At 71.6% G+C, this 56,352-nt stretch carries 49 protein-coding genes and 3 pseudogenes (2 of these 52 running past the window's edge); 26 read left to right on the top strand and 26 right to left on the bottom strand.

All coding sequences use genetic code 11. From position 1 onward, the window contains the following. From ACWDD7_RS06200 to ACWDD7_RS06190, 3 genes are all read right to left on the bottom strand, one after another. Positions 1-413, bottom strand: partial view of an MFS transporter gene (locus ACWDD7_RS06200; RefSeq protein ID WP_450456524.1) — the start only. Its footprint begins 862 nt before the window's first position; 413 of the gene's 1,275 nt are visible here — the first part of the coding sequence; the start codon lies at positions 411-413; its stop codon lies off the left edge, out of view. 11 nt (positions 414-424) lie between these two features. Further along, positions 425-3,019: a class III lanthionine synthetase LanKC gene (gene lanKC, locus ACWDD7_RS06195; protein ID WP_450456523.1), complete on the bottom strand. Its 2,595-nt coding sequence runs from the start codon at positions 3,017-3,019 to the stop codon at positions 425-427. Between the two features lie 119 nt (positions 3,020-3,138). Then, on the bottom strand, positions 3,139-3,282 hold the full coding sequence (locus ACWDD7_RS06190; protein WP_351863919.1) for a hypothetical protein: 144 nt from the start codon (positions 3,280-3,282) through the stop codon (positions 3,139-3,141). Positions 3,283-3,475: 193 nt separating this feature from the next. On the opposite strand from ACWDD7_RS06190, the gene ACWDD7_RS06185 reads away from it, so the two are divergent. Further along, positions 3,476-6,373: a helix-turn-helix transcriptional regulator gene (locus ACWDD7_RS06185; RefSeq protein ID WP_450456522.1), complete on the top strand. Its 2,898-nt coding sequence runs from the start codon at positions 3,476-3,478 to the stop codon at positions 6,371-6,373. Between the two features lie 587 nt (positions 6,374-6,960). Here ACWDD7_RS06185 and ACWDD7_RS06180 read toward each other — a convergent pair. Together ACWDD7_RS06180 and ACWDD7_RS06175 are read right to left on the bottom strand one after the other, a co-directional pair. Continuing rightward, entirely contained in the window at positions 6,961-7,116 is a 156-nt protein-coding gene (locus tag ACWDD7_RS06180) for a hypothetical protein (protein ID WP_450456521.1), read from the bottom strand. Between the two features lie 33 nt (positions 7,117-7,149). Then, positions 7,150-7,827 carry a GAP family protein gene (locus tag ACWDD7_RS06175; protein WP_450456520.1) on the bottom strand — a complete coding sequence of 226 codons (678 nt, stop codon included), beginning with the start codon at positions 7,825-7,827 and terminating at the stop codon, positions 7,150-7,152. Between the two features lie 425 nt (positions 7,828-8,252). On the opposite strand from ACWDD7_RS06175, the gene ACWDD7_RS06170 reads away from it, so the two are divergent. The 5 genes from ACWDD7_RS06170 to ACWDD7_RS06150 all read left to right on the top strand — a co-directional run bounded on the left by ACWDD7_RS06170 (position 8,253) and on the right by ACWDD7_RS06150 (position 14,517). Continuing rightward, positions 8,253-8,906, top strand: a complete 654-nt coding sequence (locus ACWDD7_RS06170; RefSeq protein WP_450456562.1) for a hypothetical protein — start codon at positions 8,253-8,255, stop codon at positions 8,904-8,906. A gap of 118 nt (positions 8,907-9,024) precedes the next feature. Next, positions 9,025-10,377, top strand: coding sequence for a Dyp-type peroxidase (locus ACWDD7_RS06165; protein ID WP_450456519.1), 1,353 nt, complete (start codon positions 9,025-9,027; stop codon positions 10,375-10,377). 56 nt (positions 10,378-10,433) lie between these two features. Next, positions 10,434-11,576, top strand: coding sequence for a catalase family protein (locus ACWDD7_RS06160; protein WP_450456518.1), 1,143 nt, complete (start codon positions 10,434-10,436; stop codon positions 11,574-11,576). Positions 11,577-12,730: 1,154 nt separating this feature from the next. Continuing rightward, positions 12,731-13,183, top strand: coding sequence for a DUF5994 family protein (locus ACWDD7_RS06155; protein WP_450456517.1), 453 nt, complete (start codon positions 12,731-12,733; stop codon positions 13,181-13,183). 140 nt (positions 13,184-13,323) lie between these two features. Further along, a complete protein-coding gene (locus tag ACWDD7_RS06150; protein ID WP_450456561.1) occupies positions 13,324-14,517 on the top strand; it encodes a PP2C family protein-serine/threonine phosphatase in 1,194 nt (397 codons plus the stop codon). Positions 14,518-14,519: 2 nt separating this feature from the next. On the opposite strand, the gene ACWDD7_RS06145 is transcribed toward ACWDD7_RS06150, so the two are convergent. Together ACWDD7_RS06145 and ACWDD7_RS06140 are read right to left on the bottom strand one after the other, a co-directional pair. After that, positions 14,520-14,909 carry a DUF5994 family protein gene (locus ACWDD7_RS06145; RefSeq protein WP_450456516.1) on the bottom strand — a complete coding sequence of 130 codons (390 nt, stop codon included), beginning with the start codon at positions 14,907-14,909 and terminating at the stop codon, positions 14,520-14,522. A 63-nt stretch (positions 14,910-14,972) separates the two neighbouring features. Further along, positions 14,973-15,144 (bottom strand): annotated as a pseudogene (locus ACWDD7_RS06140) (MFS transporter); the annotation flags it as partial. Positions 15,145-15,539: 395 nt separating this feature from the next. On the opposite strand from ACWDD7_RS06140, the gene ACWDD7_RS06135 reads away from it, so the two are divergent. The 6 genes from ACWDD7_RS06135 (at position 15,540) to ACWDD7_RS06110 (ending at position 19,922) form a co-directional block, all read left to right on the top strand. Further along, entirely contained in the window at positions 15,540-15,746 is a 207-nt protein-coding gene (locus ACWDD7_RS06135; RefSeq protein WP_067116135.1) for a cold-shock protein, read from the top strand. A 278-nt stretch (positions 15,747-16,024) separates the two neighbouring features. Next, positions 16,025-17,557, top strand: coding sequence for a DEAD/DEAH box helicase (locus ACWDD7_RS06130; RefSeq protein ID WP_450456515.1), 1,533 nt, complete (start codon positions 16,025-16,027; stop codon positions 17,555-17,557). A 155-nt stretch (positions 17,558-17,712) separates the two neighbouring features. Beyond that, positions 17,713-18,048 carry a CBS domain-containing protein gene (locus ACWDD7_RS06125; RefSeq protein ID WP_450456560.1) on the top strand — a complete coding sequence of 112 codons (336 nt, stop codon included), beginning with the start codon at positions 17,713-17,715 and terminating at the stop codon, positions 18,046-18,048. Positions 18,049-18,103: 55 nt separating this feature from the next. Continuing rightward, complete coding sequence (locus ACWDD7_RS06120) at positions 18,104-18,388, top strand: SCO5918 family protein (protein WP_450456514.1); 285 nt, start codon at positions 18,104-18,106, stop codon at positions 18,386-18,388. A 216-nt stretch (positions 18,389-18,604) separates the two neighbouring features. After that, positions 18,605-18,874, top strand: a complete 270-nt coding sequence (locus ACWDD7_RS06115) for a DUF5994 family protein (protein WP_450456513.1) — start codon at positions 18,605-18,607, stop codon at positions 18,872-18,874. Positions 18,875-19,577: 703 nt separating this feature from the next. Then, positions 19,578-19,922: a MerR family transcriptional regulator gene (locus tag ACWDD7_RS06110; RefSeq protein WP_392214908.1), complete on the top strand. Its 345-nt coding sequence runs from the start codon at positions 19,578-19,580 to the stop codon at positions 19,920-19,922. A 26-nt stretch (positions 19,923-19,948) separates the two neighbouring features. Here the strand turns inward: ACWDD7_RS06110 and ACWDD7_RS06105 are convergent, their stop codons facing one another. From ACWDD7_RS06105 to ACWDD7_RS06090, 4 genes are all read right to left on the bottom strand, one after another. Further along, positions 19,949-21,208 carry a SpoIIE family protein phosphatase gene (locus ACWDD7_RS06105; RefSeq protein WP_450456559.1) on the bottom strand — a complete coding sequence of 420 codons (1,260 nt, stop codon included), beginning with the start codon at positions 21,206-21,208 and terminating at the stop codon, positions 19,949-19,951. Further along, positions 21,208-22,017 (bottom strand): alpha/beta fold hydrolase, encoded by an 810-nt coding sequence (locus tag ACWDD7_RS06100; RefSeq protein WP_450456512.1) that lies wholly within the window; start codon positions 22,015-22,017, stop codon positions 21,208-21,210. The genes ACWDD7_RS06105 and ACWDD7_RS06100 overlap by 1 nt, the downstream gene beginning before the upstream one ends. 197 nt (positions 22,018-22,214) lie before the next feature. Next, positions 22,215-22,529, bottom strand: a complete 315-nt coding sequence (locus ACWDD7_RS06095; protein WP_351863900.1) for a hypothetical protein — start codon at positions 22,527-22,529, stop codon at positions 22,215-22,217. 218 nt (positions 22,530-22,747) lie between these two features. Next, positions 22,748-23,086, bottom strand: a complete 339-nt coding sequence (locus ACWDD7_RS06090; RefSeq protein ID WP_450456511.1) for a hypothetical protein — start codon at positions 23,084-23,086, stop codon at positions 22,748-22,750. A 649-nt stretch (positions 23,087-23,735) separates the two neighbouring features. Here ACWDD7_RS06090 and ACWDD7_RS06085 point away from each other — a divergent pair. Next, positions 23,736-24,452: a hypothetical protein gene (locus ACWDD7_RS06085; RefSeq protein WP_450456510.1), complete on the top strand. Its 717-nt coding sequence runs from the start codon at positions 23,736-23,738 to the stop codon at positions 24,450-24,452. Between the two features lie 41 nt (positions 24,453-24,493). Here ACWDD7_RS06085 and ACWDD7_RS06080 read toward each other — a convergent pair whose 3' ends face one another. The 3 genes from ACWDD7_RS06080 to ACWDD7_RS06070 form a co-directional block, all read right to left on the bottom strand. Beyond that, on the bottom strand, positions 24,494-27,151 hold the full coding sequence (locus ACWDD7_RS06080; RefSeq protein WP_450456509.1) for a pullulanase X25 domain-containing protein: 2,658 nt from the start codon (positions 27,149-27,151) through the stop codon (positions 24,494-24,496). Between the two features lie 158 nt (positions 27,152-27,309). Continuing rightward, positions 27,310-28,122, bottom strand: coding sequence for a DUF1963 domain-containing protein (locus ACWDD7_RS06075; protein ID WP_450456508.1), 813 nt, complete (start codon positions 28,120-28,122; stop codon positions 27,310-27,312). 21 nt (positions 28,123-28,143) lie between these two features. Further along, on the bottom strand, positions 28,144-28,782 hold the full coding sequence (locus ACWDD7_RS06070; RefSeq protein ID WP_450456507.1) for a hypothetical protein: 639 nt from the start codon (positions 28,780-28,782) through the stop codon (positions 28,144-28,146). 294 nt (positions 28,783-29,076) lie between these two features. On the opposite strand from ACWDD7_RS06070, the gene ACWDD7_RS06065 reads away from it, so the two are divergent. Further along, on the top strand, positions 29,077-31,629 hold the full coding sequence (locus ACWDD7_RS06065) for a SpoIIE family protein phosphatase (protein ID WP_450456506.1): 2,553 nt from the start codon (positions 29,077-29,079) through the stop codon (positions 31,627-31,629). Here the strand turns inward: ACWDD7_RS06065 and ACWDD7_RS06060 are convergent. Beyond that, positions 31,589-32,803: an MFS transporter gene (locus tag ACWDD7_RS06060; RefSeq protein ID WP_450456505.1), complete on the bottom strand. Its 1,215-nt coding sequence runs from the start codon at positions 32,801-32,803 to the stop codon at positions 31,589-31,591. The two genes, ACWDD7_RS06065 and ACWDD7_RS06060, sit on opposite strands and share 41 nt — an antisense overlap. An 85-nt stretch (positions 32,804-32,888) precedes the next feature. Here ACWDD7_RS06060 and ACWDD7_RS06055 point away from each other — a divergent pair, with 85 nt between their 5' ends. The 3 genes from ACWDD7_RS06055 (at position 32,889) to ACWDD7_RS06045 (ending at position 35,304) form a co-directional block, all read left to right on the top strand. Continuing rightward, a complete protein-coding gene (locus ACWDD7_RS06055; RefSeq protein ID WP_351863875.1) occupies positions 32,889-33,884 on the top strand; it encodes an ArsR/SmtB family transcription factor in 996 nt (331 codons plus the stop codon). Next, positions 33,881-34,369, top strand: coding sequence for a glutathione peroxidase (locus tag ACWDD7_RS06050; RefSeq protein WP_351863873.1), 489 nt, complete (start codon positions 33,881-33,883; stop codon positions 34,367-34,369). The genes ACWDD7_RS06055 and ACWDD7_RS06050 overlap by 4 nt, the downstream gene beginning before the upstream one ends. Before the next feature lie 86 nt (positions 34,370-34,455). Then, positions 34,456-35,304 (top strand): MerR family transcriptional regulator, encoded by an 849-nt coding sequence (locus ACWDD7_RS06045; protein ID WP_450456504.1) that lies wholly within the window; start codon positions 34,456-34,458, stop codon positions 35,302-35,304. Positions 35,305-35,412: 108 nt separating this feature from the next. Here the strand turns inward: ACWDD7_RS06045 and ACWDD7_RS06040 are convergent, their stop codons facing one another. The 3 genes from ACWDD7_RS06040 to ACWDD7_RS06030 form a co-directional block, all read right to left on the bottom strand. Beyond that, complete coding sequence (locus ACWDD7_RS06040) at positions 35,413-35,604, bottom strand: DUF397 domain-containing protein (RefSeq protein ID WP_351863868.1); 192 nt, start codon at positions 35,602-35,604, stop codon at positions 35,413-35,415. 188 nt (positions 35,605-35,792) lie between these two features. After that, positions 35,793-36,650: a helix-turn-helix domain-containing protein gene (locus tag ACWDD7_RS06035; RefSeq protein ID WP_450456503.1), complete on the bottom strand. Its 858-nt coding sequence runs from the start codon at positions 36,648-36,650 to the stop codon at positions 35,793-35,795. Positions 36,651-36,923: 273 nt separating this feature from the next. Beyond that, complete coding sequence (locus tag ACWDD7_RS06030; protein WP_351863863.1) at positions 36,924-37,679, bottom strand: GOLPH3/VPS74 family protein; 756 nt, start codon at positions 37,677-37,679, stop codon at positions 36,924-36,926. Positions 37,680-37,874: 195 nt separating this feature from the next. Here ACWDD7_RS06030 and ACWDD7_RS06025 point away from each other — a divergent pair, with 195 nt between their 5' ends. Both ACWDD7_RS06025 and ACWDD7_RS06020 read left to right on the top strand, forming a co-directional pair. Continuing rightward, positions 37,875-40,418 carry a D-alanyl-D-alanine carboxypeptidase gene (locus ACWDD7_RS06025; protein WP_450456502.1) on the top strand — a complete coding sequence of 848 codons (2,544 nt, stop codon included), beginning with the start codon at positions 37,875-37,877 and terminating at the stop codon, positions 40,416-40,418. A 239-nt stretch (positions 40,419-40,657) separates the two neighbouring features. Next, entirely contained in the window at positions 40,658-42,679 is a 2,022-nt protein-coding gene (locus tag ACWDD7_RS06020) for an MFS transporter (protein WP_450456501.1), read from the top strand. Positions 42,680-42,694: 15 nt separating this feature from the next. Here the strand turns inward: ACWDD7_RS06020 and ACWDD7_RS06015 are convergent, their stop codons facing one another. Continuing rightward, a complete protein-coding gene (locus ACWDD7_RS06015; protein WP_450456500.1) occupies positions 42,695-43,807 on the bottom strand; it encodes an ADP-ribosylglycohydrolase family protein in 1,113 nt (370 codons plus the stop codon). A gap of 237 nt (positions 43,808-44,044) precedes the next feature. On the opposite strand from ACWDD7_RS06015, the gene ACWDD7_RS06010 reads away from it, so the two are divergent. Further along, a complete protein-coding gene (locus ACWDD7_RS06010) occupies positions 44,045-44,764 on the top strand; it encodes a hypothetical protein (protein WP_450456499.1) in 720 nt (239 codons plus the stop codon). Here ACWDD7_RS06010 and ACWDD7_RS06005 read toward each other — a convergent pair. The 3 genes from ACWDD7_RS06005 to ACWDD7_RS05995 all read right to left on the bottom strand — a co-directional run bounded on the left by ACWDD7_RS06005 (position 44,761) and on the right by ACWDD7_RS05995 (position 46,267). Continuing rightward, positions 44,761-45,021, bottom strand: coding sequence for a hypothetical protein (locus ACWDD7_RS06005; protein ID WP_450456498.1), 261 nt, complete (start codon positions 45,019-45,021; stop codon positions 44,761-44,763). The two genes, ACWDD7_RS06010 and ACWDD7_RS06005, sit on opposite strands and share 4 nt — an antisense overlap. Next, positions 45,018-45,365: a DUF6247 family protein gene (locus ACWDD7_RS06000; RefSeq protein ID WP_392217805.1), complete on the bottom strand. Its 348-nt coding sequence runs from the start codon at positions 45,363-45,365 to the stop codon at positions 45,018-45,020. The genes ACWDD7_RS06005 and ACWDD7_RS06000 overlap by 4 nt, the downstream gene beginning before the upstream one ends. Positions 45,366-45,463: 98 nt before the next feature. Then, positions 45,464-46,267, bottom strand: coding sequence for a helix-turn-helix domain-containing protein (locus ACWDD7_RS05995; protein WP_450456497.1), 804 nt, complete (start codon positions 46,265-46,267; stop codon positions 45,464-45,466). Between the two features lie 556 nt (positions 46,268-46,823). Between ACWDD7_RS05995 and ACWDD7_RS05990 the strand changes: the two genes are divergently transcribed. The 3 genes from ACWDD7_RS05990 (at position 46,824) to ACWDD7_RS05980 (ending at position 48,371) form a co-directional block, all read left to right on the top strand. Further along, on the top strand, positions 46,824-47,582 hold the full coding sequence (locus ACWDD7_RS05990; protein ID WP_450456496.1) for a DUF5753 domain-containing protein: 759 nt from the start codon (positions 46,824-46,826) through the stop codon (positions 47,580-47,582). Next, a complete protein-coding gene (locus ACWDD7_RS05985) occupies positions 47,579-47,767 on the top strand; it encodes a DUF397 domain-containing protein (RefSeq protein ID WP_450456495.1) in 189 nt (62 codons plus the stop codon). The genes ACWDD7_RS05990 and ACWDD7_RS05985 overlap by 4 nt, the downstream gene beginning before the upstream one ends. Positions 47,768-47,849: 82 nt before the next feature. Beyond that, positions 47,850-48,371, top strand: coding sequence for a DUF2165 domain-containing protein (locus ACWDD7_RS05980; protein ID WP_450456494.1), 522 nt, complete (start codon positions 47,850-47,852; stop codon positions 48,369-48,371). Here the strand turns inward: ACWDD7_RS05980 and ACWDD7_RS05975 are convergent. Both ACWDD7_RS05975 and ACWDD7_RS05970 read right to left on the bottom strand, forming a co-directional pair. Next, complete coding sequence (locus ACWDD7_RS05975; RefSeq protein ID WP_450456493.1) at positions 48,364-48,930, bottom strand: hypothetical protein; 567 nt, start codon at positions 48,928-48,930, stop codon at positions 48,364-48,366. The genes ACWDD7_RS05980 and ACWDD7_RS05975 overlap by 8 nt on opposite strands. A gap of 89 nt (positions 48,931-49,019) precedes the next feature. Beyond that, positions 49,020-51,608 carry a bifunctional FO biosynthesis protein CofGH gene (locus ACWDD7_RS05970; protein WP_450456492.1) on the bottom strand — a complete coding sequence of 863 codons (2,589 nt, stop codon included), beginning with the start codon at positions 51,606-51,608 and terminating at the stop codon, positions 49,020-49,022. 281 nt (positions 51,609-51,889) lie between these two features. On the opposite strand from ACWDD7_RS05970, the gene ACWDD7_RS05965 reads away from it, so the two are divergent. Together ACWDD7_RS05965 and ACWDD7_RS05960 are read left to right on the top strand one after the other, a co-directional pair. Then, positions 51,890-53,434: a CehA/McbA family metallohydrolase gene (locus ACWDD7_RS05965; RefSeq protein WP_450456491.1), complete on the top strand. Its 1,545-nt coding sequence runs from the start codon at positions 51,890-51,892 to the stop codon at positions 53,432-53,434. 304 nt (positions 53,435-53,738) lie between these two features. After that, positions 53,739-54,131, top strand: coding sequence for a nitroreductase/quinone reductase family protein (locus tag ACWDD7_RS05960; protein WP_351863830.1), 393 nt, complete (start codon positions 53,739-53,741; stop codon positions 54,129-54,131). Here ACWDD7_RS05960 and ACWDD7_RS05955 read toward each other — a convergent pair. Together ACWDD7_RS05955 and ACWDD7_RS05950 are read right to left on the bottom strand one after the other, a co-directional pair. Then, positions 54,132-54,598 (bottom strand): annotated as a pseudogene (locus ACWDD7_RS05955) (aldehyde dehydrogenase family protein); the annotation flags it as partial. It abuts the gene before it with no gap. A 23-nt stretch (positions 54,599-54,621) separates the two neighbouring features. Beyond that, positions 54,622-54,792, bottom strand: a pseudogene (locus tag ACWDD7_RS05950) (amidohydrolase family protein); the annotation flags it as partial. Positions 54,793-55,048: 256 nt separating this feature from the next. Between ACWDD7_RS05950 and ACWDD7_RS05945 the strand changes: the two are divergent. Further along, on the top strand, positions 55,049-56,352 hold the 5' portion of the coding sequence (locus tag ACWDD7_RS05945; RefSeq protein WP_450456490.1) for a BTAD domain-containing putative transcriptional regulator. 1,663 nt of this gene lie beyond the right edge of the window; the window shows 1,304 of its 2,967 coding nt (coding positions 1-1,304); it begins with the start codon at positions 55,049-55,051; its stop codon lies off the right edge, out of view.

Genomic DNA, 56,352 nt, shown 5'->3' with positions numbered 1-56,352 from the left:
CGGGCGCGCGCCGGGCCGACACCGTCCGCGCCGACCAGTTGGCGCAGGTGGACGAAGTAGACCGCGGAATCCAGTGTCCCCACCGCGCCCAGCACCATGCCGAGGACGACCAACCAGCCGATGTCCGCGACCCCGCTCGCGAGCCCCCAGGCCACCAGGGCGACGGTCAGCGCGGAGATCCCGTCCAGGGCTATCAGGGTCCGGCGCGGGCGGGCGATCCGGTCGGCCAGCGCGCCGGCGGGGAACCCGCAGACGAGCATGGGCAGCGCGGCCGCCGCGCTGACCAGGCCGACCTGTCCCGCCGAGGCGCGCAGCGACACGACGGCGACGACGGGAACGGCGATCGCGGTGAAGACGGAACCGAAGGCGGAGGTGGTCTGGCCCCACCAGTAGAGCGTGACGTCACGTCGCACGGCGGTCCCCTTCATGCGCGTACGCCGGCGGCCTGTCGCGCGAGAGCGTCGACGGTGAAGAGCGGATCGGGACGGGGGTCGAGCAGTTGGTCCAGGAAGAGCAGCACACCGGCCGATCCGCTGTACAGGTCGGCGCTGTACCGGAGCAGTTGGTCGCCCAGGAAGCGCACGCCGGTGCTGTGGGGTACCGCGAACTTGAACAGCCCGCGGGCGACCCGCAGCGCGGCGTGACGGCTGCTCGCGTCGCCCGTGACCTCGGCGTGGTCCGCGAGGGCGAAGCCCATACCGGCCAGGCCCGGGTAGAGGCCCGGCTGCGCGGTGAAGGTGGTGCGCAGCGGTGCGAGCAGGCGCGGCAGCGCTTCGGCCAGCCGCTCGTCGTCCACCACGCGCAGATAGCGGGAGACGGCGTGAGCGAGCCCGGCCGACCCGCAGAACAGATAGGGCATGCTGCGGCGGTCGGTCTCGGAGACGGGGAAGGTGAGACTCGGACAGTTTGGGTCGGTCGCCCGGTCCAGTTCGGCGTGCAGCAGCCGCACCCCGCGGGCGAGGTGGCCCGGGTCGCCGGTGACGCCCGCGAGCTGCTCAAGCATCAGGGCGATCCCGCATCTGCCGTGCAGCAGCCCGGTGGAGTCGTCGGGACCGAGTCCCGGAACGAGCAGTTCATCCGCCGGAAGCCCGGCGGCGAGTGCGAGCGCCCGATCGACATGGCCCTCGTCGCGGGTGTGACCGTACAGCGCCAGGTGTGTGAGCGCCACACCGGCGGCTCCGCCGAAGAGGGTGGCGTTCTCGGCGGTCAGCGGGTGGCGGTCGGCCGCCGAGAGCAGTTCGAGGGCTTCCTCCGGCATCCCGCAGTCGGCCAGCACCCAGGCGATGCCTGACAGCCCCACGTAGAGGCCGGGCGGCAGATCGCCGGCGGTGTCGAGTGCGTCGCGGCGCAGCCGGTCCAGCACCCGCTCGGGCAGCGGACGGCCCGCTCTGCGCAACGCGTGGACGACACCGGCCGTGCCGTACGCCACGCACAGCGTGTTGGTCAGGTACCCCTCGGCGATCGTCGGGAACACACGTGCCGGGTCGTCCACGTCCGCCATGGCGAGCAGCGCGTCCGCGGCCTTGTCCCGCAGCGCGGCGAGGTGCGGCGCCGGATCGTCGGCGACCTGCTCCGGAGTCGGGAGCCGCGGACTGCTGCCGGGCGCATGGAACTTCGTCGCCCGGGCCCACAAGGACGGTGCGACCGGCGCCCGTTCCCCCAGGTCGTAGTGCAGGTGTGCCAGGGAGTCGGGATTGCGCTGCGCCATCTGGTTGAACGGCGCCAGCAACATCAGGGCCAGGGCCGCCAGTCCGTACTCGTCGTACACGCCGGTGTCGTCGCCGATCAGCTCGTCCGGCGGTGTGAACCCGGGGGTGCCGGTCCTGGCGAACTCGGCGCCCAGGAGCTGGGCGCCCTCGAAGTCGACGAGGCGGACGCTGTCGTCCGCGCGGACGAGTACGTTCCCGGGGGAGACGTCCACGAAGAGGTAACCGCGGTCGTGCAGCCGGGCCACCGCCCGCTCGACTCCGGAGATGACCGTCTCGCAGCGCCGGTAGTAGTCGGCGATGTCCTGTGCCGAGCCCTCGGCCCCGATGAGCGGGGTGGAGGCCGCCATCCAGGCCCGCAGGTCGCTGCCTTCGATGAACTCCGTGACCAGGAACTCGTGCTCCCAGCCGCGCAGGTAGGCGATCGGCTCGGGTGCGAGACCGGGTGCGGTCCGGTGCAGCACCCGCAGGGTCCGCCACTCCGCACGCAGCTGCTCCTGCGCGGTGGCTCCGGAATCGCCGAGCCCGGTGTGCGCCCTGGCCTCCTTGACGAAGACCGGACGGCCCGTCGCGGTGTGATGCCCGCGGTAGGCGCCGCCGCCGTTGCTGTGGCGCACGACGGAGTCGATGGCGAAGTCGCCCAGCGTCACCGGTCCCGAGCCCGCCGCGGCCTTCCCGCCGGGGGCGGCCGACGGGACGAAGGGGTCGGTGACGCCGTCCGGCAGCTGGAAGGAGACGCCGCGCCGGTCCTCGACCAGCAGGCCGTTCCCGTCGCGTACCAGCGCCGTGGCCCTGCCGTCGGCCCGTACCCTGGAGCGGTAGGCGAAGGCGCCGTAGCGGTAGTGCACCGTGCGCGAGTCCTTGAACCGCCGGTCGGTGAGCACGTAGGGACCGTCCTCGTCCGTCAGCGCTTCGCGCAGCCGCTCCATCAGCCGACGGGCTGCCTGGACGTCCACCGGGTAGGCCGCGATGAACTTGCCGCTCTGCGACCGGGCCCCGTGCTTGTGGTGGAGCCACCGGTAGAACAGCTGGGCCGACAGGTGCTTGAAGGTGACCCCCTCGTCGAAAAGGACCTCCGCCGCGAGGTCGAGCACCTGGGCCAGGCGATCGGGACGGGCCGAGACATGGACCTTCCAGCCGTCCTCCGTCCCGTCGAGCCCGCCCCGTTCCCACTGCGTCCAGATCCCGGACCGGCGCCTGCGCCACCCCCCGGGGACCCAGCTCGGCCGGAACTCCGTGCCGGGCGCGCTGCTGCGCTCCAACGGCGCGTAGAAATCGCGGTCGGCAAGGGCGAATGCGATCGGATCCTTCATGGGCCCCTCCGGGACGGGACGTTGACCAGAACTGGGGAAACCGGGTGGCTGCGCGGCACGCGGACGGAGGGGTGCGAGACCGCGGTGACAGCGGCCGCGCACCCCGCCGGAGACGGGCGTCAGCAGACGATGCTGGCGGTGCTCTTCCCGGACTCCACCAGCCCGTCGGACTCGGGGGACGACAGCTCCTGGAGCGGCAGGATCGACTCGGCGTGCGCCTCGACCTCGGTCTCGTCGGCGGTGGGCTCGGTGTTCTCGGCCATGGAGATCTCCTTCGGGTAACGGCGTCAGCGGATTTCGCGGACACCCCCGAAGCTAGGAAGATCCGATTCAGAGACGGTCTACCAACGGTTTGGATCCGGCATTCCGGATCACCGTGCGTCCCGACATCCGGGCTTCATACCGAAAAAGTAGGGTGCCCCAGGGTAGGCGGACGCCGACGGACGGGGGCACGGGATGTCGATACGCGACGAAGACACCACGACGCTGGCCGGCAGGTCCGCGGCACTGGAGCGGCTCGGCCCGTTGATCGACGGCCTGGGGGAAGACGGTGTGCCCAGGGTGGTCGACGTCGTCGGGGAAGCGGGTATCGGGAAGAGCCGGCTGCTGGGGTGGATGTGCGCTCGGGCCCGCGGCCGGGGGTTGACGGTGTTGCGCGGCAGGGCCACGGAGTTCGAGCGGAACACTCCGTTCCAGACTTTCACGGACGCGTTCGCCGACGCCGACCTCGCGAGGCTCGGCAAGGATCTGGTGGCGGAGGCGGCGCCGGTGCTGCACGGCGTCCGCGGTGCGCGGGGCCAGGCGGAGGACGGGAGCACGCTCAGTCGCTTCGGCCTGTACCGCGCCGTTACGGGAGTGTTGGAGAGACTCGGGAAGCAGCGCGGACTGGTCGTGACACTGGACGATCTCCACTGGGCCGATCCCGCGTCCTTGGAGTTCGTCGACCATCTGGTCCGGCACCCGGTGCGCGGCAGGGTGCTGCTCGTGCTGGCGCGTCGCGAGCGGCAGACTCCGAACTCGCTCACCGCGGCTCTCACACGCGGAGTCGACAGCGGCACCGTGTTGCCCGTGGCGCTGGGGCCGCTGGGCGAACAGGAGTCGGTCAGTCTGCTGGCCCCCGACCTGCCCCCGGGCCGCGCGAGGGAGTTGTACGCCGCCAGCGAGGGCAATCCGCTGTACTTCCTGGCCCTCCTGCACGCGTACCGGAACGGCGCGTCATCGCCCGGCGTCCCCGCCCGCAGCCCGGGTGACAACACCGTCGGGGTGCCGAGCGGACTGGGTTCCTTGCTGCTGGACGAACTGACCGCGCTGACCGCGTCGCAGCGCCTGGTCGTCGAGGCGGTGTCCGTGCTCGGCGACCACGCGACGCCCGCCATGCTGAGCCTGATGACCAGAGATTCGGTACCCGCCGGACTCGACGACTGCACAAGCGAACTGACCAGGCGCGATCTGTTGCGTATGGGGTCGGACGGTCGGTGGACGCTGCGGCATCCGCTGCTGCGGGCGCTGGTCTACGAGAACACCGCCGCCCAACGGCGTACCGAGATCCACCGCCGCGCGGCGGCCGAACTGGCCAGGAGAGGTGCCTCCGCCGCCGAGCGGGCCCATCACGTCGAGCGGTCGATGGCCGACTGGGACCCTGGGTCGGCGGCTGTGCTGAGCGAAGCAGCCGCCCAGTTCGCCTCCACGGCGCCGGCGACGGCCGCCCACCTGCTCGACGTCGTCCTGCGGCTCCTGCCGGAGGCGCCCGCATACGCGCGACAGCGCACCGAGTTGATGCTGTCCCGGGCCAGAGCGCTCGGGGTCAGCGGCAGACTGCGCGAGAGCCGCGATCTGCTGCACACGGTGATCAGTACGGCGGGAGACGAGCACCCGGCGCTGCGCGCGGACGCCATTTCCCTGTGCGCCATGATGGAACGGCACCTCGGACACTCCCCGGAGGCAACCGCCCTGCTGCGCCGGGAACTGTCCCGCGCCCCCGGCCCGCCTCCCGGCCAGGCGGTCTCCCTCGGGCTCGCGCTGGGTATGTCGGCCCTGTTGAACGTCTCCTATCCCGACGTGCGGGCGGACATCCAGCGAACCCTCGCCATCGCCCGTTCCCACGGCGACCTCACCGGTGAGGCGGGGGTCCTGGCGCTGGCGTCGCTGGGAGAGGCGTACGAGGGCAGGACCGAGGACGCCGAGCGGTTCGCCGATGCCGCCGCCGCGCTCGCGAACAGTCTGACCGACCCCAGCCTGACGGACCTGTGCGAGTCCCTGGTGTGGCTGGCCTGGTCCGAGGCGCTGCTGGAGCGTTACGCCGACGCGGAACGGCATGCGAACCGGGGGCTGGACATCGCCCGCCGCAGCGGTCAACTGCACGTACTGCCACACCTGCTGATGAGCCGCGCCTACGCGCTTCTGAACACCTGTCGGCTGCCGTCCGCCCTGGAGTCGGCCGAGGAGGCGGAGTCCATCGCACGGACCATCGGCAGTGGGGAACTCCTGGCCTTCACGCTGTCCGTCAAGACCCTGATCCTGCTTCTGGCAAGCCCCCTGGGCGACGCCCGAGCCCTGGCGACCGCCGAGGAAGCGGTGGCGACGGTCGGCGAGAGCGGCACGTGGTGGGCGTCACTGGCGTGGTGCATGCTCGCCCAGGTGACCTCGGTGGCCGGCGACCCGCACCGCACCCAGGAGGCCATCCTCAAAGCCGGAGGCGGCCCCGAACTGGGGCGGCTGCAGCCTTCGCTGCGCCCCGCCCAACTGGAGACACTGGTCAACGCCGCCATCGCCACCGGCCACCTCGGCCAGGCCGAACGCTGGGCCGCACGAGCCGTCGAGGACGCGGCCCGCGTAGGACTTCGGGGCCAGCGTGCGGCCGCGCTGCGCGCCGGGGCCGCGCTCGCCGAGCAGCGCGGCGACACCCGTGAAGCCCTGCGCCTCTTCGACGAGGCGGCACAGGGGTACGGGCACTGCGGCGCGACCTTGTGGGAGGCGTACTCATTGCTGCGCGCCGCTCCCCTGGCGAAGGCTGCCCGGCACGGTCCGCGCGCGGTGGCCATGTGGCGCCGTGCCAACCGGATCGCCGTCGCCGGCGGCGCACGCCTGCTGTCGGACCTGGCCGAGCTCATACGTCCCCAGGTCGAAGGCTCGTTGCAGGTCCCCGAGGTGCTGGCCCAGCTGACGGCGCGCGAACTTGAGATCGCCGCGCTGGTGACCGAGGGACTGAGCAACCAGGACATCGCCACGAAGCTCTACGTCAGCCGCCGGACGATCGAAACCCACCTGTCGGCGATCTACCGCAAGACCTCGATACCCTCACGCTCAGCCCTGGCCAGCCTCATGACACGAGCCACCCTCGGTGAGCCTTCCTGAAACGGTGAGCGGGGACCCGCCGGTACGACAGCGCGAGGCCGGCGCACCACCGCGCCGCACCGATTTCCGCCGGACGCATGTATACGTAGTACGTGTCGGCGAACAGGCCGACGAGGCGGCGACCAGCACCACTCTCGGCGTCGCCTGAAATCCGGTTCCGGATTCTGGCTCTCTGACGTCAAAGCAGCGTGGGACAAGGAGCCCTGGGGCGGCTGCGGCAGGATCCAGCGGAGACGCGGCCCGCCGCTACGCCGCCGCCCCCACTCGACGGGGTGGGTAGGCGGGCGGACGAGCGCCTGCTCATCGGCGCCGGAGGCCGGGGTGGCAACAGACCCGGCGTCGCCGGAGGCCGGGCACTTCTCCCCCACCTGGCCACAGCCGGCGCCACCGAGGCGGAGTCGAGTTCTCCGGTGCGGGTGATCACTTCCTCGTCGTCGGGGGGCACCGACGCGACGCTGCGACCACCTAGGTGATCACCCTCGGGAAGCAATCGGGTCGGGCCGTGGACCTGAACCAGGACAGGACGCGGGGGTCGGGCTTCGCCGGCGTCGTGAACTCGGCAACGACGTCGGTGTCGAACAGGTAGATCACTCGGCGTCCGTCTGCTCGTCGCAGGAGCGGGCGCCGAACTCCAACCCCTCGAAAGGCCGGGGGAGCGGGAACTCCTGGAAGCCGTCCCGGATGTCATGGATGGTCCTGGTTCCCGCCTGCCCGCGCCCAGCTTCGGGACGAGAGCGGGGCATCCGTCAGCCACTCCCGCGCAGCGGGAACCTCGGTCAGGAAGCGAGGACGGAGATGCCGTCGCCGAGCAGTTTCAGCCCCAGAACGAAGAACAGGACGGCCATCACGGCGACATTGTGCTGAGCTGCCCAGTCTTTCCAGTTTCCGAGCGTGGTCTTGGCCCGCTGTCCGCCGAGCAGGAAAACTCCCAGCGGTGCCAACAGGCCAAGGGTGGCGATCAGCACGAAGATTGCCAGCGAGGCGATCTGCTGCGCGACCGGCAGCCCCGCTGAGCCGATAGAGGCGCCCGCGGCGATGGTCAGCGGGGCGTTCTTGGCGTTGAGCGCGGCCAGGGCCAGCCCGAGTGCGAAGATCTTGATCGGGGCGAGGCGGTCGATCGCACCCATCCACTTCGGCAGTCGGGCTTGGGACGGGTCCTGTGGGCGCCGATGCCATTGCCGGGCGCCGAAGAGCACGAGGAACAGGCCCAGAGCGAGTTTGAGGGCTCCGACCCAGGTGGCCGGCTGATGGTGGGCCGAGGCATCGGAGGGGGAAGCGATCCCCAGCATCATCGCGCCCAGAGCCGAGAGTCCCAGGATCCAGCCGGCCGTGAAAAGGACCCCGTTGAGACGTCCCCGAGGCGTGGCGAGTATCAGGATGATCGCGATGATCGGGAGCGGGCTGACCGCGACGGCGGCCGCGAAACCCAGCACGTCACCGAGGACTTTGCCCATGGTTGCCTCCATGTGGGGTCAAGGTGGCGGTCCTGTTGAGCAGGGTTCGGCGGGAGCGAGGGCCACGACCGCGTGGGCGGCGCAACGGTTGCTCTGCGATCGGCCGCGCCGCTGTCTTCACGACCGCACGGGCGCGACACGAGGACGGCGACGTACGCGGCACGTCCGAGTTCCATCGTCCTGCGCCTGACCGGATCTGTCCTCGGGAGCCGCTCAGGAGGCGATGACCCCGGCATCGGCAGCCGTTCCTCACGTCCCCGGAACCGGTCGGCAAGTCGGCCCCGAGGCTGGTTTTCCTGCTCGACACCGAGGAACAGATGCGGCACGGAACGTCATCGGCCAGGGTGGCCATCCCCGGTGCTCAAGCGCCCAGGGGCCGGGATGCGACACAGCGCACCTGCCCCGAGGATTGTCGTGTGAGGGCGATGGCGCCCCATACCCGGACGCTTGGCGACCCTCGCACCGACGCGTGGCGGGAGAATCTCACGATGACTGCGACGACAGGTGCGGCCCCATCAGCTCACCCCGAACGTCCGGGAAGGTCGGACGGGGTCTGCAGCGAGTTCACCGTCTTCACCAAGATCAAGCCGGGCGAGGCCGGTGCGTTGCGCGAGGATCTCGCCGCGATGGCCGACGCGGCGGCTGACGAGAAGGTCCATGCGGCGGTGCGTCAGATCGGCACCCTGCATGACGCACGGCACGTGATCTTCGACAACGACACCCGGTTCATGTTCGCCAGCGTCTTCGACGGCTCCTGGGACACCTACATCGACGACTTCGCCAAGACCGTGGTGGGGGCCCGTTTCGACAAGGTCTTCTCGCACAGCGAAGGTTTCCCCGGCGTCGGCGATCCAGGGGTGAAGGACTGGTTCGTCGCCCACCAAGCGCCCGCGAACGTGTTCGTCAGCGCCTATCCCGATCTGACCGTTCAGCAGATCTACAAGGACCAGCGCGTGGACGAGGCGTTCCAGGAGGTGCTGGACACTCCCGAGTTCCGGGCGGCGCTTGAGAACCCGGGCAATGCGGAGTTGGTGGCCACGCCTGCCTTCCAGAAGCTGCTGGAGGAAGCCTCGGCCTAGAACCCGGATACAGGACCCCCGCAGGGCCGACCCGACCTCGGTCGGCCGCGTCGGCGGACGTGCACCAGTCACTGCAGGGGTACCCACCGCAGAGCCCGATGGGGAGGCACAAGCAATCATGAGCACCGCGGACAGCGGCAGCGAGGCCGACGTGAGCGTGGAGATCGACGACGTCCAGAGCGGAGCCCTGCGTCCGCGCCCCGTGCCCTATGCGGGAAAGTACGTCTTCCTGCGCGTCGACGACCGCCACGCCGGGCGCGCCCTGCTGCGGCGGCTGCTCCCGCTGACCTCGGGTGGCCTGCCCGATACGGACCGCGGCCAGGACACGTGGGTCGCTGTGGCGTTCACCTATCAGGGGCTGAGGGCCCTGGGGGTGCCCCAGGAATCGCTCGACAGCTTTCCGCGGGCGTTTCGTGAGGGCATGGCCGCTCGGGCGGAACTGATCGGCGACCTGGGCGAGAGCGCACCGGCCCACTGGGAGGCGCCGTTCGGAACCGGTGATGTCCACATCGCGCTGAGCGCCCTCTCCTCCGACACGGCGCAGCTCGACCAGGAACTGGAGCGGACCCGCGTCGCCTACGAGGACACGCCCGGCGTCCAGGTGATCTGGCAGCAGGACGTCCGCCAGCTCCCGACCGGGCGCACCACCTTCGGTTTCCGCGACGGCATCAGCCATCCGAACATCGAGGGCGTCGGGCTGCCCGGCTCCAACCCGCGGGAAGCCCCCCTCAAGGCCGGCGAGTTCATCCTCGGCTACCCGGACGAAACCGGGAACCTGCCCCCCATGCCCAGCCCCGATGTGCTGGGACGCAACGGGACCTACGTGGCCGTGCGCAAGGTCCACACCAGGGTGGCGGCCTGGCGCAGCTACCTGCGCGCCCACAGCTCCAGCGCCGAGGAGGAGGCGCTCCTGGCGGCGAAGATGGTCGGACGCTGGCCCAGCGGGGCACCGCTGACGCTGTCGCCGGAGCACGATGATCCGGAGCTGGCGGCCGATCCGCACCGCGTCAACAACTTCCTGTACCGGGAGAACGACGACCGGGGGTTCCGGTGTCCAGCCGGTGCGCACATCCGGCGCACCAACCCCCGCGACTCCACCATCATCGGCGACGCACGGATGCACCGCCTCATCCGCCGCGGCACCACCTACGGGCCGCCGTTGCCCGAGGGGGTGCTGGAGGACGACGGCGCCGACCGCGGCCTGATCGGAGCATTCATCGGAGCCAACCTGGAGCGACAGTTCGAATTCATCAAGGCCGAGTGGGTCAACGACGGCAACTTCATCGGCTACCCCGGCGAGAAGGACGCGGTGGCCGGACATCACGACGGAACCGGCAGCGTCACCATCCCGGAGAAGCCGGTTCGGCGCCGTCTGCGGAACCTGCCCAGCTTCGTGGTCACCCGCGGCGGCGAGTACTGCTTCCTCCCGGGGATGCGTGCCCTGCGCTGGCTCGCGGAGCTGGAGGACTGAGGGCAGTTCCTGCCTCCTGAGACCCCGACCACGGTCTTCGAGGAGAGGTCGAAGTCATGGCAACACAGTTCGTCCCCTACACGCCGGACGTCGAGAACGACGACCCGGACTTCGACCGCAACGTGCAGACGGTGATCGAGAAGACCGAGAGCTACATCGCCGAGTCGGTCAGCGCCGGTGGCACCGGACAGGCCCTCCGCGACGCCCACGCCAAGGGCTACGGCCTGGTCCGGGGGGAGGTGGAGATCCTGGACGGGCTGCCCCCCGAGTACGCCCAGGGAATCTACGCGACCCCGGGGGCCCACGACGCGCTCATCCGTTTCTCCAACGGCTCGCCGCACGCCGGAGCCGATGCGCGACTGGGCGCCGCCACCGGACTGGCGCTGAAGCTCTTCGGCATCCCCGGCCCGACCCTGCTGGAAGACGAACCGGACACGGGCACCTTCGACTACGCCAACATCAACGGTCCGGTCTTCTTCTGCAACACCGTCGAGCACTACCTGTTCATCCAGGACCTGTTCCTGAACGCGCCGGCCTACTTCTCCCAGGGCCGAGCCGGCGCACATCGTTTCTTCACCGAGTTCGTGACGGGAAAGGGAACGCTTGACCAGGACGACTGGGCGTGGGACGAGTTCCTGGCGTTCCTGCGGCTGTCGAAGATCCCGCCGGCAAACGTGCTGCTGTCGAGCTACTGGACGATGGGCGCCGTCCGGCACGGGGACTACATCGCGAAGGTGCGCATCACCCCCGACCCGTCCTTTGCCGCCGCCGTCGTCCGGCGCACCATCGACCCGACGTCCGCGCCGGAGGTCTTTCGCCCGGCCCTGGAAGCCGAACTGCGGGAACGGCCCTACGCGTTCGACATCCAGGTCCAGCTCTGCGCCGACCTGGAGCGCATGCCGGTGGAGGACACCACCGTGGAGTGGCCCGAACAGCTCTCGCCCTCCGTCACCGTGGCCAGGCTGCGGCTGCCGCGGCAGGACATCTCCGGCCTGGAGAACCTGGAGAAGATGGACGCGCTGTCCTTCACGCCCTGGCGGGTCACCGCCGAGCACGCACCCCTGGGCAACATCATGCGGGCCCGCAAGGAGGTCTACCGGCGATCCTCCATCGCGCGCCACAAGCTCAACCAGCAGCCGCGCAGGGAGCCGCGCAGCGCCGACGAGGTACTTCCCGGTCTTGGTCGTCAACCACTCTGAGGGGCCGCCCTGTGACCTCTGTGCCTCCCGTCGACCAATCCCCCGTCGGTGAGGAGCTGTTTGGCCCAGATGGTCTTGCCGCCGGCCGTGCCTCGTCGGAGGCGAGGTCGAGCTGTGCGAGGGTGCGTACGGCGGAGCAGATCTGCCCCCTGCAGGCGGCGGCCTCGACACCCATGGCGGGTACGTCGCCGACGGCGAGGGCCACGCGGGCTCCGGAGAGCGGGAGTACCGCGACGCGGGCGCCCGAGGACCCCGCTCGTCGGCCGGATCAGCCGGTCCTCAGGGACGGGATCCGCCTTCGCCGACTGACCCGCTGGCAGGCCGAGGACATGCGCGAGGACATCGCGGACCTGGCTGCGGAGTCCGTCGCGGGCACCGCCGGCGAGGCGTACCACGACCGCGGAGACTTCCTGCACCGCTTGGCGGTCACCGCCCACCGCCCCGGCTTCGCCCTGCTGGTCGCCGAGACGACGGTGCTGGCCGGTTGCGCCTTCGGTCTTCCGGTGGGCTCTGACGGCTCCGCCCGCCGGGGGTTCGACGGGACGCTCCAGGAGATCATCCAGCGGCTCGCCTCCGCGCACGGTTCGTCGTCCTCACTCAGGTCGTGGCCCATCCGCACGCTCAGCACCGCGACATCGCTCGCAGCCTGCAACAGCGTCTGCTCACAGACCCGCACTCCTCCCTCGGGGTCACCCTGCTGCATCCTGCCGACCAGGCAGGACAAGCCGCCTTCTCGTTCTGGGGCCGGCAGAACATGGGTGAGGTCGTCGGACTGCCCGGCCCCGTCGCCCCCAGCGTGTTGACCCTGTCTGTCGAGGGGCAGCCCTTGGCACGCCGATGATCTGGCAGAGGAGCGATGAGCCGGGGGTCGTACCGGCCGGGGCGGTCACGCCACCCCTCGTCCGCCGTACGGACCTGTCCCGACGCGATGGCGGTCTGCCTCTCCACGCGATGGCTGCACGCCACGCCGCTTGCCACGGCCGGGAGTAACCTGACAGGTACCGAGAACTCTCGGGCGCACGACCACGGCGGCGCCGTTCCCGGCGAGTGACAGACACGGGCAGCCGAAAGCCGCCCGGAATGGGATTCGCATGATGAACGCCATCACGAAGCCCGCCGAAGGCACGGCGCCAGGCGACGGACACTCCTACCGGATGCCATTGCCCCGGCTGCGCCTCACGCCGGACGTCAGCCATGGCCCGCTGGACGGCGCATGGTGGCCGCGCTGCGACGCACTGGAACTGGAGCTGCCCGCGCTGGTCGGCTCCTTGGATCCGAGCATCGGCACGGTCACCCGCGTGACCGTGGGGACCGCCGCCTGGCCCGATGCCCCGCAGGAGGTGATGGCGCCCGGCCATGTGATCGAGGTGGTTTTGACCGACCTCGCCGTCGAAGCGCATGCCATCACCGTGGACTGCGGCACCGTGGGGCGCTGGGAACTGCTGGTGATCCCCCCGGACGAGCCGGCCGGAGCGGCCACCCGGCTGCTGACCGCTGCCGCCGACCCCGGGAACACACTGCCGGCTCCGCGCCTACTGGCACTCGCCGAGAGCGGCCTCGGCGGACAGGACACATGGGAGTCGGAAGGAGGGTTCGGACTCAGGTGAGAGGCTTGATCCGGACGGGCCCGGGTGACGGGGCCGGCCCCAGGGGCATCCGCGACCCCTCGTTGGAGCGATGACAGTGCCAGACCCTGCGCCGTCCCAGCCCGCCGCTCCGATCGACTCGGACCATGACGGGTGAGGGGATGACGGCCGGACAGCGCGCGGACCGCTCCGAGAGCTTCGGGGAAGCTCTGCTGGGAGAGATCCTCGATCGCGCGCATGAACTGCCGCCCCATCTCATCGGGCCCTTGGTCGCCGACGTGGTGGAGCGGCTAGGGGGCCGCCGACCGCAGGTGCTGCTACAGGACTACGGCCAGCTGCTGCTCGTACCCCTGCCCGGCGACGGCCTCACGAACGGCGAACCGCGGGTGATCGACGAGTCCGAGGCGGGTCGCTGCTTCCTCGACGCTCATCCCGTCGAGGTGCCCGAGGACGACGGCGTGCGAATCTTCCTGCCGCTGCTGGACGGCGGCGACCAGGTCGGGGTCATGGCAGTGACGCTGGACAGCATCGACAACGACGACCGCCGCATACTGCACAGGATCGCCGGCCTCGTGGCCGACCTGCTCGTGACCAAGCACGGCTACTCCGACCTCTTCTTCGGTGTCCGACGCAGGGAACCGATAAGCGTCGCCGCCGAGATCCAGTGGGCTCTGCTGCCACCGCTGGCGATGATCATGCCTCGGGTCGCCGTGGCCGGGATCCTGGAACCCGCCTATGACGTGGCGGGTGACAGCTTCGACTACGCCCTCAACGGAGACGTCCTCCACGTGGCCATGATCGACGCGATGGGGCACGGACTGGACGCGGCCACGATGGCGACCGTGGCCATCGGCGCCTACCGCCACGCCCGCCGCGCCAGCACCGGGCTGCCGGAGATCTACGCCTTCATGGACCGCGCTGTGGCGGACCAGTTCGGCCCCGAGCACTTCGTCACCGCGCAGATGCTGCAGCTGGACACCACGACGGGACATCTCCAGTGGGTCAACGCCGGGCACCCGTCACCGATGCTCGTCCGTGATCACCGCGTCACACTGCGGCTGACCGGTCCGACGACCCTCCCTGTCGGCTTCGGGGGTCCGGAGCCGCTGACGAGCGAGATGAAGCTGGAGCCGGGGGACCGCCTCCTGTGCTTCACCGACGGGCTGATCGAGGAGCACGATGCCGGGGAGGAGGAGTTCGGGGAGGAGCGGATGATCGACTGGGTGAACCAGCTGGAGAGAACCGGCCGCGGAATCCGGGCGGTGGCACGCTCCCTGTCCCACACGCTCAAGCGCGCGCGGGGCGGACACACCACGGATGACGCGACGCTGCTCCTGGTGGAGTGGCGTGGCTGATCTCAGTCCGGCGGCACCTGCGCGCTCGCGGTGTCGACGAGTATCTGAGTCGCCCGGGTGACGTTGTCGGCCCGGACGGCCTGGGCCATCACGGCGTGGGCGGCCTCGGGTGCTGTGTCCGGCGGAACCACCGGCAGCGAGAAGATGTCCTGGTCACCTCGGGTGATCAGCACGGTGTCGTCGCCCAGCGGAAACGAGTCGATGTGTACCACCTTGTCGTCGACGACGAGCCGCGTCGGGAGCCCCCTTCCCCGGCCGGGCGGACGCCGGGAAACAGGCCGCGCATCGGAGCCGGTCATGAGGATCACCCGTCTTCGGGAATCGGTGCGATCACGGGACTCGCCTCGCCCTTTACACGCTACCGTCGCCTGGCTGTTGGCGGGAATGCCCATGGCTGCGACCTTCTACCAGCTTGCCTTCGCTGCCGTGACGCGTTGGTGGGGCGAACAGCGTGTAAGGGCGCCGGAGAAGGCGGCGGTTGTCGCGGTCGTCGACCAGCCGGCGCCGGCGGCGATCTGCGATCCCCTGGCTGGTGATCTGCGTGGCACAGAGGGCGGGCAAGGCGGCGCTAGGCCGTGACCGGTCCCCCGTACCGATCGCGGCCTCGCCGGCCTGGGCGTTGTCCATCGGCGGGCCAGCAGCCGCCTGAAGAGGCGAGGGCGCCGATATCTCCGGCAGGATCGGCTCGACGCGTCCGGTGGCCGCGCGGTCGCCGGCGAGGGCGGCGGCGGTGGAGCGGACCTGCGCACCGGGACATGCACCGGGAGCTGGACGAGCAGAGCACGGAAATCTAGTCCTGCTGGTACAGAAATGCAGACCGCGACACCACACTAATCCCCGGAAGCCCGGGAAAAAGCATGAGGCTTCCGGTCGACTGTGTTAACGTCATAGCAGTTGCAGTTTTGGTTACCAGAGAATTTTTCTTTGCAGAGCTTTCCGGATCTCTCCGGAGGGGTGATCATCGCGGCGACTCGGCTTCGTAAAGTGCGGAGTCCGGCAATGCCCCCCAAGGGAGATTCAATATGGCATCTGGCACCGTGAAGTGGTTCAACGCGGAAAAGGGCTTCGGCTTCATCGAGCAGGACGGTGGCGGCGCTGACGTGTTCGCCCACTACTCGAACATCATCAGCAACGGTGGCTTCCGCGAGCTTCAGGAAGGCCAGAAGGTTAGCTTCGACGTCACGCAGGGCCAGAAGGGCCCGCAGGCGGAGAACATCGTTCCCGCCTGACACTGACGCGATCGCCGCGAGCCCGTGGTTCGCGCATCATGAGGCTGGGGCCCGCACCCTTGGGTGCGGGCCCCAGCCGGTTCCCTCACGTTCCGGTTTTCCCGGACCGCCGACCGCGCCCCGCGCCACGAGGCGCGAGGCGCGAGGCGCGAGGCGCGAGGCGCGAGGCGCGAGGCGCGACACTTCGCATTTTTCTTCGGCTCAGTCTTGTGAATCCTCGTGCGGTCGTCACCGTTGGACGGAATTCCTCGATATGCCGCATCGAGGAAGGTTCCTCAATGAACCGCACCCGTCGCGCCGATGGCACATCGGGTGGCTTCCGCGGGAGGTCCACGCGTTCGGCAGGCTCCGCTCCCGGCAGCCGCTTCCGTGTGCAGGGGACGGGGACGGGCCACCAGGACCCCCGTCCCGGACGAAAGAGCGGCCAGGGCGGACGCTCCACCCCGCGCCGACAGGAATTCGCCCTGCCGGTCACCCTCACCGCACCGCTGGCCGCCGTCGAGACGTTCGCCGAGCTGGACATGCCCGCACGGCTGCCGGCCGTGCTCGGCGCGGAGGGCGTGGCCGTGCCCTTCCCGATCCAGGCGGCCACCCTGCCGAACGCGCTGGCGGGCCGGGACGTGCTGGGCCGGGGCCGTACCGGTTCGGGCAAGACACTCGCCTTCGGCCTGCCTCTGCTGGCCCGTCTGGACGGGCAGCGCGCCCAGCCCCGGCAGCCGCTCGCGCTCGTCCTCGTGCCGACCCGGGAACTGGCCCAGCAGGTCACCGACGCGCTCACCCCCTACGCCCGCGCCCTGCGGCTGCGCCTCGCCACCGTGGTGGGCGGCATGTCGATCGGCCGGCAGGCGAGCGCGCTGCGCGGTGGCGCCGAGGTCGTCGTCGCAACGCCCGGCCGTCTCAAGGATCTTCTTGAGCGGGGGGCCTGCCGACTGGACCAGGTCGCCGTCACCGTCCTGGACGAGGCCGACCAGATGGCCGACATGGGTTTCATGCCGCAGGTGACCGAACTGCTCGACCAAGTCCCCGCTCGTGGCCAGCGCTTGCTGTTCTCGGCCACCCTGGACCGCAACATCGACCTCTTGGTGCGCCGCTACCTGCACGACCCCGTCGTGCACTCGGTCGACCCTTCCGTGGGGGCCGTCACCACCATGGAGCACCATCTGCTGCACGTGCATGACGGCGACAAGGACACCACGACGACCGAGATCGCCGCGCGCGACGGACGCGTGATCATGTTCCTGGACACCAAGCACGCGGTCGACCGGCTGACCAGGCACCTGCTGTCCGTGGGGGTGCGTGCCTCGGCCCTGCACGGCGGCAAGTCGCAGTCACAGCGCAACCGGACCCTCGCCCAGTTCAAGGACGGCCACGTCACGGCCCTGGTGGCCACCAACGTCGCCGCCCGCGGGCTCCACGTCGCGGGCCTCGACCTCGTCGTGAACGTCGACCCTCCCGGCGACCACAAGGACTACCTGCACCGCGGCGGCCGTACCGCTCGCGCCGGTGAGTCCGGCACCGTGGTCACCCTCGTCCTGCCGCACCAGCGGCGCGCGATGGACCGTCTCACGGCCGATGCCGACATCACTCCGCGTACCGTCCGGATCCGCCCGGGCGAAGCCGAACTGCACCGCATCACCGGCGCCCGAACGCCGTCCGGCGTACCCGTCACCGCACCGGCCGGCGAACGAGCCGAACGGAGCAAGCGCGCGGGGGCCGCCACTCGCGGTCGCAGGGGAGGAAGCTCCGTCCGTGGCGGGACTGGGCAGGCCGCCGCCCGGACCCGTCGCTCCGCCCCGAGGATCGGCTCCTAGCCCCAGGCCCAGACATGCGATCCCGGCCGTCGGGGCGAGCTTCCCCCGGCGCCGCCGGCCACCCCGACGAAGAGGAGAAGCCCTTGACGCCGATTCCGACCCGCTCACGACAGGCAGAAGACTCCGACGGCACCGGTTTGACCGCCCGCGACGCCATGCACGCACCTGGTCCTCAGGTGGACGACCACATGACCGTCGACGTGGCCCTGTCCGTACTCATCGGCGCCCGCGTCCCGCACCTCCTCCTACAGGACGAGGACGGGCGCTGCACGGGACTGGTCACCCGGGCCCAGCTCGCCGCGCACCGCGGCGGTTCCTGGTACGCCGAACGAACGCGGTTGCGGGACATCCCGCTCGACCGCGGACCGTTCACCTCGGCCATGGCCGTACTCGGCCAGGCGGAGGCCGCCATGCGGGCCCGCACGCTGGATGCCTCCCCGGTGACCGACGAGCACGGCTACGCCCTCGGCGTTCTCGCCCTGCCCTGCTGACCGCCGCCGCGCGGTCGACCCCTCCGGCGTTCCTCCCCGACCTGTGGAGTCATCCATGCGCTGTGTCATCGCCCGTTTCCCGTTCGACCTGATCAAGACTGAGGTCGAGCAGTCGATGAGTGGCATCACGCCCGATCCGGTCACGGGCATCGCCGTGACCATCGGCCGCCGTGCCTACCCTGTGATGCAGGTCGGTGGCGTGATCACCAAGCTGGACCGCCGCGACTTCACGGCGGGTGAGGTGCGCCGGGCACTGACCCGGCTCGGCTTCACCTGCCACGACGCGCCCCCGGTCCCGGCCCCGGAAACGCGCGCCGATGAGGGCCTGCTGGGCTGGTGACATCCTCGTCTCGGCCACGCCCCGTCCCTCCGTCTCCGGACCGGCCTCGTGAGGGGAGATGCCGACGCCTCGGTCCCCTCGTCGGCTTCGTCCCGTTCCGGACCGTTTGAGCTTCGGACGGCACCGGCGGCCGCTGCCCCGGACGCACCCTGGCTGCCCCGAGAGCGTCTCGCGCGGCGCGACGACGGCGGTGCCGCTCCCGGCGAACGACTTGAGTTGCCGAGGCTCCTCGGCTCGCTGGACCCCGACCTCGGCATCGTCGCCCCTGTCACCGTCGACCGTCGCCTGGCCGACGTCCCGCAGAAGGCCACGCTGCCCGGCCGCGTGATCGAAGTCGTCCCGTCCGCCGTGGATGCCGAAGTCCATGCCGTCGCCCTGGACCGGGACCCCGCGGGACACCGAGAAATGCTGGTCATTCGCCCTGGTGAGTCGAGGGCGGCAGCAACCTGGTTCTGGCCACAGCGGCTGATCCCGCGAACAGCCTGACGGCCGCGCACATGCCGGCACTCGCCGAGGCCGGTTTCGAGGGTGACCGCAGGTCATGCACGGCTGGCAGGCAATGCCGACGTGACTGTTTCCCCGCCACGACACGAGCCCCGCGGGGCCTCCGTACGCGTGGCCTCCATGTCGGCCCTGCGCCACCACCCCGCCTGGATCGGCCGGACCGTCCGGCCCGGTCAGCGTGCGCCCGCCGAGCCGGAAAGCAACTCCGGGCATCACTCTTTCGCGTGCATTGAAGGCCGAACTCCACTCACAGTCCGCGGAGAAAACCTGTCATGACGGCGGTAGACATTGGCGCATCACGGAGTTACTGTCTTGTCGTACCCAGGAAGTCGAAGTGGGCACGGCAGACACGAACTGCCGTGCAAGCAGGACGAGAAGGACGCGGTCCACAGCGACCGTGAGCAGCACCCGCGGTACCCAAGCAGTACGACCGAGTAACCGAAGGTGAGGAGCAGAACGCCATCAGGATCGCCCGGGCAGGAGGAGTCCGCCCGGGTACCGCAGGCCCCGGATTGGAAGGTGGTCCCCGGTCACGCATCCGCGATCCCCGCAGCCCCGCCCGCCCAGGCGGATCCTGTGGACACAGAAGGCCGGCGCAGTTGCCGGTAGATGGTGTTGAAAGCTCGGGGCCCGGGTGCCAGTACGGCACCCGGGCCCCCCGACGCGTTCCCGAAAGAAGAGGTCTATGCCCCCTGCCAGTCACCGTCCCGTCGACAACCTTGACGACGACGACTACCCCGCCTACACCATGGGCCGGGCCGCCGAGATGCTCTCGACCACCCCCGCCTTCCTCCGCGCCCTCGGCGAACATCGCCTGATCACCCCCTTGCGCTCCGAAGGCGGTCACCGCCGCTACTCCCGCTACCAGCTGCGCATCGCCGCCCGCGCCCGCGAACTCGTCGATCAGGGCACCCCGATCGAGGCCGCCTGCCGCATCGTCATCCTCGAAGACCAGCTCGAAGAAGCCCAGCGCATCAACGAGCGACTACGCGCCCAGGACAGCGAGCCGCAGCCCAAGACCTCGGCCTGATCAGGGCGTCGGCGCGACATCGACGCTCACTGGTGCTCTTCCCGGTCGGCGCGGGGCACGTGGACGGCCAGGACGGCGGTGTCGTCGTCCACCCCGGTGCCGAACGTGTCGAGGAGGTCGCGGACGGCTGCGATGGCGCCCTGGGCGGTGGTGGGGGCCAGGGCCCGGACGAAGTCGAGGAGGGCTTCATCGCCGTAGCGTTCACCGCGGACGGCGGTGCGGGCCTCGGTGAGGCCGTCGGTGTGCAGGAGGAGGGTGTCGCCGGGATCGAGGCGGAAGGTCACGGTGGCGATGTAGGCGTCGGGCAGCACGCCGATGAGCTGACCGCCAGGGGTGGGCAGGTGGTCGGCGGTGCCGTCCGCACGGAGCAGCAGGGCCGGGGGGTGGCCGCCGCTGGCAAGGGTGATACGGAAGCCGCCCTGCTCGCCGTCGGGGCTGAGCCGGCCGAAGATGACGGTGCAGAACCGGGGGTCGGTGCCGTCGTGCTCGTGGTTGAGGACGGTGTTGAGGTTGCTGAGAACCACGGCCGGGTCGGGGTCGTAGACGGCGGCGGCGCGCAGGGTGTAGCGGGCCAGGGAGGTGACAGCCGCCGCCTCGGCGCCCTTGCCGCACACGTCTCCGAGGAAGAGTCCCCAGGTCCCGGCTGCGAGGGGGAAGAGGTCGTAGAAGTCGCCTCCGACCTCGTCGACCGAGGCGATGTGGTAGTGCGCGGCCACGTCCAGGCCGGGCACGCTCTCCAGTGCCGGTGGCAGCAGCGTTTTCTGCAGGGTGGCGGCCAGCTGCTGGAGGCGTTCGCGCTCGCGCTCGGCCTCCCGGCGGGTGCGCAGCAGCTCCTGCTCGTAGGCGCGGCGGTCACGGGCGTCGAAGACGGTGGTGCGGATCAGCAGTGGCTGCCCGTCGCCGCCGGTCTTGACGGTGGAGGTCACCAGGACCGGCAGGCGGCTGCCGTCGGCCGCTCTCAGCTCCAGCGCGATGCCGCTGATCTCGCCCTGCATGCGCAGGAGCGGCGCGAAATGCGTCTCGTGATAAAGCCGCCCGCCGACGGTGAGGAGGTCGGAGAACTTCCTTCGGCCGACCAGGTCCGTGCGCTTGTAGCCCAGCCAGTTCAGCAGGGTGGTGTTGACCTTGGCGATCTGCCCGTCCAGCAGGGTGGACAGGTATCCGCACGGGGCGTTCTCGTACAGGTCCTCAATGCTGTCTTCCAGCAGAGCGGAGAAAGCCTGGTCGTCGTCCGGGGGCTCTTCGGGGTCCGGGTCGGAGTCCGGGTCGCCGTCGGTCCGGCACATCATCGCAGTGTCCTCGCGAACGCGGCGATCGCCTGGGCGGTCTCCTCGGGGGCGCTGAGCTGGGGGCAGTGCCCGGTGGCGTTCAGGGTGACGAGCCGGCTGCCCCTGATCTGGGCGTGGACGAAGGCGCCGACCTCTGGTGGGGCGATGGCGTCACTGGAGCACTGGGCGACGAGGGTGGGCACCGTCACCCGCGCGAGGTCGGTGCGGTTGTCGGACAGGAACGTCACGCGGGCGAAGACCCGGGCGATCTCCGGGTCGGTGGCGCAGAAGCTGTTGGTCAGCTCCCGCGCCAGTTCCGGGCGCTCGGGGTTGCCCATGATGACCGGCGCCATCGCCCCCGACCAGCCCAGATAGTTCGCGTCCAAGGACTGCAGCAGTTCCTCGATGTCCTCGGCACTGAATCCGCCGCGGTACCCGGCCGCGGGATCGTCGACGAAGCAGGGGGAGGGGGCGAGCAGCACCAGCCCGGCGAAGTACTCGGGGTGTCGCGCTGCGGCCAGCACGCCCATCATCGCGCTGACCGAGTGGCCCACGAACGTCACCGGGCCGAGGTCCAGCTCCCGGCAGATCTCCAGCACGTCGTCCACGTAACCGTCCATGGTGGAGTAGCGGTCCTCGCTCCACGCCGACAGGTCCGAGCGGCCTGCTCCCACATGATCGAAGAGCACCACGGTGAACTCGCGCTCCAGCGCCGGTACCACCAGACGCCACATGTTCTGGTCGCATCCGAACCCGTGCGCCAGCATCATCACAGGCCCACCCGGCCGCCCGGACACCCGCACCTGGTTCCTGCTGCGCACGTCCATAGACTCATCCTCGCAGACCCAGGATGCCGGGAACCGGCGAGCGACACGTGAGGACGCCCCCTCCCGCGATACGGGGCGGCGGCGAAGGGTGCGGTCTGCCGCGTGTCAGCCAGCGGCAGGCAGCCTGCGCCCAGCCCGGCAGCACGGCGCGTGCTCCCGCTGCGCAGCGCGAGTAAAGCGGTGCTTTCGCCCCTCGTTCATATCGAGGGGCGGGAAGTCCGGAGCTTCGCCTCAAGCTGCACCCAGGACAGGTCCGGGCCCTCAAGCTCGACGACAGCACTCCAGACGGGGGGCAACTCGGTGAACTCCCCGAACGGCTGCCGGTGCATACGGACCACCCGGGCCGGGGCCATGACGGCTCCCGGTGGGCTGTCCACCGGGAGCACCGAATCGCCGAGGAAGACCCCCCGCTCCAGACTGACGCTGCGGGCGTGGCAGACCACCCGGTACGCCGAGGGACGCTCGTAGACGATCAACACGTGCAGCAGTCCCACGGGCTCAGTGCCTGTCATGGTGCGGATGCCTCCGTCAAGTGGTTTTCCTCCAGCCGGCCGGTCATGGTCCGGGGCCTTTGAGATCTGCTTCCGACCGTGAGGATGCCGGTCAGTTGGTCCACCACGCGTTTCTACGTCGCGCCGGCCAAGGGCAACGGCGAATATTCCCGCCCCGACGGCACGGCAGCGGGCGGGGCGTTCCTCGTCACCGGGGAACGCCCCGCCCGCGGACGCCGTCAGAAGCGGGGGATCTGACAGCTGGCCCAGACCCGGACCTGGGCGTCGGTGGTGCCGGGGTTGCTGAACAGCACCTCCGACGGCTGCTGGAACGGGGAGTAGAGGTTGGTGCCGGTCTCGTGGACGCCCGAGGCCGGGTCGACGGCGGCTCCGCCGATGGCGGCCATTCCCTCCGGGAACGGGCAGACGAAGTTCACCTGCACCGGGTAGTTGTCCGCCCCCGCGGGGACGGTGGCGAAGAAGTCGTGGACCTCGTAGTAGGGGAAGGAGCCAGGTCCGGGAGGACCGGGCTCACCCTGCGGGCCCTGCACGCCCTGCGGCCCCTCAGGACCGGGCACGCCCTGCGGACCCTCAGGGCCGGCGGGTCCCGGTTCGCCCTGGGCCCCGGCAGGTCCCGGTTCGCCCTGGGCTCCGGCGGGGCCGGGCTCGCCCTGGGGGCCGGCAGGTCCGCTCGCCCCGGTCTGGCCCGCGGGGCCCTCCGGTCCCGGTACGCCGGGCACGCCCTGCGGACCCACGGGGCCGATCGGTCCTTCCGGTCCCACCGGTCCCGCCGGCCCGGTCGCTCCCGCCGGTCCTTCCGGTCCCGCCGGTCCGGGCGGTCCCGCCGGGCCGGTGGGGCCGGTGGGGCCCGTCGCGCCGCCTCCGCCGCCCCCGTAACCGCCCCCGTAGCCGCCTCCGTAGCCGGCGTCACCACCCCTGGCGCCCGCGGCCGCCGCCGGCCGGTGTCCCGTGTCGGCGGATGCGGCGTGGGCGGTGGTGAGGGTGGTGAGGCCGGCGAGCAGGCCCGGTAGTGCTACGGACATGGCCAGGACGCAGCGTCCACGCCTGGGAGTTCGCCCGGATTGCCTTGTCATACGTGCTCCTCTCACGGCGGCCAGGATGCCCGAACAGAGGATCAAAAAGGGCTCAAAAGGGCATAACGCAGCATAATGTTCGGCACTCGGGTGACCAGGAGCTCCCGGCGCCCGCCCCGAGTACGCTCCGCGCATGGCCGACAGGGTGCACATCCCGGAGTATCCGGAGGACTTCGAGCTGATCGCGGGCGAGGAGTTCGCGCGGGAGCCCGCCTTCTGGCTCGCACACCTGTTGTTGACCGTGGGGGACCCGGGTGACGACCCGGAGCGGTACGGGGTGGACGCGGCGGCCTATGAGGAGATGGTGGCGCGCCTCGGAGACCCGGACGAGGCATGGCCCGTGCTGCGCGTGCCCTTCGGCGGCGGACATACCGCGTACGCCGTGTACGCCAACGTCGAGGACGGGAGCAACGTCGAGTTCTTCGTGCGCCATCCCGCGTGGGGCCGGCTCGGGCACCTCGGCCGGTGCGGGGTCGACGAGGCCGGTCCGGGACTGTCCTGGGCGGAACTCGTCGTACTCGCGCAGGCGGGGCGGGAGGGCGACGAAGGGCTGGTGGATCGGGCGCAGCGGCTGTTGCTGCTGGTTCCGATGCTCGGCGACGCGCGGACGCCCCGTGCGGCGCGGGGCGTCGTGGAGGAGGCGCTGGACCGTTGCGGCGTACGCGCGGAGGCGGCCGGGGAGTTGGTCACCGTACTGCTCGACGGGGAGGAGTCCCGGTGGAGTGTGGGCGCCGGCGGTCCCGTCCCCGTGTGCTCGTCGTCCTTCAGTCCCCGCCGGGTGCCGCTCGCCCTCGGCATCACCCCGCCCCAGGCCCGCGCGCTCGCGGACGCCCTCGGCGGACGGGGGTGACGCCCCCGGCGAGTGTCCGCCGGGGGCGTGTCCGGGGGCGGTCAGCTTCGGGTGAAGACGGTCACCGCCCGGGGGTCGCAGGAGGTGCCCGTGGCGGAGGTGGCGCCGGACGCGTCCAGGACCTTGGTCCATGTGCCGGACGGCAGAGTGACGTTGTAGGCGCCGGCGGTCGGGTTGGCGACGACGACCGTGTCGTAGGTGGTCGGGGCGCCGGGGTCGGAGCTGATCCGGGCGATCACCGTGGAGCCGTCGACCTGGGTGGTCATCTGGTTGTGGATCGCGGACCAGGTCGTCAGTCGCAGGGAGGCGGTGGCTCTGCGCAGGGCGATGGCGTCGCGGTAGTAGGCGAAGATGCTCGCGTTGGTGATCTTGTCGCCCCAGTGGATCGCGTTGACGCTGTCGGGGGCGTTGTAGGAGTTCTTGGCGGTGTCGTAGTCGCCGTTGACCACCTTGGAGCGGAGGAACTCGTCGCCCTCGGCGATGACCGGGACGCCCTGTGAGGTCAGGACGGTGCCGACGGCGAGGCGGTCGATGCGGCCGGCCGTGCCGGTGGCGCCGCCGGTCCCGCCGGAGTAGGTGATCTTGTCGTAGAGGTCGAGGTTGTCGTGGATCGAGACGTAGTTCATGGTCTGGTCGGGGCGGTCGGCGAACGCCGGGGTCCAGAGGTCGGAGAGGGTTCCGGTGCTGTCGGCGTCGGTCGGTGAACCGGTCATGCCGAAGGCGACGGCGGACGGGTTGCCCGAACCGCCCATGAAACCCATGACGTTGTCGTTGGTGCCGCCCCGGATGGCGTCGCGGTACACGCCGTTGAAGGCGCCGAAGTGCACCGGGGCGAGCGCGGGCAGGGTGCCGTAGCGGACCTTCTGCGCCTCGTTCGGGTCGCCGGCGCCGCCGTTCCACGGTTCGCCGTAGAACATCAGGTCGCGGTCGGGGTAGGTGGTCTGAAGGTAGTTCGCCCAGTTGTAGGCGTCCTTGTAGTAGTGGACGCCCGCGAGGTCGAAGCGGAAGCCGTCGACGTCGTAGTCGCGGACCCAGTGTTCGAGCGAGTCCTGGATCATCCGGCTGACCATCGGGTTGCCGTCGTCGATCGAGTCGCCCGTGCCGGACAGGTCGGTCCCCGTGTAGTACTTGCCGGTGATGTTGCCGAACACGCTCTTCGTGTAGGTGTGGTTGTAGACCACGTCCATGATCACGCGAATCCCGTTCCTGTGGAACGCGTCGACCATGTCCTTGTACTCGCGGATCCGGTCCTCGGGAGCGGTGAACTGGGAGTACTGCTCCTCCGGGGTGTTGTAGTCGACGGGGTCGTAACCCCAGTTCGGCACGGTGCTGCCGAAGTCGAACGACGGCATCAGCTGTACGGCGGTGACGCCGAGTTCCTTGAGATGGTCGATGCCGGTCTTCACACCGTTGTACGTCGTCCCCGTCTGCACCAGGCCGAGGAACTTGCCGCGCCTGGCCGCGTCGACGCCGGAGCTGGGGTCGATGGTGAAGTCGTGGGCGCTGAGTTCGTAGACGACCGCGTCCTCGCGGTTGACCAGGGCCGGGCGGGGGGCCCAGCCGCCGGACGACGGGGCCACGGCGGCGGTGTCCACGACGACGCCCTGCGTGGTGCCGGGCTTGACCATCTGCGCGTACGGGTCGGGTACGGCGACGCCGTTGACGGAGAACTGGTAGGGCTGGTCCTTCAAGTCCCCTGATACGACGGCCTGGTAGACGTCGGTGTAGCCGCCGAGGGTGGTCGCCGTCATGGGATGACTGGTGCCGCCGACGGTGACGGAGACGTTCGAGCTGTCCGGGGACCAGATGCGGAAGGTCGTGGCGGACGAGGTGTACAGCGCGCCCAGGGTGTCGAGCGGGGCGGTGGCCCCCTGGTTGCTCACCACGGTCATCAGATGGGTGGCCGCGTTGTACGAGAACGTCGTGCGCGCGCCGTCGGCCGGGACGGTGAACGGGATGTCGGCACCGCCGGCGACGCCGCCCGCGCCGTAGTTGGTGCCCCAGGTCTGGCCGAGGGTGACCTTGGTGTTCCAGTCGCCGGCCGGGATGGCGGTGGTGGAGTAGGTGTAGACGCCGGTTCCGTCGGGGTCCGTCATCGTGGTGGCCGTACAGCCGGCGGACCAGTTCGCGGCGCAGCCGAGGCCCGACTGGTAGTCGCCGGCGGCGGTGACGACCGGCATCGCCGAGTTGTCGGTGACGACGTGGGTGTCGGGGTCGTAGACGAAGCCGACCCGCTCGCCGCCGGAGGGGACGGTCAGGGAGATGTTCGCGCCGCCCGGGACGCCGCCGGAGCCGTAGTTCTCGGTCCAGCTGCCGTTGACGGCGATCTTGTAGGTGTAGCTGCCCGCGGGGAGGCTCAGCGACGCCTTCCAGCGGCCGTCGGCCTGCCGGGTCAGCTGTGCCTGCGCGCAGTCGGGCTGCCAGTCGGCGGAACAGCCGATCGCGCTGTCGAAGGTGCCGGGCAGGCTGACCGCGGTCGGCGCGGCGGCGAGCGCCGGGGAGGCGGACAGGGTGACGCCGCCGCCCAGGAGGGCGACGGAGGCGACGAGGATCGCGGCGCGGCGGAGGGCGGTACGGGAGCCGGCACGCGGGGATGCAAGGGATACGGATGAGGTGCGTACGGACGGGGTGCGTACGGATGGAGCGCTCCGGAATCCGGTATGCGGAGACCGTATGCGCCAAAAGAGTCTGCGGCTCATGGGACGGCTGCCTCCAGGGCAGGTCATGACCGGGGGCACGGTTGCCCCGGGCGACGACGATCGCGCCGGGCCGACGGTGCGTCAAGGTGTCGTGCAAATTCTTTCTGGAACTTGCGGGAAGTTCATTCAAAGCCGTTACGGGAACCCCCGCCGCGCGGTCAGCAGCAGAGGGTCTGTGCCGTTGCCTTGTGGAAATCACCGTTTGCGAGGGCCTTGACCGGGATCGTGAAGTAGAGCGTGCCGGCGTCCCCCCAGCCCCATCCGAGGTCCGCGTCCGCGGCGAGCTGGAGGAGATGGACCGCGGGGCCGGCGTCGTCGCGGGGCGAGACCCTGAGGGTGTACGAGGTGTCCGGCCAGCCGAAGGCGCAGTGGCTGCCGCCGGTGTTGCCGTCGAGATCGCCGAACGCGTCGAGGATGAGCGACGCCGCTCCCCAGTGCACGTTCCGGTCGAACTCCACGTCCTCGTCCTCGACGTCCCAGCAGTCGGGGAGCATGGTCACCTCGGCGGCGTGGACGGGCGTCGCCGGGTAGCTCCTCGCCGGTCCGGGTGCCGTGGCCTCGATCGCCGCCGCAGGGTCCGCGGGGATGACGCGGCACGCCCCGGGACCGGCCGGGTCCAGTCGGCGGAGGTCGTCGTACGCAAGCTCCGGGTCGAGATGGAAGAAGTTGAGCAGGCCGGGGCGCACGGGCAGTTCGCCGGCCGGCCAGGGGGCGAGGGCGTCGGTGTCCAGCACGGCGTGCAGGGACAGCGGGACCCCGCCGTGTTCGGGCCAGGGGGTTCCCGGTTCGAGGAGGGCGGGCCCGCCGAGCCGGCATCGCCCGGTGGGCCCGGCACCGGTGGTCCGGTGGTCGTCCGTCACGCGGACGAGCCGGAAGCCCCGGCGCGCCATGGCCGCGAACTGCCGGCCGGCCTTCTCGCCGAGGCGGTCCACGCAGACGCGGCGCACGTCGACAGGGTTCCCGAACTGCATGCCGGGATCTTGTCAGACCTCTCAGTACCGCTCCGCCTTGGCCACCTCTGGCTTCAGGACGGGCTGTGGGGGCTGGTGGCTGATGGCGTAGGGGTGGACGGTCTGGCCGGGGCGGACGTTCTCCGCGCCCACGTACCGGGTCTCCACGACCTTGCCGTCGGGGTCGCGGAAGTCGACCTGGACGGCGAAGTCGGCCGTGCGGTCCGAGGAGTTGTGGATGTTGACGTGGGCGGCCTGGAGGTCGCCCACCTCGGCGCGGGGGATGCCGGTGAGGGAGACGTCGGAGGCGGCGTTGCCGCGGCCCGGTACGTTCGCCAGCCGCTTGTGGGCCTCCTGGTTCGCCCGTTCGGCCTGGGCCGCGACCGAGGCCTCGAACTCGTTGGCCCGCGCCGACGCGGAGGAGGCCGCGGCGGAGGCCGACGCGCGGGCCGAGGCGACGGCGGAGGAGGCGGCCGAGGCGAGGGGGGAGGGTGGGGTGCCCGTGAAGGACTCCGTGGCGGGGGGCGTGGGGCGGGGGGTGGGGGTCGCGCCGCCGCCGTTGCCGCCGCCGCCGCAGGCCGCGAGGGTCAGGGTGCCCACGGTGGCCAGCACCGCGGCGGCGACCACGCCCGCGCTCCGGAACCGCAGCCGTCGTACGCCCCTCGACACACCGCTACCCATGGCATCCGTTCCCTTCCGCCCAACGGCGATGTCCGGTTGGTCGGTGATCGCCCGGTCACGTTCATGCTGCCCCACGGGGGGCGCTCACGCGACCGGGACGTGGCGGGTGGACGGCCCTGACGTGCGGGGGTGGGCCCCGGGGCCGACCCCGTCCGCCGCCCCTGTATTTGCACCCCGGCCACCCCCGCGTTGGAATCGAATGTGAGGCTTTTCGGGAGCAGGGCGGTGTCCGGGGGGCGGCCCGCGCCGGGTTCCGGGGCGGGCCGGAAGGGGCTTCGGAGGGACGCGCTGGGGATGTTCTCCTCGGTCGCCATCGCGCTGGCGTCGACCGGGCCGGCGTACAGCCTGGCCGCCACGCTGGGGATCATCGTGGTGGGGGTCGGGCTGCAGGCGCCGATCGTGACCATGATGGCGTTCGTCCCGATGCTGCTGATCGCGTACGCCTTCCGGGAGCTGAACGCGAGCAACGCGGACTGCGGTACGACCTTCGCCTGGGCCACCCGGGCCTTCGGGCCGCGCACGGGGTGGATGGGCGGCTGGGGGCTGATCGTCGCCGACATCATCGTCATGGCGAACCTCGCCACCATCGCCGGCGTCTACGGGTTCCGGCTCCTCGGACTGAACGGGCTCAGCGAGAGCAGGGTGTGGGTCACCGTCGCCGGGGTCGTCTGGATCGGGGTGCTCACCACGATCTGCTACATCGGTATCACGGTCTCCGCCGCCGTACAGCGCTGGCTGCTGTGCCTGGAGGTCGCCGTCCTGCTGCTGTTCGCCGTCGCCGCGCTGATCCACGTCTACACCGACCCGCCCCCGACCGCGATCCATGTCTCCGCGTCCTGGTTCAACCCCTTCGAGGTGTCCTCCGTCAGGTCCCTGGCCTCGGGCCTCCTCGCGGGCGTGTTCATCTACTGGGGCTGGGACACCGCCGTGTCCGTCAACGAGGAGACCGTCGACAGCACCCGCGTCCCCGGTCGGGCCGCGGTCCTCTCCCCCGTGCTGCTGCTGGTCCTGTACGGGCTCGTGGCGACCTCGGCGCAGGCGTTCGCGGGCGTCGGCACCACGGGCATCGGGCTCGGCAACGCGGAGCACGCCGACGACGTGTTCTCCGGGCTCGGCGCGGCGGTCTTCGGCAGTGACGGCGCGGGGCTCCTGCTGTCCCGGCTGCTGATCCTGATGGTGCTGACCTCCGCGCTCGCCGCCGCGCAGACCACCATCCTGCCGCTGGCCAGGACCGTCTTCTCGATGGCGGTCCACAAGGCGGTGCCCGCGCGGTTCGCCCGGGTGCACCGCCGGTTCCTCACCCCGACCTGGGCCACGATCGGGATGGGCGCCGCGTCCATCGCCCTGCTGCTCCTGCTGACGTCGTTCAGCCGCAACGTGCTCGCCGACTCGGTCGACTCCGTGGGCCTCGCGATCGCCTTCCAGTACGGCGTGACCGGCTTCGCCTGCCTCTGGTACTACCGCAAGGTCCTCACCCGCAGCCCCCGCGACCTGATCTGCAAGGGCCTGATGCCGGGGCTCGGCGGACTGCTCATGGCCCTGCTGTTCGTGTACGCCGCCGTCGTCTACGCCGATCCGGGATACGGCGCCAGCACCCTCACCCTCCCGCTGATCGGGCGGGTGGGCGGGGTGACGGTCCTGGGGCTCGGCGCGCTCGCGATCGGGCTCCTGCTGCTGCCGGTCGTCACCCGCGGCCACGGCACCGCCCTCAGGCTCCAGCGCAGCCTGCTGCCGGGCCGCCTGCTGCCGCAGACCGCGTGCGAGACGGCGAGCCGCTATCTGCCGGCCGACAGCGGGTCCGGGGTGGGCGGCGACTGGTACGACGTGATCCCGCTGTCCGGCACCCGGGTGGGCCTGGTCGTCGGGGACGTGCTCGGGCACGGGCTGCCCGCCGCGGCCACCATGGGCCGCCTGCGCACCGGCCTGCGCGTCCTCGCCCGCCTGGATCTCGCCCCGGACGAGGTCCTCACCCGCCTCGACGACCTCGCCGAGCAGACCGCCCAGGAGCGCGCGGCCGCCCGGGGTGCCGCCCATGTCCCGGGCCACACCCCGCCCCCCGCCGACGAGGCGATGGTGACCTGCCTGTACGCGGTGTACGACCCCGTCTCCGGGCTGTGCAGCATGGCCCGGGCGGGCGGACCGCCGCCGCTGCTCGTGGCCGGGGACACGGGCATCGCCCGGAGCCTCGACGTGCCGCCGGGGCCGCCGCTGGGCGTCGGCGGCCTGCCCTACCAGAGCACCGAGCTGCGGCTCGCCCCGGGCAGCGTCCTCGCTCTGTTCACCGCCGGGCTCCTCCAGGCCACCGACCACCAGCGGGACCCGGGGCTGGACCGGCTCGCCGACATCCTCTCCGGCCGTCAGGGGTCCCTGACCGAGCTGTGCGAGCAGACGGTGCACGCGATGCTGCCCGGCGCCGTGGACGAGGACGCGACGCTGCTGCTGGCCCGCACCCGGCTGCTCGACCGCACCCGCCTCGCCCAGTGGGAACCCGCCGCCGACCCCGCCGCGGTCGCCGCCCTGCGCAGCAGCGTCAGCAAGCAGCTGGACGACTGGGGGCTGGACGAGCTGGCCTTCACCACCGAGGTCATCGTCAGCGAACTCGTCACCAACGCCATCCGCTACGTCGGCGGCCCCATCCAGGTCCGCCTGATCCGTGACCGCACCCTGACCTGCGAGGTCTCCGACACCGGGCACACCACACCCAATCTGCGGCACGCGGCGAGCGACGACGAGGGCGGCCGGGGGCTGTACATCATCGCCCAGATGACCCACCGCTGGGGGACCCGCTACACGCCCACCGGCAAGGTCATCTGGGCTGAGCAGACCCTTCCACCGCCGTCGGTGTAGCGGCGCTCACCGGGCGGGGGGCCCGACGGCCCGCGGCGGCCAGTACGAGGGTCACGGCCACCGAGCCCGCCGCCATCGCCGTCATCCCCGTCTCCGGGGTGGTGAGCTGGGCCACCGCGCCCGCCACCGCCGCGCTCACGCCCTGCATGGTCAGCATCCCGGACGAGTGCAGCCCCAGGGCCTGACCGGCGAGTTCGCCGGGGGTCAGCTCCATCAGCCGCTCCTGCTGGACCAGGCTCGCGCCGAAGCCGACGGAGGCGAGCGTCACGCACACCACGGCCACCGGCAGTGGCGGATGCGCGCTGAACAGCAGGTAGGGCGCGGCCAGGAGGAGCAGCAGGGGCGTCGCCAGGTTCCGGCGCACCCGGGGCGGCAGCAGCCGGCCCACCGTGACATCCCCGGCGAACATCCCGAGCGCCCCGCAGGCGAAGAGGGTGCCGGCCGCGTGGGCGTCGTACGACACGTACAGGGACTCGCAGCCGACGACCATGCCGTTGGGAATCCACAGGCCCAGGTAGGTGAGGCGGCGCGAACGCTCGGACCACAGCAGGGCGTTGGTGCGCCAGGTGGCCGCGGCGGAGGGGCGGCCCGCGGTCCGGGGCGGGCGGGCGGTCAGGCCGAGGCGCAGGGCGAGTGCCGCCGTCAGGTACAGGGCGGCCGACAGCAGCAGGCAGACGCGGGGCGACAGCGCGGCCAGCAGGGCGCCGCCGGTGGCGAAGCCGGCGATCTGCATCAGCCCGCTCATCATGTTGAACAGCGAACGCCCCGGCAGGTAGCCGTCCTTGCTGAGGATCTCGTTCAGCAGGCCCCAGCGGACCCCGCCGCCGAGCGAGGCCACCAGGCCCAGTACGAGGAGGACCGCGAAGACCGCGCCGACCGGCAGACCGGGCACCGCCTGGAGCGCCGTGCCGGCCGCGAAGGCCAGCGCGATCGCCGACAGGGCCGTACGCGGCGGCAGCCGGTCGGCGCCCGACAACAGGACGGTGGCGCCGAGGACCTGGGCGAGGGAGGGGCCGAAGATGCTCACCGCCGACAGCAGCGGGGAGCCGGTGGCCCGGTAGACGAGCGTGCCGAGGGCGAGCCCGCCGACGGTCCCGGCCGCCGTCTGCGCGGCCGCGCCGAGGAAGAGGGGGGTGAACTCCGGGGTACGGAACAGGGATCGATAGCTGGTCACACCGGGCAGTCTCGAAGGGCCCGCGCCGGGGCGTTACTGTTTCGCGGCAGCGCGAAAGGTCGTACGGCCGGGGACAGGGGCAGCGGTGGGCTGGTGGGAACTCAACGCGGACACGCTCGCGCGCAGCCGGTTCGTGATCTCGCCGCTCGCGGAGACGTTCGCGCGGCTGAAGCTGCTGCACGCGGGCGAGCCGGCGCATCCCGGCGAGCGGGAGTGGCTGCGGGTCCATCTGCCCGGCTACCGCGCCCTGCTGGCCGCGGACCCGGTCACGGACCGGCTGGTGCGGGCGGGCCTCGGGCGGGACTGGATCGCCGACTTCCTCACCCCCACGCCTCGGGACGGTGAGGACTTCGCCGAGGAGGTCGTCCGGGTGCGCTCGGTCGCGCCGGACCTCGCCCGCGCCCATCTGCGCACCTCCCTCGCCGGCCCGCTGCCCGCCGTACTGGACCGCGACGACCTGCCCGAGCGGGCGGCCGCGCTCCTGGAGTGGGTGTGGCGGGATGCCGTACGGCCGTACTGGGCGCGGCAGCGGCGGGTGCTGGAGGCGGACGTGGTGGCCCGGACCGCGCAGGCCGGCCGGGGCGGCTGGGTGAGCGTGCTGGACTCGCTGCGGCCCGGCCGCACCCGGTGGCTCGGCCAGAACCGGCTCCAGATCAACCGCCACGAGTACCCGCCCCGCGAGATCTCCGGCGCCGAGATGCTCTTCGTGCCGGTCACCCCGCAGCGGCACGGCTGGGTCTCCTGGGACGACGGGGAGCGGTACGCCGTGGTCTACCCCTGCGCGGGCGCCCTCGCCGACAGGGCCGACCACCCGGTACCGGCCGCCCTCGGCGCCCTGCTCGGCCCGGCCCGCGCGGGGGTGCTGGTCCTCCTCGGCTCCCCCATGACCACGAGTCAGCTGACGGCGGTGACGGGGCAGGGGCTGGGGTCGGTGGGGCGGCATCTGAAGGTGCTGAGGGAGGCGGGTCTGGTGGAGCGGCGGAGGGCGGGGCGGTCGGTGTTGTACGGCCGGACACCGGCCGGGGATGTGGTGGTGGAGGCGGCGACGGCGACACCCCGCCGCATACCATCGCGCCCATGACCACTGTGCTGAACACCGAGATCGACGCCCTCACCGGCGGCGCCGCGAACCTGCCGCAGTACGCCGGCAAGGCCGTCCTCATCGTGAACGTGGCCTCCAAGTGCGGCCTGACCCCCCAGTACACGGGCCTGGAGAAGCTCCAGGAGCGGTACGCCGAGCGCGGCTTCACCGTGCTGGGCGTGCCGTGCAACCAGTTCCTCGGGCAGGAGCCGGGCAGCGCCGAGGAGATCGCCGAGTTCTGCTCGGCGACGTACGGCGTGACCTTCCCGCTGACCGAGAAGGTGGAGGTGAACGGCGAGGGCCGGCACCCCCTGTACGAGCGGCTGGTGGGCTTCGCGGACGCGGAGGGCCACAGCGGCGACATCCGCTGGAACTTCGAGAAGTTCCTGATCGGCCGGGACGGCACCGTCGTCGCCCGGTTCTCGCCGCAGACCGAGCCGGAGTCCGCGGAGGTCGTGGCCGCGATCGAGGCCCAGCTCGGCTGACCCGGCTTGACCCTGCCCCTGGGGCAGGGCGGAGCGTCCCTGTCGCCGGGCGGGAGGGAACCGTCCGGCGACGGAGGACGACATCGGTGCACGAGGACCTGCTCACCATCGGGGCGTTCGCCGCGCGGGCCCGGCTGTCCGCCAAGGCCCTGCGGCTGTACGACCGCCTCGGCCTGCTCGCGCCCGCGTACGTCGACGCGTCGAGCGGCTACCGCTACTACCGGGCCGGCCAGGTCGAACGCGCCCGGCTGGTGGCCCTGTTGCGGCAGCTGGACATGCCGCTGTCCCGGATCGCCGAGGTGGTCGGGGCCGGGGGTGCCGAGGCGGCCGGGCTGCTCGCCGCCTACTGGGCGGACGTGGAGGCCCGGGTGGCCGGGCAGCGGACTCTCGCCGAGTACCTCCGTGGACGGCTGTCCGGGAGGAGCGACGAGATGTACGGGAAGTTCGCGGTCGAGACGGTGGACGTGCCGGCGCAGGTGGTGATCACCGAGTCGCGGCACACGCTGGCGGACGAGCTGCCGACCTGGATCGGCGCCTCGCTGGGCCGGCTTGAGGCGGCCGCGCGGGAGTGCGGGGGCGTCGCCGGGGCGCCGTTCGTCGTCTATCACGCCGAGGTGTCGATGGAGAGCGACGGGCCCGCGGAGGCCTGTGTGCCGGTGGCGGACGAGGCGGCGGCACGGGCCTGGGTGGAGCGGCACGGGCGGACCCGGGAGATCCGGGTGCGGGTGGAGCCCGCGGCCCGGCTCGCGTACACCCGGATCACCAAGGCGCAGGTGGCGCATCCGCAGATCCTCGCCGCGTTCGAGGCGGTGGAGGAGTGGGTGGCCCGGGAGGGGCTGGAGACGGCCGCGTCCTGCCGGGAGGTCTACTTCGCGGACTGGGCGGCGGCGGGGGCCGGGGACCCGGTGTGCGACGTGGCGTTCCCGGTGCGCTGAACCGGGGCACGACCGAGCCCTCTCGGCAAGGACGGCGACTGTCGAGAGGGCTCTTGGGTGGTGCGTGTGCAGTTGTGTTCGTCGGGACGAGGGTCAGGGACGAGCCCCTTACGCCTTGACCGAGGCCACGAAGGCGTTCCACGCGGCGGCGGGGAAGGCCAGGACCGGGCCCTCGGCGACCTTGGAGTCACGGACCGCCAGCTCGGCGGCGGCGGGCGACTTGACCTCCACGCAGGCGCCGTTGCCCGCGGAGTAGGAGGACTTCAGCCACGTCTCCGAAGCGCCCTGAATCAGTGCCATGTCCACTCCTGTGTGCGAGTTGCGGTAGTGCGGTTCGCGCCAACCCGATGTCCGATTGGCGTGATCGACGCTACCGGGCAACTGCCGCCATCGGAGGGGGCGTTCACTCGACCGGATGGCATATTCCAGGCGTGCCTTCCACGGGAGCACACCCACCGTGTAGGATCACGCGCCCTCCGTGTCCGGCCTCACTCCGCGTACTGTTTCGCCACCCTGTCGATGAGTTGCCGCGAGGCATCCACGTTGAGGGACTGCGCCCGCAGATGCTCGTACATCACGGCGTACTTCTGCACGTCCTGGGCCTTCTCCAGGTACAGGTCGCTGGTGACGCCCTCCAGGTAGACCACGCTGGAGTCGGCCGCGTCGGCGAACTCCAGGATCGCGTACTGGCCGTTGAGCCCCGGGTGCGCGCCCACCTCGAACGGCAGGATCTGCACGGTGACATGGGGCAGCTCGGACAGGGCGAGGAGGTGCTCCAGCTGTTCGCGCATCACGAGCCTGCTGCCGACGACCCGGTGCAGCGCGGCCTCGTCCAGGACGACCCACAGGCGCAGCGGGTTCTTCTCGTCGGTGATCCGCTCCTGGCGGCGCATGCGCACGCCCACCCGCTTCTCGATCTCCGCGGCCGACGTCTCGGGCAACGCGCCGTGCACCAGCGCCTCGGCGTACGCCGGGGTCTGCAACAGGCCGGTGACGATCTGGGGTTCGTAGACCCGCAGCGATTCGGCGTCGGTCTCCAGGCCGATGTACACGCTGTACGGGATGTCCCCGAAGGTGTGCCACCACCCCTGCTGCCTGGAGTCCCGGGCCATCTCCATCAGGGAGTCCACGACCCGCTGGTCCTCGACCTCGTAGACACCGCACAGATCGCGCACATCGCGCTGGCTGATGCTGCGGCGGCCGTTCTCCAGACGGCTGATCTTCGACTGGGACACGAGCAGGCGCTCGGCGACCTCTTCGGCCGTCATGTTCTTCTGCTCGCGGAGTTTTCGAAGCTCCTGGCCCAGCCGGCGCCGCCTTACGGTGGGATTGACATTGGACGCCACGGGACGCGCACCTCCGGCTGCTGCCTGTACTGACACTTTCCGTATCTGCTGCTGAGCAGATTGCCACCAAGGCGCTCGGCAGCGCTGGGAAACGCTGGATATGCGGCACGCGTACGCGTCTGTCCGCGCGCCGGTTCGCCGAGGCCCCTTGGTCCGCTGGGCGTCGGGACACGGCCGAGCGGGGTGGCGGGACCCGGAGGTCCCACCACCCCGCTCGGGCCTGCGGCTCCCGAACCGGGCCTGTGGGGACGTGCGGTGCGGCGCGGTGGCGGATCAGTGGGCCACGGCGCGGGCCATGGACCCGTGGCGCGGCTGCATCGGTACCCCGCGCGCGGGTTCGGCCGCGGGCCGGGTTCCTGGGCCGGTCGGCCGGCCGGTGGCGGCCGGACCGCGGCGCGGCTGTACGGCCGCGCCGTTCTGCACGTCCATCACAGCGTGCGCGACGAGCCCGCCCATCGGATCGTGCCGGATCAGATCCCGCAGCCGGGAACGGGACGATCGGCCCTCGTTGCCCGGATACAGGTGCTTGCCGAGCCCGACGGCGTGCGCCAGGGCGGCGAGCGCCGCGGTCCGCGGGTCCGGCGGTACGCCGGTGCGGATCGCGGAGTCCAGCCGGCCCCGGATCTCCCGGCTGATGGCCGTGTCCGTCGCCTGGTAACGCGTCGTCGGCAGCACCCCGCACATCTGGCCCGGCACCGCGGCGACCATGCCGCACCGCTCCAGATGCGAGAGGTACGTCTGGCGCAGCCCCAGCCGGGGCCCGCCGATCCAGTGGACGGCGCGTACCGGAGCGCCGCGCCTTCGCAGCAACTCCAACGCGCAGTCCAGAGTTGGATCTCCTGTCGGCCGTGGCACCACCACGGCGATACGATCCCCGTCTGGGGCTATCCGTCCGGCCAGCGCCAGCTCCACTAGCTGTGCACCGGCCAGACCGAGGTCGAGCGACTGCGGCTGCGCAGTGGTACCCGTGGCCGGGTCCAATGCCAGCAGCAGAAGCTCCTCCGGAAGTGTTCTGCGGCTCCTGCCCATCCATGCCTCCCCGCGTGGATGAATGACAGGGTGACCCCTCTCACATTGGTCTGTCGAGGGCACGTGACCGGTTCGTGAGGGAACCGGTAGGTATGTCGTTCTCGTCTACCGCAGGGGCCAAGCCCTCACACAGGACACTGGTACATGGTTCGGACAGGGCGCGCGCGTTGGCGCGCGGCGCATGAGGAGGCATCGGTGGCGGGCGAGTCCCCCGACAGGTCGAAGCAGCGTGAGTCGTCGGCAGAAGCGACGTCGGGGAGCGCGGATTCGGTTCCCGAGGCCCGCGATCCCCGCCTCGCGGTGGCCCGGGATTCGGGCGGCTCCGCGAGCGCCGGGCAAAAGGATTCCTCGAACGGGGGCGGGGACACCGCGACGAAGGTCCTCCGGACGCCTGCGGTCGAGGAGGACACGGCTCTTCGCCACGCGGTCTCGGCGTGGGTGCGGGACGCCGACGAGCCGACGGACGCCGCCGAGACGCCCGCCGAGGGTTCCGAGACGCCCGCCAAGGGTTCCGAGAAGCACGCCGAGGGTTCCGAGGCCGGGCCGGCGTCCGCGGGGACGGACGGCGGGGCCGCGGAGGACGACGCGGACGCGAAGGACGGCGGGGCCGCGAAGGACGACGCGGACGCGGAGGGCGCGGTGGAGGCCGAAGCGACGAGCGGCACGGACGCGGGCGGGAAGACCGGCTCGGCGGCGGTCGCGGACGAGGAAGCGGAGCCGGAGGCGGCTGCTGCGGCTGCTGCGGCTGCTGCCGATGACGCCGCCGTGGCCTCCGGCTCCGCGGCCGAGTCCGCGGCGGACGCGAAGGCGCCCGCCGGTGACGACGCCAACGCCCCGGAGGCGGAAGCCGGTTCCGGGCCGCGGAAGCGCCCGGCGCCGACGGACGGCACGGCGGAGGAGACCGCGACGGCCGCGACGACCGAGGCGGCCGAGGCGGAGACCCCGGCGGGCGACGCCGGCGCGAAGGGCGGCATCGACGCCGAGGCCGCCGACGGCGAAGCGGAAGCCGAAGGCGCCGCGAACGACGAGGCGAACGACGACGCCCCGGACGCCGACGGCGGGAAGGACCCGCAGGGGCCGCCCGCGGGCGGCGACGAGGGCCGTACCGGCGGTGCGGGCGGGAAGACGGCCGAGGACGAGGCCGAGGCCGCCACGGACAAGGCCGCGAACGCCGACGGCGACGGCGAGGCCAAGGCCGCCGCCGACGGCGTCGACCAGCCGACCACCGTCTTCAAGGCCGTACGTCCCAAGGCCCCCGACGTCGACCAGCCGACCACCATGCTCAAGGTCGGCCCCGCGGCGGGGAAGCGCGAGGCGTCGGACCCCGAGCGCACCAGCAAGTTCGTCGCGCTCAAGGACGACATGCGGCAGAAGCCGAAGCCGAAGGCGGCGCCGGCCGACGAGACCGCCGCCGTCCCCCGGCTCGGCCCCGAGCGCACCACCCAGCAGCCCCTGCCGCCCAAGCCCCCGCTCGACCTCCTGGCGGAGCTGACGAACACTCCGCCGCCCCCGGAGACCCCGGTCCGCACCTTCCTGCGGCGGGTCAAGATCTGGACCCCGCTGGTCATCCTCCTGGTGATCGTCTTCGCGGTCGTACAGACTCTGCGCCCTCTTCCGTCCCCCGCCCTCGCGCTCACCGCGAAGGACACCTACACCTTCGGCGGGGGCCGGGTGAACCTGCCGTGGCCGGACGAGGGCCAGGGCTGGATGGACGGCGACGGCATCGGCACGATGGGGAACTTCGGCAAGCAGACCCCCGTCGCCATCGGCTCGGTCGCCAAGACGATGACCGCGTACATCATCCTGCGCGACCACCCGCTCAAGCCGGGCCAGGAGGGTCCGAAGATCAAGGTGGACGCCACGGCGGAGAAGGAGGGCGGCTACAGCAAGAGCGGGGAGTCCACCCTCGACACCGTGCACGCCGGTGACTCCCTCACCGAGAAGCAGGCCCTGTCGGCCGTCATGATCCCCTCCGCCAACAACATCGCCCGGCTGCTGGCCCGCTGGGACGCGGGCTCGGAGGCGGCGTTCGTGAAGAAGATGAACGCCACCGCCAAGCAGCTGGGGATGACCGGTACGACGTACACCGACCCCTCGGGTCTGAAGGAGACCACCGTCTCCACCGCCCAGGACCAGGTGAAGCTCGGCCGCGCGGTCGTCAAGGTGCCCGCCCTGGTCGCCATCACCAGCGCCGCCAGCTGGACCGACCCGACCGGCCACAACTGGCCGAACTACAACTCGCTGCCCTACTGGATCGGCGCGATCGGCATCAAGACCGGCACCACCACCGCGGCCGGCGGCAACCTGCTCTTCGCCGCCCGCAAGAAGGTCGGCGGCCAGACCGTCACCGTCGTCGGCGCGATCCTCGGCCAGCACAAGGGCCCGTCGATCCTCGACACGGCCAACAACGTCAGCAAGACCGCGCTGCTGGGCGCCGAGCAGGCGCTGACCTCGGCGAAGATCCTGAAGAAGGGCGACGTGGTCGGCTACGTGGACGACCAGCTCGGCGGCCACACCCCGATCGTGGTGACGCGGGACGTCACCGCGGTCGGCTGGTCGGGCCTGAAGGTCGAGCTGTCCTTCACCTCCGGCACCGTCCCGCACACCGCGAAGGCCGGCACCGAGGTCGGCACGCTCACGGTGGGCGACGGCACGACGGCCGGCGTGAAGGTCCCGGTGGCGCTCCAGCGGGACCTGGCCGAGCCGGGCTTCGGCGCGAAGCTCACCCGCCTCGGCTGAGCCCACGCCACCGCCCGCGCCCACCGCCACCCCCGCTCCGCCCCGCACCACCCCGCCCGCCCGCGCACCCCGTCACGGCGCCCCCCACCCGGGAGCCCCGCGGCGGGGTGCGTGCTAGCGTCACGAATCGGGGCAGGTCGCCGGTTCCCGGGACACGGCCGCGAACTGGACGAGAAGCGGCCGGGTACACCGGAGAAAACGGCCGAGAACAGAAGACGGGACACGGGGAGTGCCTTCAGGTGGCCACTGCGGAGCCGACACGCGCCGACGACGCCGGACCGGGTCCGGGAAACGGCCCACGAATACGCCTGTCCACGCCTGACGCGGACACCGGCGCGGAGGGTCGTACCCGCGCGGAGGACCGTACCGGGGCGGAGGGCCGTACCCCCGCGGATGGCCATACCACCGCGGAGGGCCGTACCACCGCGGAGGGCCGTACCCCCGCGGAGGGCCGTACCCCCGCGGAGGGCCGTACCCCCGCGGAGGGCCGTACCCCCGCGCCCGCAGCGAGTACCACCCCTCACGCGCCCGGCAGACTCACGCGCCTCCTCACCCCCCTCGACCCCCTCCGCGCCCGCATGCTGCGCCACCCCGTCCTGTGGGTCACCGCGCTCGCGGGCGTGCTGCACGTCATCTGGTTCTTCACGTTCGCGAACAGCGGCGGCGATCTCGCGGCCCAGGACGCGTGGGCGGAGTTCGTCGGCCGGCACCCCGACTCGGCGTACAACCTCGCCTGGTACGGGGGCATGCACCCGGTGTCGTACAGCGTGGTGTCGCCGTATCTGATGGCGGTCCTCGGTGTGCGTACGACGATGATGGTCGCCGGCACCGTCTCCGCGGGCCTGCTGACGCTGGTCCTGATCCGCAGCCGGGCGGTGCAGAACCCCCTGTGGGCCTCGCTCGCCGGGGTCTTCGCGCTGCTGTGCAACGCGATGTCGGGCCGGGTGACCTTCGGGCTCGGCACGATGATCGCGCTCGGCGCGGTGGCGGCGGTGTTCTGCTGGCCGTACCGGTGGCGGCACAAACGCTGGGCGAAGGCGGCGGTGGCGGCGCCGCTCGCGGGCCTGTCCACCATGGCCTCGCCGGTCTCCGGGCTGTTCGTGGGCCTGGTCGCGGTCGCGCTGTTCCTGCAGAAGCGACGGCCGGGCGCGTGGGCGCTGGGGCTGGCGCCGGCGGCGGTGGTGGCCGCGTCGTACTTCCTCTTCCCCTTCTCCGGCACCCAGCCGATGACGATCGGCTCGGTGAGCCTGCCGCTGCTGTACGGCCTGCTGTGCCTGTTCCTGGTCCCGAAGGAGTGGATCACGGTCCGGCTGACGGCGGGCGTCTACAGCGTCATGGTCGTGGCCGTGTGGGTGGTCAGCTCGCAGATCGGTTCGAACATCTCGCGCCTGCCGATGCTGTTCGCGGGTGCGACGCTGATCGCGGCGCTGCCGTTCACGGTGCCGAGGTCGCGGAAGTGGTACGCGACGGTGGTGGCGTTCCTGGGGTTCGTCGGCTGGATCGGCTACAAGTCGGTGGACGACATCGTCCACACGACCCCGACCGCGTCCTGGGCGCACGAGCTGGCGCCGCTGGTCAACCAGTTGCAGAAGGTCGGCGCGGAGCGGGGGCGCGTCGAGGTGGTACCGGCGCGTTCGCACCGCGAGGCCTCCGCGCTCGCGCCGTACGTCAACCTGGCGCGCGGCTGGAACCGCCAGGCCGACATGGAGCGCAACCCGCTCTTCTACGACGACACGCTCAACTCGGCGAACTACCACGAGTGGCTCCAGCGGTGGGCCGTGCACTTCGTGGTGCTGCCCAGGGACAACCCGGACGGCGACGGCGGCGAGCGCGAGCGTCAGCTGCTGCGGCGCGGGATGCCGTACCTGACGCAGATCTGGGGCGACGCCAACTGGCAGCTGTTCCGGGTGACCGACCCGACCCCGCTGGCCGAGCCGAACGCGGTGGTGGACCGCGCCGAACAGGGCGAGATGACGCTGGACGTCCGCAAGGCCGGCCGCATCCTCATCCGCATCCCCTACTCCCCCTGGCTCAGCGTGGTCGACCCGCACGGCAAGAGCCTGAAGGCCCCGCAGGTGATCCCCTCGCCTCCGGGCACGGAGAAGAAGTACCTCAACCTCAACGGCTGCCTCATGCAGACCCCGGAGGACGCGAACGGCGACAAGTGGACGATGCTGATCGCTCCGCACGCCGGCACGTACCGGCTGGCGGCCCCGTACCAGCTGCCACGGGGCACGCCGTGCCCCGACGCCCTGAAGTGAATCCCGACCCCGGTCCTATCGCGGATACCGCGCCAGCCACCCCGGGGCCGACCCCGCCGGGCCGTGCAGTGCGGGGCCCTGGGTCATCTCCATGGCGAAGTCGTCGGCGAGTTCGAGGATGGTGGGGCGGCCCTCCAGCTCGGCGAGCCAGGCCGGGGGGAGGGCGGTCTCGCCGTGGAGGGCGCCGAGGAGGGCGCCGGTGAGGGTTCCGGCGGCGGCGGAGGGGCCGCTCTGGTTGACGGCGAGGCACAGGCCGTGCCGTACGTCCTCGCCGACCAGGGCGCAGTAGACGGCGGCCGCGAGCAGGCCGTCGGCCATGCCGTCGCCGGTCAGTTCCTCCACCCGCGCGGGGCTCGGCATGCCCTGCCGTACCGCGCCGAGCGCGTGCTGGAGGGCGCCGGAGACCGGCTGGTGGCCGGGGCGGACGGCGAGCAGGGCGAGGGCCTGCTGCACGGCGCCGTCCAGACTCTCGCCGCGCGCGAGGCCGTGCACGATCACGGCGAACGCGCCCGCCGACAGATACCCGACGGGGTGCCCGTGGGTCTGCGCCGCGCACTCCACCGCGAGCTGCACGACGAGTTGCGGCTCCCAGCCGACCAGCAGTCCGAAGGGCGCCGAGCGCGCGACGGCCTCCGGCCCCTGCTCGGCCGGGTTCTTGGGCTTCTCCAGCGTGCCCATGTTCTCGTCGCCGAAGCCGATGAGCAGCGGCCGGGTCGGCGCGCGGCGGGCGTACAGCCACTCCTCGCGCGCCAGCCAGCCGTCCTCCTCGCGGCGCTCGTCCGGCCCCCAGTCCCGCTGGGTGGCGGCCCAGCGCAGGTACGCCCGGTGCAGATCGGTCGGCGGGTGCCACGCGCCGGTGTCGCGCCGCACCTGGGCGCGGATCAGCCCGTCCACGCTGAACAGGGTCAGCTGGGTGTGGTGGGTGATGGCGCCGCGCCGTCCGTGCCCGGCGGCGAGGTCGAGCAGCCCCTCGGGCCCGTGCGCCGCGCGGATCTCCGCCAGCGTGAGCGCGTCCGCGGGCCCGCCGAGCGCATCGCCCACGGCGGCCCCCAGCAGAGCGCCGCGCACCCTGCTGCGAAAGTCCTGCTGCTCGGCACGGCCCCAGACGGCACCGGTCGTCGTAGCCACCCAGACCCTCCTCAGGCACCGTCCGCCCGTACGACGGTCCGCACTCTATCGACCGCGAGCATCCTGCTCGGTGCGTCAGGGAGACCCTCACGGGTCATTCACGTCCGTCGATGACCGCTTCGGCACCGTCCGGAACCCGAGCCGGCCCGAATCCGAGCGGATCCGCGCTGGCTAGACTGCGGCACCTTGATCTTGCTGGGGGAAAACGTGGTATCAACCGCCACCGTGGCCCGGTTCGTGACCGCTGTCCTGGTCATGGCCTCGGCCGTGGCCTGCGCGAGCAACACCCGACCCGTCCACGCACACAAGGCCGAGCCGCTCCGGCCGATGTCCGCGGCAGAACTGCGCACGCATCTGCTGCCCGCCGTCCTGCCGAGAGGCTGGACTTCCGAGGCCGATCCGGTCGATCCGGAAGCGGGCAGTCCCGCGGAAGGCATGCCCGACTGTGGCGTCATGGACGGCGGAGACATGGCGGACGCGGGCGCCAAGGCCGCGGTGGCGTCCGCGACGACCTCGTTCAGCGGGGGACACAGCTCCGGCGGCGGCATCCTGGCGGGCGGCGAGACCTTGTACTCGTTCTCCGGAAACGGTGCCGCCCAAGCCATGCACCGCATACGCCGGTTGGCGGTCGAGTGCGCGAAGGTCGTCACGCCTGGCACACCTGCACTCGAAATACCCGACGCCACGAATCGGTTCACCGCCGTCCCCGGGCCCCACCTCGGTGATGACAGCATCCGGATACGGGCCAGCACGTTCTTCAACGACCGCCCCAAGGACGTCCGGTACGACGACGCGCTGGTCGTACGCGAAGGCAGCACCCTCATTCTCCTGCGGTGCATCCCATCGACCCGGACCGAGGTGGACACGATCCTGTCGTTCATGCCCGAAGCCGACGCCCAGGTGCGTTCCCAGCACCCCGCACCGGTGGGCGGAGCCCTCGGTTCCGAGCCGACTTAGCCGTACCAGGTGATGTTGCAAATGTAGACACACTCATGACGCGGTACGGCGAGAAAGCTGATGAAGCCGCGTCCGCCGAGGACATCGAATTCACGCAGACCGCCCTCTCGGTCGATAGGCCGCCCCACCTTGACGGCATCGCGGCCGAGCGCCGCCAGTTCGACCGCGAGGCGCTCGACTTCCGCAACCACGCCGGGTGGCAGTCCGCCCGTGATGTATTCCGCGCTCGGGTTGTAGTCCCAAGCCCAGTCCGTCACAGTCCGGCCTCCGCCTCGGCTGCTTCGCGGATCGCCTGGATCTCGGTGATGGCGAGCGTCGGATCCTGCTCCCCGGCGTCCACGATGGCTTCAAGCTCTCGCAGGCGGGCCGCCCGATGAGGGTGCCGCTCGATGGCGACGAACACGGCCCACGAGTGCACGAAGGCGCGCAGCGGAGCAAGGCTCTGCGTCTGTTGGGCATTGGTCGTGGCTTCGAAGAGGTGCTGGGTGAGCGCGGGAACCCGGCTCGGGGCGATACGCGTCACCGCCGCCCGCAGCGCGTCCGGGGTCAGCTCGGGCATGGGGATCAGCGGTCCGTACGGGCCGTCGGTCTGGGCGCTCACGGTGACCTCCGGTGCGGATGGGGCGGTCCTCGTACGGTACCGGTGGAACCGGCGGTGCGACGGTGACGCGGCGCTCGTCGCCGGGCCCGCTCCCATCCTCATGCCGCCTCGGCGGACGAGCGGCAGTCGCGGCAGCGGCCCTGTTGTGGCGAGCGGAAGGCTCGGTCGCAGCCGTCGCAGTTCTGGAGGGGGACCTGGCGGGGGGTGGGGGCCTGCGGGGGTGGGACCGGGAGGGCTGGTGGGAGCTGGGTGGCGAGGCGGTGGGAGAGGAGGGCCGCCGGGTGCTTGATCGGGTCCTGCGGGAGGCCGGACGTCAACGCCTGGGTGACCACCGTCGGCGGCACGCCTCGCTCCAGCCACTCGGTGACGGCCGGGACGAGACGGTGCACGTCCCGTTCCGTCAGCAGGAGCCGTGGGTCGCTGGCCCGCAGGCCGGCCAGGAGGTCGGCCGCCGGGGTACGCCGGGGCGGTGCCGGAGGCGGCACGGGCGCGGGCGTGGCCGCCGGCCTGTCCTCGGGTTCGGCGAGTGGCGGAGCCGCCGCCCGCACCGCGCTGCGGGGCTTGTTGTACGAGATCGCCCGGGTCCTCACTTGCCCCGATTGAAGACGCTCCCTGGGACGCGCGAGATACCCGTGTTCTTCCAACTCCCGCAAGGCCGCCGCGATCCGGATCTCGCCCTCGCGGAACTTCGCGGCCAGCGCCTTGATGCCGATCGGGGTGCCCTCGGGCAGCGACTGGATGTGCGTGGCCAGGCCGATCGCCGTCAGCGACAGCTCCGGGTGCTGGGCCAAGTGATTGCCGACCACGGTGAAATTGTCGTAATGCGGCTCGTTCACATGGGTGACGCCGGAGGAATGCCCGGACTTGGGACGCGAGGGCGCGTTACGCTGCTTGTCAGTCACAGGGAAGGGGCTTTCTTCCTCGGTGATCAGGCCCTCGCACTGGGATGGCAGTCCCGGCGAGGGCCGACACATGTCTGCGGGTTGTCATCGCTGACGCTGCACCACAAATGCCCCGCCACGCCAGTTTCGCCGGGCATATTCACTCCGCAGAGTGAGCGACGGGGGCGGCGGGGGTGGGTTTGGTTCTTTCCCCGGTTCTTTGGTCTTTGGCGTCGCGCGCCACCAGGACGTGGACCACCGCGACCCGGCACGACCAGCGCTCCCTGGTCGGCTCACCAATGCCGGCGCCCGGCCTCTCGATCACCGGGTCGTGGAGACGCGGGACCCGGTCACCCCTGGCGTGGAACCGACCTTGACCCAGGTCTGCGGTGACTGGTCCTCTTGACTTCCGACGTGCGCCGGGATTCGGGGGGCTCATGAGGATCAGGCGAGGTGCAGCGCTCGCCGCGGTCGCCGTCATCGGTGTGGTCACGACGACGCTGGCCGGTCTCGTGACGAACCTCGTGTCGGCACAGTCGCGTTGGCCGACCTGGCTGCGTTGGTTACAGGTTCACCCGTGGCTGTCGTTCGTCATCCTGGGGACCGTCACCGCGGGGCTGACAGCCGTGGGTACAGCGAGGAGATGGTCTCGGCCGTGGAACGGGGGCGGAGAGCTCCCAAGCCGGACTTCCTGAACGCGACCGACGAGGTGGTGGGCGCGGGCGGGAAGGTCTCCGCGATGCAGGAGGACGTGGAGAAGGCTCGCTACCCGAAGAGTGTCCGGGACTTGAAGAAGCTGGAGGATGAGTCCCTGGAGATGGGCGCCTACACCGTCCTTCACGTCCATGGCCTGCTCCAGACCTACGGTTACGCGCAGGCGCTGTACGAGATGCGAAAGCCCGCGCTCTCGGAGGAGGAGATCGAGCAGCACGTCGCCGCCCGCATGGCGCGCAAGGCGGTCTTCGAACGCACTCCTCGGGTGCAGCTCACCTTCGTGCAGGAAGAGGCATCTCTGCGGCGCCCGGTCGGCGGCGCCTCGGTGCTGCGGGAGCAGCTCGAACACCTGCTGGAGGTCGGCAGGTTGAGGCAGGTGGAGATCCAGGTGATGCCGACGGCCCGGGAGGACCACGCCGGGGTGAACGGCTCGTTCCGTGTGCTGAAGCAGCGGGACGGCAAGACACTCGGGTACACGGCCTCCGAGTTGCACGGCCGGGTGCTCAGCGACCCCGGAGAAGTCCTGACGCTGGAGATGCGTTATGGAATGATCCGGGCACAGGCCCTATCCCCCCGGGAATCCCTGGCGTTCATCGAGAAAGTCCTTGGAGAGGTGACATGACCGGTTCTGCCCTGACCTGGTTCAAGAGCAGCTACAGCGGCAACACCGAGCCCGACTGCGTCGAAGTCGCCCTCACCCCCGCCGTCGTCCACGTCCGTGACTCCAAGGACAAGGACCGCGCCCGTCTCACCGTCGGCGACGCCACGTGGGCGGAGTTCGTGGAGTTCGCCGCTCACTGCGCATAACGCCCGTCCCTCCCCGAGGCCGGGCTGCATTCTGGCGCAATGGGCACGCGCCAACCTGGCTTCGGCCGGGGAGAATCCAGCCATGACCACCACCGATCCCGCGCGTCACTCCAGTCACAGGCTGGCCGCCGGTGTGCTCACCGGGATACTCGCGCTGTACATCGCCCTCGTCGCGTTCGGCAACATCACGGACTTCGGGACGAACCAGCAGTTCGTGCGGCATGTGCTGGCGATGGACAGCACCTTCAAGGACCACGATCTGATGTGGCGGGCGATCACCAGCACCGCGTTGCAGGACACCGCGTACGTCCTGATCATCGTGTGGGAGACGGTGGCCGCGCTGGTCCTGGTCTGGGGGACGTATCTGTGGGCGGCACGGCGGGACGACGCGTTCGCGCGGCGTGTTTCGACCTATGGGCTGCTGATGCTGCTGCTGCTCTTCGGCGCCGGGTTCATCGCGATCGGCGGTGAGTGGTTCGCGATGTGGCAGGCGAAGGCGTGGAACGGGGAGGATTCCGCCACCCGCGTCTTCCTGCTCAGCTCGGTGGCGTTGATCGTCAACCACCTGCCGGGAAGCAGGAGTTCGGCCGCGCCTACTACTTGACCACCGTCACGTTCGTGCCCTGATCCCCGAAGGCCCACAGGGCGGCGCCGTCCTGCTTGTGCATGCGGATGCCGCCCAGCTTCTTGCCCTGCGCCGGGGGCGGCGAGGCGCCGTCCAGGGCGTTGGAGAAGGCTATGTTCACGCCTTCCACCTTCGTGAAGTACATGATGTGTTCGATCTGCACGCCGTCCGAGCCCTTGAGGGACTGGGTGCGCAGCGTGATCGAGTAGCGGCCGGGCGCCGGACTCACCGTGCCCGGCCACACCTCGAACGTCCGGATCTGCTTGCCGGTCGCGTCGACCAGCCACAGCCGCTTCGCCCCGAGCGAGTAGACGATCCGGCGGCCGTCGCCCGAGTCCGCCGGCAGCGCGGGCGGGCCCGCCGGCGGCTTCGGCTTGGCGGAGGCGTGGGTGCCCGCCGACGCGGATGCGCTCGGTTTCACGCTCGCGGCCGTGGGATGCGGCCCGTGGTCCGCCTGCACGGCGAGGGCGACGACGGCCACGGTCGCCCCCACGGTCAGACCGGTGACCCAGGCCCAGGAGGGCAGTCGGGCAGCCACGGGTACGCATCTCCTCCGTTATGGGTCCCCCACTCGGACCGGGGGTCGGATCATCGTACTCAGTCGCCCCTTCGCCGCGTACCGCGAGATCAGTCGAGCACCGGCAGCAGGTCGGGCAGGTGGCCGTCGGAGGCCCGCGCCGCGCCCTGCCGCTCCTCGGAGACCTCGCCGTAGAGCGTCGTCCGCGGTTTCGCCGGGCGGCCGGCCGCCTCCGCGACGGCGATCAGGTCGCGGATGGACTTGTACGAGCCGTACGACGAGCCCGCCATCCGGGAGATGGTCTCCTCCATCAGCGTGCCGCCGAGGTCGTTCGCGCCCGAGCGGAGCATTTCCGCGGCGCCCTCGGTGCCGAGTTTGACCCAGCTCGTCTGGATGTTGGGAATCCAGGGGTGGAGGAGGAGGCGGGCCATGGCGGTCACCGCGCGGTTGTCGCGGGTGGTCGGGCCGGGGCGGGAGATGCCGGCGAGGTAGACCGGGGCGTTGGTGTGGATGAAGGGGAGGGTGACGAACTCGGTGAAGCCGCCGGTCTCCCGCTGGATGCCGGCCAGGGTGCGCAGGTGGCCCAGCCAGTGGCGGGGCTGGTCGACATGGCCGTACATCATGGTCGAGGAGGAGCGGATGCCCAGTTCGTGGGCGGTCCTGACGACCTCGATCCAGGTGGCCGTCGGCAGCTTGCCCTTGGTGAGGATCCAGCGGACCTCGTCGTCGAGGATCTCCGCCGCCGTGCCGGGGATGGTGTCCAGGCCCGCCTCCTTCGCCGCCGTCAGCCACTCGCGGACGGACATGCCGGTGCGGCTGGCGCCGTTCACGACCTCCATCGGGGAGAAGGCGTGCACGTGCATGCCGGGGACGCGCTCCTTGACCGCCTTCGCGATGTCGAAGTAGGCCGTGCCGGGCAGGTCGGGGTGGATGCCGCCCTGCATGCACACCTCGACCGCGCCGACGTCCCACGCCTGCTGGGCGCGGTCGGCCACCTGGGTGAGGGAGAGGGTGTAGGCGTCGGCGTCGGTGCGGCGCTGGGCGAAGGCGCAGAAGCGGCAGCCGGTGTAGCAGACGTTGGTGAAGTTGATGTTGCGGGTGACGATGTACGTCACGTCGTCGCCGACGACCGACTTGCGTACGTCGTCGGCCACTTGGCACAGCGCGTCCAGCGCCGGGCCGTCCGCGTGGAGGAGGGCGAGGGCCTCGGCGTCGGTCAGGCGCGTCGGGTCGTCGGCGGCCGTGCGCAGGGCCTGGCGTACGTCGGTGTCGATGCGCTGCGGGGCCATGCCGGGGGCGGCCGCCTCGCGCAGGGCGTCCCAGTCGCCGTACACCTCGTCGTAGTCGGCGCGGCGGTCGGCCGTACGGCCCTCCGTGTCGATGGTGCGGTGCAGGTCCGTACGGCCGGTGGGCGTGAAGGTGTCCTCCGGTTCCTGCCAGGGCAGGCCCTTCGGCAAGGCGTCGGGGCGGGCCAGTCCCGTCTCCGGGTCGGCGAGGGCGGCCACGTGCGGGCGCAGGCGGGGGTCCAGCCACGGTTCGCCGCGGCGGACGAACTCCGGGTAGACGCAGAGGCGTTCGCGCAGTGCGAAGCCGGCGGCGCGGGAGCGCTCGGCCAGTTCCTCGATCTGCGGCCAGGGGCGTTCGGGGTTGACGTGGTCGATGGTCAGGGGCGACACCCCGCCCCAGTCGTCGATGCCCGCGCCGATCAGCCGTTCATATTCGCTGTCCACGAGGTTCGGCGGGGCCTGGAGGCAGGCGGCGGGGCCCATGATGTGCCGGGCGACGGCGATGGTGGCGACCAGTTCGTCCAGTTCGGCGTCCGGCATGCCGCGCATCGCCGTGTCCGGCTTGGCGCGGAAGTTCTGGATGATCAGTTCCTGGACACCGTGGTAGGCGCGGGAGACCTTGCGCAGCGCGAAGAGGGACTCGGCACGCTCCTCGTAGGTCTCGCCGATGCCGATCAGCAGGCCGGAGGTGAAGGGGACGGAGGAACGGCCGGCGTCCTCCAGCACCCGCAGCCGTACGGCCGGTTCCTTGTCCGGGGAGCCGTGGTGCGGGCCGCCCGGCTCGGACCACAGGCGGGTGGCCGTGGTCTCCAGCATCATGCCCATGCTCGGCGCGACCGGCTTCAGACGCTGGAGGTCGGTCCAGCTCATGACGCCCGGGTTGAGGTGGGGCAGCAGGCCGGTCTCCTCCAGGATGCGGACGGAGATGGCACGGACGTAGGCGATCGTGTCGTCGTAGCCGTGCGCGTCCAGCCACTCGCGCGCCTCCGGCCAGCGGTCCTCGGGCTTGTCGCCGAGGGTGATCAGGGCTTCCTTGCAGCCGAGCGCGGCGCCCTTGCGGGCGATGTCGAGGACCTCGTCCGGGGACATGAACATGCCGTGGCCGGCGCGGCGGAGTTTGCCGGGGACGGTGACGAAGGTGCAGTAGTGGCACTTGTCCCGGCACAGCCGGGTGAGGGGGATGAAGACGCTCTTGGAGTAGGTGATGACGCCGGGACGGCCGGCCTGTTCGAGTCCCGCGTCGCGCACGCGGGCGGCGGAGGCGGCGAGGCCGGTGAGGTCCTCGCCGCGGGCCTGGAGCAGCACCGCGGCCTCGGCGACGTCGAGGGCGACGCCGTCACGGGCGCGTTTGAGGGCGCGACGCATGGAGTTCTCGGTGGGGCGGCCGGGTCCGGGGGTCGCGGGAGTCGTCATGTGTCCACGATACGTAGGGGGTGATCAGGGGGGCGGTGGTCCGGGTCGGGTGCGGATCGCCGCAGGACGCTGGGCGCGGGGGGGGGGGCGTGGCTTGTTCACGCCCCCGCGGCGGAGCGGCGTCATGTCTCGTCCCACGCCCCGGCGCTCGCACGGGGAGCCCCTCACCCGTACCGACCAGTCGGCGCCACACCTCCGACGTGAAGGGGTCGCGACACTTCGTGTTCCCTCAATCCCCTTTTCTTCCAACGAAGTTCATGTGTGCTGCGCACAATGGCGCCATGTGTGACGACACGCACGATCACGCCCCCGGAATCGGCAGGCGCGCGCTGTTCGTGACGGGCGCGGCCGCCGCCCTTACGTGGGGAACCGTGAGCTTCGCGGCGGCGGACGGCCAGAACCAGGAGACCCGGACGGTGCGCGGAACCCTGCCGCCGGGTGCCCCCGACTTCGTATACGTACCGGTCGAAGTCCCCCCGGGAGTGAGCGAGTTCAAGGTCTCCTACACCTACGACAGACCCCCGGTCCCGGCCGGCGCCCAGGGCAACGCGCTCGACATCGGCCTCTTCGACCAGCACGGCACCGAACTGGGCGGCAGGGGCTTCCGGGGCTGGTCGGGCGGCGCCCGCACGGAGTTCTTCGTGCGGGCCGACGACGCGACCCCGGGCTACGTGCCGGGACCGGTGCGCGCGGGCACCTGGCACATCGCGCTGGGTCCCTACACGGTGGCGCCACAGGGGCTGTCGTACGAGCTGACGATCACCCTGACCTATGGCGAACCCGGCGCGACGCCCCGCCCGGTGTACCCGCCCTCGCGGGCCAAGGGCCGGGGCCGGGCCTGGTACCGGGGCGACTGCCATCTGCACTCCTGGTACTCCGACGGCCGCCGCACCCCCGCCGAGATCGCGTCCCTCGCGCGCGCGGCGGGCCTGGACTTCATCAACTCCTCGGACCACAACACCCACTCCTCGCACCCCCACTGGGCGGACGCGGCCGGCGACGACCTGCTGATCATGCTCGGCGAGGAGATCACCACCCGCAACGGCCACGTGGTCGCGCTCGGCACCGAGCCCGGCACCTTCGTGGACTGGCGCTACCGGGCCCGCGACAACCGCTGGGCCCGGTTCGCCGACGACATCCGCCGGGCCGGGGGTCTGGTCGTGCCCGCCCACCCGCACGCCACCTGCGTCGGCTGCGGCTGGAAGTTCGGCTTCGCCGAGGCGGACGCCGTGGAGGTGTGGAACGGCCCCTACACGCCCGACGACGAGGTCACGCTGGCCGAGTGGGACAACCTCCTGGTCGCCTCGGTCCGCCGGGGCCGCCCCTGGCTCCCCGCCATGGGCAACAGCGACGCCCACCGCGACCCCGACGCGGTCGGCCTGCCGCAGACCGTCGTGCTCGCCGACGACCTGACCCGGGAGGCGGTCCAGGCGGGCATCCGCGCGGGCCGCTCGTACGTCGCCGAGTCCCGGAACGTCTCGCTGACCTTCACGGCGACGGGCGGGCGGGGGCGGCAGGCGGGCATCGGGGAGCGGCTGGAGGTCCCCGCCGACGCCCCGGTGACCGTTCGCCTGGAGGTCTCCGGCGCCCCGCGCTGCTCCCTGCGCCTGGTCACCGACCAGGGCACCCTGCTCACCAGCGACCCGCTCCCGGTGTCGGGCACGGGCGCGGTCGAGTGGCGTACGACGCCCTCGTACGCGGCGTACGTCCGCGCCGAGGTCCGCCACGAGACGGCGGCGGGGCCGGTGCCGGGGGCGCTGGCGGCGTTCACCAACCCGATCTTCCTGGGCGAGGGCGGCGGCGCGCGGGCCGGTGTGTCCCGGTGAACCGGTCGAGGGTGACCGCGTCGGCGACGGGTCCGCCGCCGAACAGGACCGTGCGGAAGGCGCACCCGCGTGGCGGCCTCGTCCGGTGCCCCCGCCCGCCCGGCACGCCGGCCCCGGCCGGGTAGCCGTCCGAACGCCCGTCCCGGTCCCCCGTTGCGCAGACCTTGAGCGCAAGGGAGGCTGGCACGCGGTGCGCGGCGGCCGGTCCGGGCACCGCACGCCCCGCACGGGGCCACCGCACCGTCACCGCGGGAACGCGGCCGGGGGACAACCGGAAGCCGGCCAGGAGACAGGAGCGAGAGAGATGCCGAGCCGCGCGGACCGCAAGCACCGCATCGTGACCAGCTTTCAGCGCCGGCTCAACCCGGTGATCCGGCGGCTGCCCCTCCAGACCGTGCTGGAGACCACCGGCCGGGTCTCCGGGGCGCCGCGGCGGACGCCGGTGGGCGGGCGGCGGGTCGGGGGGTCGTTCTGGCTGGTGTCGGAGTTCGGGCACAGGTCGCAGTACGTGCGCAACATCGAGGCAGACCCCAGGGTGCGGGTGCGGATCATGGGGCGGTGGCATCACGGCACCGCCCATCTGCTGCCGGACGACGATCCGCGGGCCCGGCTGCGGGGGCTCCCCCGGCTCAACAGCACGGCGGTGCGGGCCTTCGGGACGGATCTGCTGACCGTCCGGGTGGACCTGACGGACTGATCACCCCGGCCAGACGATGGCCTGCACCTCGCTGTACGCGTGCAGGGCGTGGACCCCCGCGTCACGGCCGACTCCGCTCTTCTTGAAGCCGCCGAAGGGCGCCTCCATGTTGCGGGCGACGGTGTTGACGCCGCCGGCGCGCAGACGGCGGGCGACGCGGGAGGCGCGGGCGACGTCGGCGGACCAGACGTGGTCGATGAGGCCGTAGTCGGAGTCGTTGGCGAGGGCGACACCCTCGTCCTCGTCGTCGAAGGGGATCACGGAGACCACCGGGCCGAAGATCTCCTCGCGCGCCGCGAGTCGCCCGACAGGCGGTCGTAGACCGGCCGTTTAGCCAGGACCCGTGTCGGCGCCGTGCAGATCTGGCCGCTGCAGAAGGAGAAGATGGTACCGATCCCGGCGCCGGCGGAGGCTAGGTCGGCGTCGGCGTCGGCGTCGGCGTCGGCGGAGACCAGCGCCGCGCCCTGGGGCGGGCTTGACCACGACCGTGTTGCCCGCAGAACCGGGGGAAGCTGGGGAAGCAGAGGGCGGACGGGACGTGGTTGACGTCCATGTCGGCGAGGCGGGCGGGGACGTGGTACGACCCCGGGCGCATCTGCTCGTAGGTGATGACCTCCAGCCTCACCTCGTCCCGGTCGACCCCGACGGCGGTGTCGAGACGCCGGCCGGCTCCACGGTGTGGTCGTCCACGGAGATGATCAGCGGAAACGTGCTCGCGTGGGTGTCCATGGCGCCCACGGTAGCGCCGATCTGACGGACCGTCGGCTATCAGGGGAGGTCTCGTGTGTGCGAAGAGGGTGTGTGGGGTTTGTGGACTGCCGCCCGGCGGTCTGTGATCGGCGTCTCGCACGGCTGACGCAACCACCCGGAACAAGGCAAACTGACGGGGTTGTCTGTGATGCCTAGGGGGCGAACGCATGGACGGTCGGCCGCGAGTGCCTGAGCAGCGGCGTCCTGGCTCCGCGAAGGGTGCGGGGGCGGAAGCGCTGCGGTTCGGCGTGCTCGGTCCGGTGCGGGCCTGGCGCGGCGAGGAGACCCTGAACACGGGCTCCCCCCAGCAGCGGGCCCTGCTGGCCGCCCTGCTGCTGCGCGAGGGCCGTACGGCCACGGCGGCGGAGCTGATCGACGCGCTGTGGGGGCCCGAGCCGCCGTCGCAGGCGCTGGCGGCCGTCCGCACGTACGCGTCCCGGCTGCGGAAGGTCCTCGCCCCCGGCGTGCTGGTGAGCGAGTCCGGCGGGTACGCGGTGCGCGGGCTCGGCGAGGGCGCGCTGGATCTCGTACGGGCGCAGGACCTGGGCGCGGAGGCCGAGAAGGCGCGGGGCACCGGCGACCTGGCCCGGGCCCGCGCACTGCTCGACGAGGCGCTGGCCCTGTGGGACGGCGAGTCCCTGGCCGGTGTCCCCGGGCCCTACGCGGAGACCCAGCGCGTCCGTCTGGAGGAGTGGCGGCTCGGCCTGCTGGAGTCCCGCCTGGACATGGACCTGGAGCAGGGCTGCCACGCGGAGGCGGTGTCCGAGCTGACGGCGCTCACCGCCGCGCATCCCCTGCGGGAGCGGCTGCGCGAGCTGCTGATGCTGGCGCTGTACCGCAGCGGGCGGCAGGCGGAGGCGCTGGCCGTGTACGCCGACACGCGCCGCCTGCTCGCCGAGGAGCTGGGCGTGGACCCGCGCCCGGGTCTGCGCGAGCTCCAGCAGCGCATCCTGCGGGCCGACCCGGCCCTCGCGGAGCCGTCGGCGCCGGTCGCGGAGCCGCCCGCGGCGCCGGTGCGGCCGGCCCAGCTGCCCGCGTCGGTACCGGACTTCACCGGCCGTGCCGCCTTCGTGAACGAGCTCAGCGCGGTGCTGGCGTGCGCCACGGAGTCGGAGGGCAGCGTGATGGCGGTCTCCGCGCTGGCCGGGATCGGGGGCGTCGGCAAGACGACCCTCGCGGTGCACGTGGCCCACCGGGCGCGGTCCTCCTTCCCGGACGGCCAGCTGTACGTCGACCTCCAGGGCGCGGGCCCGCGCCCGGCCGAGCCGGAGACGGTCCTCGGTTCCTTCCTGCGCGCCCTCGGCACGGCGGACTCGGCGATCCCGGACTCCCTGGAGGAGCGGGCGGCGCTGTACCGCTCGGTGCTGGACGGCCGCCGGGTCCTCGTCCTCCTCGACAACGCGAAGGACGCGGCGCAGGTACGGCCGCTGCTGCCCGGCACGGAGGGGTGCGCGGCACTGGTCACGTCCCG

This window comes from Streptomyces sp. NPDC001056 (assembly GCF_053598955.1).
Note: the sequence above shows the minus strand (reverse complement) of the source record. Positions and strands in the feature narration are given on the sequence as shown.

Coding starts and splice junctions, on each gene's coding strand:
- ACWDD7_RS05985 (WP_450456495.1), top strand. CDS start 47,579: ATGACCGGTTCTGCCCTGACCTGGTTCAAGAGCAGCTACAGCGGCAAC.
- ACWDD7_RS06105 (WP_450456559.1), bottom strand. CDS start 21,208: ATGTGCCGGACCGACGGCGACCCGGACTCCGACCCGGACCCCGAAGAG.
- ACWDD7_RS05980 (WP_450456494.1), top strand. CDS start 47,850: ATGACCACCACCGATCCCGCGCGTCACTCCAGTCACAGGCTGGCCGCC.
- ACWDD7_RS06170 (WP_450456562.1), top strand. CDS start 8,253: ATGGCGCCCCATACCCGGACGCTTGGCGACCCTCGCACCGACGCGTGG.
- ACWDD7_RS06050 (WP_351863873.1), top strand. CDS start 33,881: ATGACCACTGTGCTGAACACCGAGATCGACGCCCTCACCGGCGGCGCC.
- ACWDD7_RS06065 (WP_450456506.1), top strand. CDS start 29,077: ATGTTCTCCTCGGTCGCCATCGCGCTGGCGTCGACCGGGCCGGCGTAC.
- ACWDD7_RS06100 (WP_450456512.1), bottom strand. CDS start 22,017: ATGGACGTGCGCAGCAGGAACCAGGTGCGGGTGTCCGGGCGGCCGGGT.
- ACWDD7_RS06120 (WP_450456514.1), top strand. CDS start 18,104: ATGCGCTGTGTCATCGCCCGTTTCCCGTTCGACCTGATCAAGACTGAG.
- ACWDD7_RS06160 (WP_450456518.1), top strand. CDS start 10,434: ATGGCAACACAGTTCGTCCCCTACACGCCGGACGTCGAGAACGACGAC.
- ACWDD7_RS06085 (WP_450456510.1), top strand. CDS start 23,736: ATGGCCGACAGGGTGCACATCCCGGAGTATCCGGAGGACTTCGAGCTG.
- ACWDD7_RS06110 (WP_392214908.1), top strand. CDS start 19,578: ATGCCCCCTGCCAGTCACCGTCCCGTCGACAACCTTGACGACGACGAC.
- ACWDD7_RS06135 (WP_067116135.1), top strand. CDS start 15,540: ATGGCATCTGGCACCGTGAAGTGGTTCAACGCGGAAAAGGGCTTCGGC.
- ACWDD7_RS06075 (WP_450456508.1), bottom strand. CDS start 28,122: ATGCAGTTCGGGAACCCTGTCGACGTGCGCCGCGTCTGCGTGGACCGC.
- ACWDD7_RS05960 (WP_351863830.1), top strand. CDS start 53,739: ATGCCGAGCCGCGCGGACCGCAAGCACCGCATCGTGACCAGCTTTCAG.
- ACWDD7_RS06175 (WP_450456520.1), bottom strand. CDS start 7,827: ATGGGCAAAGTCCTCGGTGACGTGCTGGGTTTCGCGGCCGCCGTCGCG.
- ACWDD7_RS06070 (WP_450456507.1), bottom strand. CDS start 28,782: ATGGGTAGCGGTGTGTCGAGGGGCGTACGACGGCTGCGGTTCCGGAGC.
- ACWDD7_RS06040 (WP_351863868.1), bottom strand. CDS start 35,604: ATGGCACTGATTCAGGGCGCTTCGGAGACGTGGCTGAAGTCCTCCTAC.
- ACWDD7_RS06145 (WP_450456516.1), bottom strand. CDS start 14,909: ATGGGCATTCCCGCCAACAGCCAGGCGACGGTAGCGTGTAAAGGGCGA.
- ACWDD7_RS06130 (WP_450456515.1), top strand. CDS start 16,025: ATGAACCGCACCCGTCGCGCCGATGGCACATCGGGTGGCTTCCGCGGG.
- ACWDD7_RS05970 (WP_450456492.1), bottom strand. CDS start 51,608: ATGACGACTCCCGCGACCCCCGGACCCGGCCGCCCCACCGAGAACTCC.
- ACWDD7_RS06190 (WP_351863919.1), bottom strand. CDS start 3,282: ATGGCCGAGAACACCGAGCCCACCGCCGACGAGACCGAGGTCGAGGCG.
- ACWDD7_RS06150 (WP_450456561.1), top strand. CDS start 13,324: ATGACGGCCGGACAGCGCGCGGACCGCTCCGAGAGCTTCGGGGAAGCT.
- ACWDD7_RS06155 (WP_450456517.1), top strand. CDS start 12,731: ATGCCATTGCCCCGGCTGCGCCTCACGCCGGACGTCAGCCATGGCCCG.
- ACWDD7_RS06095 (WP_351863900.1), bottom strand. CDS start 22,529: ATGACAGGCACTGAGCCCGTGGGACTGCTGCACGTGTTGATCGTCTAC.
- ACWDD7_RS06185 (WP_450456522.1), top strand. CDS start 3,476: ATGTCGATACGCGACGAAGACACCACGACGCTGGCCGGCAGGTCCGCG.
- ACWDD7_RS06125 (WP_450456560.1), top strand. CDS start 17,713: ATGCACGCACCTGGTCCTCAGGTGGACGACCACATGACCGTCGACGTG.
- ACWDD7_RS06080 (WP_450456509.1), bottom strand. CDS start 27,151: ATGAGCCGCAGACTCTTTTGGCGCATACGGTCTCCGCATACCGGATTC.
- ACWDD7_RS06030 (WP_351863863.1), bottom strand. CDS start 37,679: ATGGGCAGGAGCCGCAGAACACTTCCGGAGGAGCTTCTGCTGCTGGCA.
- lanKC (WP_450456523.1), bottom strand. CDS start 3,019: ATGAAGGATCCGATCGCATTCGCCCTTGCCGACCGCGATTTCTACGCG.
- ACWDD7_RS06165 (WP_450456519.1), top strand. CDS start 9,025: ATGAGCACCGCGGACAGCGGCAGCGAGGCCGACGTGAGCGTGGAGATC.
- ACWDD7_RS06180 (WP_450456521.1), bottom strand. CDS start 7,116: ATGCCCCGCTCTCGTCCCGAAGCTGGGCGCGGGCAGGCGGGAACCAGG.
- ACWDD7_RS05965 (WP_450456491.1), top strand. CDS start 51,890: ATGTGTGACGACACGCACGATCACGCCCCCGGAATCGGCAGGCGCGCG.